The following is a 57,671-nucleotide window of genomic DNA, read 5'->3' on the forward strand; positions in this document are numbered from 1 at the left end:
GCACTTGCCATGTGAGAGTAAGTCATCGCCAGCTTTTAAATCTAAACACCCCCTCCGCTAACGCAGAGGGGGTGTTTTTTATGCGCGGAAGAAAAGTAAGAATAAAAAACATAATGTGTTAGAAATGTTGGCCTGATTGGTTAACTTTTATGAGTGTTGAAAGGTTATTCTATTGATAACTAAAAGCATAAAGATAAGTATGAGATAAATCTAATGGTTGATATTAATGTAAATGAAAAGCCAATCTAATTTTTGGTTATACAGTAGTTAGAGTTTATAACTTTAGTCAGTTTTTGGGAAAAACTTTAATTTATAGGAAATTTACTCTTGAATAGTAGAGATGATTTTAATAAAGAATCAAAGAGAACATTACAGGAACGAGTTGGAAACCGTTGTTCTAATCCGGAATGTAGATATTTGACATCTGGACCAAATTCCAATGAGGAAAAGGCAACAAGAATCGGTGTAGCTGCTCATATTACTGGAGCTTCAGAAGGTGGTCCACGTTTTGATTCTTTATTAACGAAAGACAAAAGGTCCCATATATCAAATGGTATCTGGCTTTGCCAAAACTGCGCAAAACTTATTGATAATGATGAGGAAGTTTACGCTGTAAGCTTATTACTAGAGTGGAAGCAAGTCTCAGAAGAAAACAGCCGCCGAGAGCTAGAAGGTAAATCACCTGTTGAATATCCTATAAAAGACGGTTGGATCTGTGGGCATTGCCGTTCTTTTGTTGAACATAGGCAAACTGTATGTAGAGTATGTCATGCGGATGTTGCATATTCAGCGATGAGACATGAACGAGCTGAGGCAGGAAAAACAGGCTTATGCGTCGGTGCTGCTTTGAGTGCTTTTATTTTTTTAGTCTTTCCTCAACTAGTTAACGATAAGTTTGATTTAAGTATCTCTATTGGCTTAGGACTAGGTATATACGCAGTAGTTGTGGCTGGATTATTAAGCTCTCTAGCAATGTTTGCATGTATTGAGTTTGAAGAGAGAAAGTATAGAGGTAAACCACCAAGGTTTTTCCGACAAACAAGTATATGAGCTCGCAAATGATGTTGGAGGGATTTATGTTGTACAACAGTTTTACTAGGCGAAAGCTCTCGTAACGCTTTCTTTGCTTGGTCGCCAAGCAGACTAGTGTCTGTATTTACTATTCCAACCTTGCGGAACCTACCGAAATGATTGTGTATTTAAAAAGTCTTTAAATCACCTATAAAAATAAAGACAAAAAGAAGCCCCATCATCCTGACGGGGCTTCTTCATATTCAGTTTATGTCGTTGATATCCTATTAACGACCACGTCCTGTGTCTATTCTTATTCTCAATGAGACTTCCTGTCTCTCTATGCTTTATATATTAGCGATCAAGTCGGAAGTGAAACAGACGTAAATCGACCTAATTAACGTACGCCTAGACGTACAATTAGGCGATATTATATTTCTGTAGTTTGCTAATCAGCGCTGTTAATCCCTTCACTTCAAACTCATTGGCTTCAAAGCTCTCGTCTTTATTGCGTTTAAAGATATCTCTAATTTCAATCACTGCATTGGGGTCAACTAGACCTAAGCTTGAGGTTACTTGGCGAATTTGACTGATTGAACGTGAGCCATTGGTAGAACCATAGCCGATAAAGGCTGCAGGTTTGCCTTGCCATTCTTTACCGACATAATCCAAGGCATTCTTCAGTGCTGGACTATAGCCATGGTTATATTCAGGGCTAATGAAGATAAACGCCTGTGCCTGCGCAATTTTATCTGCCCATTGCTGTTGTTTCGGCTGATCATAGATGCCTGTCGCAGGTGGATGAGAACCTGCAAAGAGCGGTAAGTCCCATTCCTTAAGATCGACGATTTCTGTTTGGATATCTTTTAATGCGAGTTCAGTTGTCGCTTGCTCTACCCAATTGGCGACCTTGATCGCTGTACGCCCTTCGCGAACACTACCAACAATAATATAAATGAGCATGTTTAAATTCCTTTGTGTTATTGCTTTGATTTTAAAAATGAATGCCTTTAAATGATCTTATACTTTTCTTCAGCGTAAAAAAAAGCTCTCATTTGAGAGCTTTTTTGTTACATCAATTTGATGCCTTGCTGGCCTGCTGGGGTGACTTTGAAGATTTCCACTTCAAAAGTAATATTTTTGCCTGCCAGTGGATGATTAAAATCGATTTCAGTGGTGTCATCATTGACCGATTTTACAACGCCAAATAGCGTTGCTTTGGCCTTGTCTTCAAACTCAATCATATGACCCACGATTGGGCGTTGTTCAAATTTAACCGTATCGAAGATTTGGATATTTTCTGCATTCCAAGGTCCAAAAGCATCTTCAGGTGGTAAATGTACAGTACGACGGTCACCTGCACGTAAACCAAATAAAGCCTTTTCAAACCCAGGTAACAGATTACCGTCACCAATTACAAGACTAACAGGCTCTTCACGACCACGGGTATTGTCGATTTCAACACCATTTTCAACCGATACAGAAAAATGTAAGTCGACTTTTGAGCCATCTTGAATACGGATTTCTTCGTTTGGTTGGATAATTTCGTTCATCTTATGCATCCGCATTTTGGTTGCGTTTCTTCTCAAGGAAGAAGGTATCAATCAGCAGTAAAATCGTGCCTAGGGTAATTGAGCTATCCGCAAGGTTGAAGGCTGGGAAATGGCTGTTTTGATAATAAACATGAATAAAATCGACCACATAGCCCAAGCTGACACGATCAATTAAATTGCCAATTGCACCACCGAGAATCAACGCAATTGCCATCGGTAATACAATCATTTTTTTCGGCATACGCATCAGCCAGAAAACAAAAATCACCGAAACAAAACCTGCTAATGAGGTAAAGAAGTAGCGTTGCCAGCCACCTGCATCAGATAAAAAGCTGAATGCTGCGCCATAATTATGCAGCAGTGTCCAATTTAAAAAAGGCAGGACGGGAACAGGGTCCGCATAGTTTAAATGCGAACTTGCAATCCATTTGGTCCATTGATCCAACACAATGGCAAGGACTGAAAGTCCAAGCCATAGTACGTTGTGCGGGTAAAATTGGAATAAGCCTTTTTTTGTTGGGCTAGTTTGCACAGAATTATGCATATTTTCTCACTTCGCCACTGCCAGTGACGTTGATAATACAACGAGCGCATAAACCAGGATGGCCAACATGTGCATTTACATCTGGCAGTACATGCCAGCAACGTACACATTTTTCACCATCTGCTGCGGAGACGTGGACACGTAATCCTGCAAGATCCGTGCTTTCACCTTGTTCAGCATAAGGGTGAACGATGACTTGAGACGTGATCAAGACAAAACGTAATTCATCAGCCAATTGGTTTAACAATGTCTGTAATGCTTCATCTGCCCAAAGTTCAACTTTTGCAGATAAGTTACTGCCGATGAGTTTAGCGTTACGTGCTGCTTCAATCTGTTTATTTACTGCTGATTTTACGCTAATCAATGTTTGCCAATCTGCTTCAGACAGTAAGTTTGCTGTTGATGCGGTTGGAATGTCATACCATTCAGCGGTAAATACATATTTTCCAGTCTGTTCTGGAATCAATGGCCAAGCTTCCTGTGCTGTAAAGCTGAGGATTGGTGACATCCAACGAACAAAAGCTTGTACGATATGATACAACGCAGTTTGTGCAGAATGACGAGCTTGTGAGTCTGCTTTGGTGGTGTACTGACGATCTTTGATGATGTCGAGATAGAAGCCACCTAAGTCATTGATACAGAAGCTGGTCAATGCATTGGTCACAATATGGAAGTTCATTTCTTCATAGGCTTGCTGAATGGTTTTTTGAACTTCAGCAGCGCGTTGCAAGATGTATTGATCCAATGCAATCAACTGGTCGACTGGTAAAGCATCTGTTGATGGTTTGAAGCCATTCAAGTTTGCCAACAAGAAACGTAAGGTATTACGAATACGACGATAACCATCTGATGCGCGGCTAAAGATTTCTTTACCAGCTGTCATTTCGTAACGATAGTCAGCAGATGCGATCCAGAAACGTAAGCCATCAGCCCCCATATCTTTGATAATGTCTTGTGGGGTAATGATGTTGCCTAATGACTTAGACATCTTACGGCCTTTCTCATCCACTACGAAACCGTGGGTGAGTAGGCCTTTATATGGCGCACGTTCATTGATTGCAATTGAAGTCAGCAATGAAGATTGGAACCAGCCACGATGCTGATCTGAACCTTCAAGATAGAGGTCTGCTGGATCTTGTAAATCATCACGTTCACGAAGCACAGCGTAGTGTGTTGTGCCTGAGTCAAACCAAACGTCCAGAGTATCGCGCACTGCATTATATTGTTCCGCATCAGCACCAATGAACTCACTCGCTTCACGGTTATACCAACCATCAATGCCTTCTTGCTCGATCAGTTTTGCCACTTCTTCGATTAATTCAGGTGTACGTGGGTGCAATGCATTGGTATCTTTGTGTACAAAGAATGGGATTGGCACACCCCAAGTCCGTTGACGTGAGATACACCAGTCTGGACGACCTTCAATCATGGACTGAATACGGCTTTGTCCCCAATCAGGCACAAATTCGATGTCGTTTTCAATCGCATTCAAGGCATTTTGGCGTAGACCATTGGCATCCATGCTGATAAACCATTGTGGCGTCGCACGGAAGATAATTGGGGTTTTATGGCGCCAGCAATGTGGATAGCTGTGTTTGATTGGCTGATGTGCCCATAGACGACCAACTGCACCCAATGCCTCAATGATTTGAGGATTGGCTTTATAGATGTGTTCCCCTGCAAAAATTGGTGATGTTGGTAAATAAACACCATTACCACCGACAGGGTTTTCAACTTTTAATTGATACAGCAAACCGACTTTATAATCGTCCACACCATGGCCAGGTGCAGTGTGAACGGCACCTGTACCGCTGGTTGCAATCACGTGCTCGCCTAAAATTACAGGCACTTGACGATCTGCCAACAGTGGATGTTGCAAAAGAAGGTTCTCAATTGCAGCGCCTTTGAAATCAGCGAGTACCACTGGATTTTCCAGTTTGTAGCGTTCGATTGCTGATTCAACCAAGTCTTTGGCAAGAATAAAGTTTTGCGTACCACGGTCAGTCGTGACTTGAACCAATTGATAGTCGATATCAGCGTGCAGCGCGACTGCTTGGTTGGCAGGCAAGGTCCATGGTGTAGTGGTCCAGATCACGATATCCGTGGCATCTTGAACATCAACATTTAAGCGTGTGCTGAGATCTTTAAGATCAACAACCGTGAAACCAACATCAATCGCATCTGATTTTTTGTCTTCGTATTCAACTTCAGCTTCAGCCAATGATGAACCACAGTCCATACACCAGTTCACTGGTTTTAGACCCGGTTCGATATGGCCTGCTTTAGCAATGGCACCCAAGGCACGCACGATATCCGCTTCTTGCTTGAAGTTCATGGTCAGGTACGGATTGTCCCAGTCACCGAACACGCCCATACGTACAAAATCTTTCTTTTGTAGTTCGACTTGGGTGTAGGCATATTCACGACAAGCTTTACGGAAAGTTGAGGCATCAACTTTAACGCCCACTTTACCGACTTTTTCTTCGACTTTCAGTTCGATTGGCAGGCCGTGACAGTCCCAACCTGGTACATACGGTGCATCGAAGCCATCTAAAACGCGGCTTTTAATAATAATGTCTTTTAAGACTTTATTGACTGCATGGCCTAAATGGATTTGACCATTGGCATATGGAGGGCCGTCATGCAGTACATATTTTTCCTTGCCAATACGCGCTTCACGAATCTGCTGATAAATGTTGTCGGCATACCACTCTTCTAACCATTTGGCTTCACGCACAGCCAAGTTTGCCTTCATGGCAAATTCAGTCGCTGGCAAATTGAGTGTGGCTTTATAATCCACTGCATTTTCAGGAGTTTGCTTATCGCTCATGCAAGTTTTCTTCCAGTTTGATCAGTTTGTAAACTGACATGTATTACTTTAGGATTTGTGAAGTATTAACAAATCCTACTAATTAAATTTAAAAAGGAAATTCAGCTGTGTTAGTACGATAGTCTCGTAACTGTTGCACATCATCATCAATTCCGGCTTTGAGGGCTTCAAGCGAAGGGTAATTCAGTTCACCATGCAAATAGTGAAGAAAGGTTACCCGCATCAATAAGCCATACAGATTAGCAGAAACATCAGGGAAATGTACCTCTAATCGCCATTCTGGCTGGTCTTGTTTGATGGCTGGGCGCGTCCCCACATGACCTGCACCAAACAAACTGTCAGCTTGATAGCCTGTAATCCCGTTGAGAGCAGGATCTGGATGTTTTACTTTTGCAGTCAAAGATGCATTTTCACAGACCACATCCACAGCATAGATGCCGTTTAGACAGGGTTTGTGACGGTTTAAACGGACATTAATCGTTGGAAAATCAAGGGTACGACCAATCTGATCGCCATATTGCACTCGGCCTGTGATGCTATAAGGACGTCCCAATAGTTTGGCCGCTAATGCCAGATCGCCCTGTTGAAGGACCTGACGAATACGAGTTGAACTGACACGTTCATTATTTAAAGCCACGGTATTTAAATTGGTGACATCAAAACCGTAGTCGCGTAAGAATTCACTGTTACCTTGGCGGTCTTTGCCAAAATGAAAATCATCACCGAGTACCAAGCTTTGCGCATTGAGTTTTAATTTAAGTAGGTCGGCAAATTCTGTGGCATTTAGACTTCTAAAATATTGGTCAAATTTCGCAACTGCAATGTAGTCCACACCGAGCTCAGTTAAATATTCTACTTTTTCTCTGAGCGAGCTGATGCGAGGCGGTGCATCATAACCTTTAAAGAATTCAAGTGGTTGTGGCTCAAAAATCATCACCAATGTTTTTAAGCCTTGCGCTTCAGCCAACGTTTTGAGTTGAGCAATCATCGCTTGATGGCCGAGATGGACACCATCAAAATTGCCAATCGTTACCGCAGTTGGGGGTAACTGAAAATCTGGCGATAATGCGTTGAGACGAAGCAACTTCATGGGCGTTAAATACAGTGATTTTGCAAAGGCTATATATTGCCATATTCTCAGCGTTTCGTCTTGTTGTTGTGTTTTTACACAGGAAATTTTCAATATTTAGAAGCTTTATATCAATTAAATTGATTCATTAAATAAAAATAAATCAATTTTTCTTATTTATGGGTTGACCTAAAATAACTGCATAGTCGCTTGATATTGAGAAAGAGATGAAAAAGCCGTTTTATCAGCTAGAGCAGAGCACCGATGTGATTCGCCATTTTACCCCGAACTGGTTTACTGCAACCATGGGAACAGGTGTGGTCGCGATGATTTTAGCACAGTTGCCTTTCGCCTCATCTGTTTTGTTTATGCTTGCGACCAAATTATGGCAGTTTAATATTCTGTTATTTAGCACTTTTAGTGTGCTCTATATCTTACGCTGGATTTTATTTCCAGCTGAAGCCAAGCAGATTTTTACTCATCCCAACATGAGCTTATTCCTCGGTGCGATTCCGATGGGCTTAGCGACGATTGCCAATGGTTTTCTCAGTTTCGGTACGCAATTATATGGCGATATTGCCGTTCAAATTGCCACTTATCTCTGGTATCTGGATGTGTTTCTGGCTGTCGTGATTGCGTGGGTGGTGCCATTTTGTATGTTTAGCTGCCAAGATCACCAACTACAACGGATGACTGCGGTGTGGTTACTCCCGATTGTGGCCTGTGAAGTCGCTGCCAGTTCAGCAGGCTTGTTGCTGCAGCATTTAGCTGCCGATCAACATGCGTTAACCATCTTGATCACAGGCTATGTATTGTGGGGCATTTCTGTCTTACCTGCTTTTGCGATCTTAACCATTTTGATGCTACGTCTGGCTTTGCATCAATTACCTGAAAAAGAGGTCGCGATTTCTAGCTGGTTATGTTTAGGGCCGATTGGAACAGGTGCATTAGCGTTATTATTACTGGGTGAACAAGCGCCACGCATTATGCAGGCGATGAGTTTCGAAGGCCTAGCGATATTACTTCCAGCCTTGGGCATTGTGGCAAGTTTGGTGTTATTAGGTTTTGGCTTATGGTGGTTTGGGATTGCGATTTTGACCACACTGCGTCATATGCGTACTGGCATTCCATTTAACTTGGGTTGGTGGGGACTGACTTTCCCATTTGGTGTGTTTATCTTGGCAATCTTTAACTTGGCACATCAGTTACATATCGACTTCTTACAGTATGTGGCTGTGCTTTTAAGTCTGTTGTTGGTTGGCCTATGGACATTGGTAATGAAAAAAACACTGGCAGGAGCGTACAGCGGTCAATTATTTTTCTCTCCTTGTTTGGTCGCCTTACAGCAGAAGATGCAATAATATCGAGGTGTGCCGAAGCACACCTTTTTTTGTGTCTCTATTTTGATTTGAACGAGTCTTTTTTATGAATGCTGATGTTGCTCTGATTATGGCTTTGCCGAATGAATCTAAAGGTCTATTTGAGCAAGCAGGCATTGAAGTCCATTACAGTGGCATCGGCAAAATTAATGCGGCATTTAAAGCCTTTGAAGTGATTCAAAAAACGGGCTGTAAGACACTAATCAACTTGGGCAGTGCAGGTAGCTCTCACTTTGATGCGCACAGTCTGGTTGAAGTCATTACTTTCGTGCAACGTGATATGGATGTGTCTCCCTTAGGTTTTGCGGTGGGTGTGACACCGATGGATGATGAGATTCCTGCGGAAATCCATACTCAACCCCATTTTGAGCTTTTACCCAAGGGGATCTGTGGCACAGGTGATTCGTTTGAAACAGGCGTGCCGAAAGTGAGCTGTAATTTGGTGGATATGGAGGCCTATGCCTTAGCGAAAGTATGCCAAAAGCTCGGGGTACGTTTGATTTCAGTCAAATATATTACGGATGGTGCCAATGATACTGCGCATCTGGACTGGGAAGAGAATCTGTTGCTTGGTGCACAAAAATTATTGGCGTTGTATCAGGCGCATTTTTAAATGTAAAGGTTTAATACAGTAGTATCTATGGGTAAAATTTTATCTTTTTAAGTTGTTGAAAGTGAATAGTTTTTATTGGTTTATTGTCGTGGTACTTATAATGTTAAATGATCTCAATATTTGATAAATTTTCTTTTATACTAATTTAAAATTTATGATATTTAGTTCAGCCCATGAATCTAACGATAGATACAATTTTAAGAAAAGTAGATAGCCTAAAGATTAGCCCAGCTTTTTTCTTTGTGATGAATAAAACGGATCATTTAAGGTATGCGGTTGTTTATGAAATAGATAATAAAGAATTCAAACATCTAGAAAATTCTAATGATATTTTCCTAGAGATACATGATCTTATGAATAGTGCTGAGTTAGATAATGGAATTTATAGTTATTCTTCGATTGATAAAAAAATAATCCATCATACTGACTACAATCCTGAATTATTTTGGGATGATGCAATGGAATTGATCTTATATCAAACCTATGATGTGACTCCATCTAGTCAAGAAAGAAAAATTCAATTAGAAGAAAGCCTTCAACAAGAAAAAATAAAGAAAACACTTGTATATGCTTGCTATCTTGATTTAGTAGATGAAATAGATTTATTACTCTCCCAAAAAGTTAGTAAAAGTGAATTAAATAGGAATCTTAAGGGCGTAGGAACTCCGTTAGGATTAAGTATTCAGAAAAATAATACTGATTTAGCTAAGAAACTACTAGAACTAGGTGCAGACCCTAATAAGAAATCATTTGTATACACACCACTTGAATTGGCATTTAGATATTGTGATGAAATAGTATTTTATTTTTATAACCACTATAAAGACTATTTTATAAAGATAATAACGCAAAAAGGATTAGCGATTGCTGGACTTAATCAGAATTCTGAAATTTATAAATTATTGATAGACTTAGGTTGTGATCCATTAGGTAAAGATCCAGTTTTTCAAATGCCACATGTTTTCGTAGATTATAATAATTTATACGGATTACAGTTTTTAGCTGAATATGGAATAGATATGAAGCATAAAAATAAATATAAAGAAACAGCATTTGAGAGGGCACAAAAACAAGGGAAAGATGAGCTAATAAAATACTTAAAGGCTTTTAATTAGTTCTCCTAAAATTAACATAATACACCTTACACGAAATACTTTAAGCCACTCTTGTGTTTAGCGCACATAAGTGGTTTTTCCATCACACCCTGAATGAAAAAAGCGACTTACATAGTCGCTTTTTTTATGTATTTCAATCACTAAAATAAGGCTTGTGAAGAAAATTTAACGAGGCAACACGCCGTATAACATCACATGGATAGTATGTTCGATGGTACGTTGATACATGCTACGGTTGCGTAAAGTTTTACCTGTGACCATTTCTATTTGTGTTGAAAAATCAGCATAATTTTGCGTGATGGCCCAAATGTTGAGAATCAATAATTCTGGATCGACCTCTGCCGACAATTTACCTTGTTCTTGCCAAGTTTGAATTACTTTGGTTTTGCGCTTAAATAGCTTTTTCAAAGGACCTTTTAAGATTGGTAAAATATGCGGTGCACCTTGAATAATTTCGAGGGCAAATAAACGTGAGGCTTTTGGCTGATCACGTGAGCTTTCAATTTTTTGAATCAAATAGTGAGTGAGTGCTTCAGTAGGCTCAAGCTCAGACTCTAGGGTTTGTAAGGGTGCAAGCCACTTTTGCAACACAGTGGTAAGCACTTCGACATAAAGCGATTCTTTATTTTCATAGTAATAGAAAATATTCGATTTATGCATATTTGCAAGCTGTGCAATCTCATCGAGGCTGGCACCACTAAACCCATAGACGGAAAAAACATCTAGGGCAGCATTCAGCAGTTGATTGCGCTTTTGTGTACTTTTCTTCTGTTCCATCTGCGAGCTTGATTCAAAAAATGTCATTGACATTGTAAGATAAATTGTCGGATTTGTGCACAATTGCGAAAATTTTTTATCGAAAAAAATATACTTTTTAGACCAATGTAAACGATGTATTTGATAATTATTGAAATCTAAAAAAATGCATACATATTTTGTAAATAATTTTTTTCTGATCAGGGGAAAAGAGCACAAGTTTTTTATTATTTTGGTCACATTTTAGTGCAAATTAATGCGGCTTTAGGTCGCTAAAACCGCATCAAGGACTTGTTGCTCGAGTTGAGCGAATGCAATACTTTTTTTACGTGGCCGTGGTAGATTGACCTGAAAACTATGGGCGATATGCCCTTGATCCAGCAGAATAATTCGATCTGCCAATTGCACTGCTTCACTGACATCATGCGTAACCAAGATGGCAGTAAAACCTTGTTCTTTCCAAAGACGCTCAATCAGGTTCTGCATTTCCAACCGAGTCAGTGCATCTAATGCGCCGAGCGGTTCATCTAACAGCAAAATACGTGGCGTATGGGAAAGCGCCCGTGCAAGTGCAGCGCGTTGCCGTTGCCCACCTGAGAGCTGAGCTGGCCATTGTGTGGCTTTGTCTTTTAGCCCGACTTTCTCTAACAATACTTCTGCAAGCTGATGCTGATTTTTAGGCAAACCCAATTGTACATTTTGTATAATGCTTTTCCATGGTAACAGGCGTGGATCTTGGAACATGACACGAATATCGTGGTTGGTAATGCCTTCACGGAAATTGCGAGCAGATTGGAACTTGATTTCGCCATAACTGGCTTTTTCGAGTTGAGCAATCAAACGGAGCAGGGTGCTTTTACCACAGCCGCTACGGCCAACGATGGCCACAAATTCACCCGCTTGGATATTCAGATCAAGGTCTTCAAGGACTTTGACCTCACCATAAAATTTATACAGTTGCTCAATCAGAATATGAGCACCATTGTCTGGCGAGCTAATGGTCTCTGGTTCAGTAACGGGCTGAATCAGGTTGTTATCGTAGAAGTTTAAATTTAAGTTACTCATCTTGATGCCCTTATTATTTTTGATAACCTGCATGCCAGCGCAGTAGATAACGTTCCAATACTTGAGCCAATACATCTGCTAATTTTCCGAGTAGGGCATACAGTAAAATCCCGACCAAGACGATATCAGTTTGTAAAAATTCTCGTGCATTCATGGTCATATACCCAATTCCTGCTTGTGCAGAAATGGTTTCAGCCACGATTAACAGCACCCAAACCAGACCTAAAGAGAAACGTAGCCCAACTAAAATCGAGGGCATTGCACCGGGTAAAATAATGTCTTTATAGAGTTGCCAACGATTAAGTCCGTAACTTTTTCCCATCTCGATCAATTGTGGGTCGACTGAGCGGATACCATGATAAGTGTTGATGTACATTGGGAAAAACACACCCACTGCTACTAAAAATAGCTTGGCAGTTTCATCAATCCCAAACCATAAAATCACCAGTGGAATCAGGGCCAGTGCAGGGATATTACGGATCATTTGTAAGGTGGTATCCAGTAAAGTCGATGCAATACGAGATGAACCATTTAATAACCCTAAAATTAGACCTAAACCACCACCAACCAGTAAACCAAGTAGAGCACGACCTGCACTGACTTTGACATGTTGCCAAAGTTCACCACTGATCAGTAAGTGCCAGAAGGCACTTACGACAGCAGTTGGGGCAGGCAATACTCTGCTTTGCAATACGCCTGAACTTGAAGCTGCCTGCCAAATTAAAATCAATAAAATCGGGAACAGCCAAGGCAGCAGACCTTTGCCTATTTTTTGTGTTCCACGTGAAACATCATTCAAGAAAGGTTTTGCACTCATGCGTCCTCCTTGATCAAGGTTTTTGCTTCCTTGGTCTCAGGGACATAGTTATTGGCAATGATTTCTCCGAAAGGTCCAGTTAAATGCGGTTGTGCCAGTTTTTCACGGGTTTTAAGCGGGAGTAAAGGGAACACCAGTTCGGCAAAACGAATGGATTCTTCCAAATGTGGGTAACCTGAAAAAATAAAGGTATCAATACCCAAATCCGCATATTCTTGAATTCGTGCAGCAACGGTTTCTGGGTCACCCACTAAAGCTGTCCCTGCACCACCACGGACCAGGCCGATACCCGCCCATAGGTTCGGTGATACTTCAAGTTGATCTTTACGACCACCATGTAATGCAGCCATACGTTGCTGACCGACTGAGTCCATTTGTGCAAATTTTTTCTGTGCGGCGGCAATCGTTGCATCATCTAGGTATTGAATTAGTTCATCCGCAGCGGCCCAAGCCTGTTCATTAGTCTCACGCACAATCACATGTAAGCGAATGCCATAATTCAGGCTACGACCTTTGGCTGCCGCTTTGGCACGTAAATATTCAATCTTTTCTTTCACTGCAGCAGGAGGTTCACCCCAAGTCAAATAGGTATCAACTTGCTCAGCAGCAAGCTCGGTTGCAGCTTCTGATGAGCCGCCGAACCAAAGCGGTGGATAAGGTTTTTGTACGGGTGGATACAGCAGTTTGGCATCATCCACACTGAGACGTTCGCCGTGAAAGCTAAACGCTTCACCTGTATGTGAGCGAGTGAGAATTTCGCGCCAGATTTTGACATATTCAGAGGCAGTTTGATAACGGGTACTGTGGTCCTCATAGAGTCCATCACCTTTTAACTCCTGTTCATCGCCACCAGTGACGAGGTTTAGTAAAATTCGACCATTAGAGAGCCGATCAAAAGTTGCTGCCATGCGTGCAGCCAGTGCTGGTGTGGTCAGTCCTGGACGCAGTGCCACTAAAAATTTAAGTTGTGTAGTTGCATCAATTAAACTGGCAGCCGTGATCCAAGGATCTTCACAAGAGCGTCCTGTAGGAATGAGTACGCCTGCATAACCCAGATTATCCACGGCAACTGCAATCTGTTTCATATAAGCATGATCGACCTGACGAGCACCCTTGCTGGTGCCTAAATAACGACTGTCACCATGAGTGGGGATAAACCAGAAAATATTCATGTCGATGTTCCTTATGAAAATGAAATCAATGTTTATTGGGCAGACCAGACACTGTGCTGAATATCAATTTGCACAGGAATGAGCTGCTCTTGTTTAAATAAATCGGCGATTTGTTGCTGACTCTGTATGACCTCAGCTGTGAGGATGTGCACAGGCGATGGTTTTGGTCGTTTGTCTAAAACACGTTGCGCCACAGGAAGGCTCAGCCCCGTACTTTGTGCATAAATCTGTAGTGCCTGATCTTGATGCTGCACAATCCACTGATCCGCAATGTTGATGCTCTTAATCAGCTTTGGCGCAGAATCAGGATGCTTTTGAATAAAATCAGGATTACCAATATAAAAAGAATAAGTGGTTGGAAATGCAGAGCCATCGACCAAGGTTTTGGTATGGCCTTGCAGTTCTGCTGTGCCTAGGTAGGGTTCCCAAATTGCCCACGCATCAACGGCCTGTTTGTCAAAAGCTGCGCGTGCATCGGCGGGCGGTAACCAGATCGGTTGAATGTCTTGCCAAGATAGCCCTGCTTTTTGCAGGGTTTTGGCGAGTAGTTCATGTGCACTGGAGCCTTTTTGAACTGCGACACGTTTGCCTTTTAAGTCTTGAAGGCTGCTGATTTTATCGTTGGCATGGACCAGTACAGCTTGTCCTGTTGGTGCAACCACTTCATAAGCCACATAGCTCAATGGTTTAGCTGCGGCTTGCGCAAAGATCGGAGGCGTATTGCCGACATAACCAAAATCGACTGCACCAACGGCAAGTGCTTCAAGCATCTGTGGGCCTGCTGGAAATTCTCGCCATTCAATTTTGGCATTCGGAAATTCTTGCTCAAATAGCTTTTGTTGTTTGGCAACTAACAAATTGAGGGAAGATTTCTGGAAGCCAATGGATAGGGTTTTGACCGCCGTATTTTCAGTTGCTGAAGTTGTTTTTTCCGTACTCTGCTCTGGCTTCTGGCAACCACTCAGTGAAAATGTAGAGATCAGCAACCCCAAAACAGAAACTTTAGATAGCAACTTCATGGTGATCCTCAATTATTTAACATCGTTCTTTAATACGGCATCTTGGATCACAAGTTGCTTCGGAATCAGTTTCTGCGCAAAGAAGGCATCAGCGACATATTGCTGCTCTTTTGCGACTTTGTCAGAGATCGGTTGAACCCCGAAGCCCATGCGCGAAATGGAGCTTTTTAAAACATCAAACTCAAGCCCCGTCGGCTTTTCCAGTAATTTGGCTGCATCGTCTGGATGTGCTTTGACCCAATCCGTGGTTTGATTAAGCGTGGTGACCAAGGTCGTTAAAACCTGAGGATGACTTTCCGCAAATTGGCGGTCGGCCAAATAGAATTGATGATTGCTGACTAAGTGTTCACCCGTAGCGATCACACGGGCATGTATTTGGTGTTCAGCTGCGGCGAAGAAAGGATCCCAAATCACCCAAGCATCGACTGCACCTTTTTCAAATGCTGCGCGTGCATCTGACGGTGGTAGGTAAACAGGTTGAATATCGTTTAAGCTGAGATTGTTTGCTTCTAATAGTTTGAGTAACAGGTAATGAACATTTGAGCCCTTATTCAGCGCAACTCGTTTACCTTTCAGATCTTGGATCGATTGAATTGGTGAATCTTTTTGTACAATTAACGCTTCTGCTGTTGGTGCAGGCGGTTGGTTGGCGACATACACCAAGTTTGGATTGGCTGCTTGAGCAAAGATTGGCGGTGCTTCACCTGCCTCACCAAAGACCACACTGCCGACATTTAAACCTTCTAACAGCTGTGGACCTGCGGGGAATTCAACCCACTTAACATTGACACCTTGAGCAGCAAGATTTTTTTCTAATTCACCTTTTGCTTTGAGAATCGGCAGGATGCCATACTTTTGAAAGCCGATATTTAATGTTGTGGTTTCTTGTTTTGTGGTCTCTTGCTGCTCTGGTTTTTTTGCACAACCTGCAACACCCATCAGGCTGGCAAGACTTGCTGCGATGATGCTATATGTTGCCCATGAACGATGGATTGAAATGGTCATGTTGATTGTGCTCCCCGACAAATCAAAAGATTTAAATAAGATGAGCAACTAAACTAAAACTTTTTTTATTGCATAAAAAATAAGTAATCGGGCTTTGCTTATGCTGAAAAGTGCAAAATAGAAAATTGCATAATCTTATCTGTGGAATGAATAAGTGTTGAATGTTTTAAATTAAATAAGATATTGTTTTAATTGAATTGTTTTTTTATTTTATCGCTTGGTGAATTTATTCTTCATACTCACTTAAGCAGAAATAATGATGAAGCGGAGATATCTTTATCAAAAATAAAAATATCTCCTGCAACGTGAGCTGTGATTAGCGTAATGCTTTTTTAAAGACCAGTGAATTACGCTGATAGTTATATAGGGCTTGGCGTGCATTAGGTAAATCATCCACGCTGGCAGGGCTAAAACCTTGCTCTAAGAACCAGTGCGCGGTTCGAGTGGTCAGTACAAACAGGCGCTGAATCCCTTGCTGTTTGGCTCTGCTTTCCAAGAATTGCAAAATTTGGCTGCCACGATTGGATTTTCGATAGCTTGAATCCACTGCGACGCAGGCAATTTCAGCAGAACGAATTTCATCTGCTCCTACTGGAATCGGGTACAGTGCTGCACAAGCCAAAATCATACCGTCGCGTTCAATCACTGCAAAATGTTCAATTTCACTTTCAAGACGTTCGCGAGAGCGATACACCAGAATGCCTTCCTGTTCCAGCGGACGCAGCAGATTAATCAAGCCACCAACATCGTGAATATTGGCAATACGCACTTCTTCATAGTGCGCATCGGTGATCAAGGTACCAATACCATCGCGAGTAAATAATTCTTCAATCAAAGCACCATCATAGGCATAAGAAATCAAATGTACGCGATGTACGCCAGATAAGGACGCTTGTTGTGCTTGTTTGAGGTGTAATGCAAATTCTGGATATTGTTGTTGGTTTTGTTGAATATAGGGTTCAAGCTGGCGTGGACTTAATTCACGTAATAACTGTTGCTGTGCATTCATCAAGCCTTGTTTTTCACCCAAGAAGATCAGTTTATCTGCTTTTAAGGCTGTCGCTGTTTTGGTGGCGACGTCTTCAGCCAGCAAATTAAAGACTTCACCTGTGGTTGAATAACCAGTTGGTCCAAGTAAAACAATATTGTGATTGTCTAAATGACGTTGGATGGCATCGGTATCAATGGAACGGACTTCACCTGTTAGTTGGAAGTCGATGCCATCGCGAATCCCATAGGGTTTGGCGGTGACGAAATTGCCAGAGACCACATCAATGCGAGCGCCATACATCGGTGAATTGGCCAAACCCATGGAGAGAAGAGCTTCAATTTCTAGACGAATGGAACCCACCGCATTCATGACACCGCGTAAGGATTCGCGTGTGGTAATACGACGGCTTTGATGAAAGGGCGTTTCGATATTGCGTTCGAGTAGATTTTGATTAATTTGCGGACGTGCGCCATAGACCAAGATGAGACGGATGCCCAAAGAATGTAGCAGCGCAATATCATGGATAATATGTTGGAAATTTTCGTGTTGGACTGCTTCACCAGAGAACATCAAAACGAAAGTTTTATCACGGTGTGCATTGATATAAGGTGCGGAGTGGCGAAACCAATGCACATAATCTTTTGTTGTACTATGTGAATTTTCAGTCATTTGCTTCGCCATGTTGATCTCAGATATGCAGCACTAGATCTGATTTTAACGAAAAAAATCAAAAGATAAATCTATTCCTAAAGCAATGATTCAACTTTAATTGTGCTGAACCAGCAACAAGGGCCTAGAAGCCCATGATTCGGATAATACTGTTGTCATCGGAATTGACTAAAATGTAGTCATTATTGATCTTGTACCACTGTTCGTTACGACCTGGGCGCGGCAGATTATTGTCTTTATAATCGACTTTATAGCCGTTACCACGATAGTGCTGCGGCATCACATAGCCTTCCTGCCAACGATGCTGCTTTAAACGCTCGACACCACGCTCTTCACGCATGCGACGTTCACGTTGACGATTTTCACCATCTGGACGATCAAAGCCACGACCATTTTGCCAGCCGCCACCACGCGAATCATCATCGCGATCATGTGGACCTGCAAAAGTCCCCAGACTACTGAACAGGGTTGTCGAACCTAAAACCAAGATAATGAAAAAATTTTTCATGATGCACCTTATGGACTTCGGATGTCTCTCATGTGAACTACTGTACGTTAAAAATGCAGAGAAACTGTGAAGATCGATTCATTATTCCTTTAAAACAATGAAGATTTTTCACACATTTCTCTGAAAAAAGCAGTTTTAACGCCAGTGTCCAATGTTATTTAGAATTATTGTCAGGATGAAATTAAGCTTGAGCGTCAATACTTTGGCCATTCATATCTAAACTGTCATCGCCCATGAGGTATAGATAGGCGGGCATAATGCTGTCAGGTGTTGGCAAGACTTTTGGATCTTCCTCTGGGTAGGCTTTAGCACGCATCGCGGTACGGGTACCACCTGGGTTGATGCAGTTAAAACGAATGTTTGGGTAGGTATTTTCTGCTGCAAAGATTTTGCTCATGGCCTCAGTAGCAACTTTAGACACTGAATAGGCACCCCAAAGTGCACGTGCTTCACGGCCGACACTTGAACTGGTAAACACCACTGAGGCATGTTCAGATTTTTCTAGTAAAGGCAACAAGGCTTGAGTGAGGGCAAACGGTGCACGTAAATTTACTGCGAGTACATCATCCCAAACATCGACAGGATAATGAGCCAGTTCAACCCGATCACCCAACATTCCTGCATTATGCAAGATACCATCCAAACGACCAAACTGTTGCTCTAGCGTACTCACCAACAGCTCGTAATCATGGGTTGATGCTGTTGACAGTTGTAGCGGCAAAATTGCTGGTTGTGGTGCGCCTAAGCCTTCAATTTCATCATAAATGACTTCAAGTTTATTCAAGGTGCGACCATGTAATACAACGGTTGCACCATGCAGGGCATAACTCATCGCAGCAGCGCGACCAATCCCATCACCAGCACCTGTGATCAGGATAATACGATCTTTCAATAAATCTGGACGAGGTTGATATTCTGAGTATTTCATTGTTATGCCTCCTATTCTTATCTTAAAAATTTAATTCATCATACCCTGATTTTCTGACAATACAGTGATTTTCTGTTTGATCAGCTGATGCAGTTCAGGAATGGTTTGAATAATGGCATCGGCTTGCCAAGCAGCAAGATCATCGCGTGATTCGACAGGCAGATAACCGTAAGCAGCCAAAATGGTATACATATCGGCATGACGACCTGCGTCAATATCGCGTGGATGATCACCGACATAGATAATGTCTTGAGCATCGATCTCAAGCTGTTTGGCAGCCAAATACATTGGCTCAGGATCAGGTTTGGTCTTGCTGACATCTTCTGGGCAGACCAAGACAGCACAACGTTCAGTCAGATCCAGTTTGGCCAATAACGATTCACTTAAACCACGTGGCTTGTTGGTCACAATGCCCCATGGAATTTGATGTGCTTCCAGTTCTTCAAGTAATGGATACATGCCGACAAACAGGTCGGTATCGACCACAATATTGTCACCATATACATCTAAAAAGCGTTGGCGATGCGCTAAAAATACGGGGTCTGTGACCTCTAATTCAGGATAAACCAGCTTCACCATGGCACGCGCACCTTCCGATACTTGAGTACGAATGGTATCTGCATCCACGACAGGGCGTTGTTCATCGCGGCACATTTGTTGAATGATACGAATGAAGTCTGCGGCAGTGTCAATTAATGTGCCATCTAGATCAAATAAAACCGCTTTCATTCGGCACCTGCATTGGTGGTATGCACCATGTAATTGACGTCAACATTGGGTGCTAACCAATAGTGTTTGGTGATTGGGTTGTAGTGCAAGCCTGTCATTTCTTTCAGCGTTAAGCCAGCATTGCGAATATCATGCGCCATTTCTGAAGGGCGGATGAATTTATGATAATCATGCGTGCCTTTAGGCAATAAACGCAGCACATATTCCGCGCCAATAATCGCAAATAAATACGATTTAGGATTACGGTTAATGGTCGAGAAGAACACATGACCACCTGGTTTCACCAAGCTTTGGCAGGCTTTCACGATTGAGGCTGGATCAGGCACGTGCTCCATCATTTCCATACAGGTCACTACATCGTATTGACCTGCTTGTTCTAGTGCCAATTGTTCAACGGGAATTTGACGATATTCAATGTTTTGTACATTGTCTTGTTGTGCGTGCAAGCGACCCACAGCAAGGGGTGCTTCGCCCATATCGATGCCAAGGACATCGGCTCCACGACGTGCCATGCTTTCAGCCAAGATGCCACCACCACAGCCGACATCAAGTACTTTTTTACCCGCCAAGCCACCCACGCGCTCATCCACCCAGTTTAAACGTAAGGGATTGATTTGATGCAGCGGGCGGAATTCAGAATGTTGATCCCACCATTTGGCAGCCAATGCTTCAAATTTTGCGATTTCTTGCGGGTCAACATTCAATTGTGACATGGAAGTACCTCTATCAATATTTTATGGAGATGTGTTGTTGATCGAATCCTTAGAATATTAAACTCAGCAGTGTCTTGCTGAGTTCTCATCTGGCTTCAGGATAGACCTTCGGTTCGACCTACTTTTCTTTCGGGAAAAGTAGGCAAAACCATTGTCATCTGCAAAACCTGTTCACTTCTTGCATTTATTCAACCTATTGCAAAAACAATATATTGTAGATAGCCCGCAGGTTGCAGATGACGTTGTCGAGTATCTAGTTTCAGAGAATGTTTTGAGTCTGAATTTAGCCTAGTGTAGCGATTCTGGTAAAAAAAGCGATAAATCCAATAAAAAACTTCACAGAAGCAAAACGAATTGCTCGTGTTTGTTTTATATTTAGCATATAAACTTACGAAAAATGCTTAGAGGAAAAGCAAAGCCAATGAAAAAGTTAGTATTAGGTGGTTTAAGTGCAGTTGCGTTGGCATTCTCAATGAATGCGATGGCAGCAGATTTTGTGGCCGGTAAAGACTATACCGTGATTGCCAACCCAGGCAAAACTTCAGCACCTGCTGGACAACTCGAAGTACGTGAGTTCTTCTGGTATGGCTGCCCGCACTGCTTCAAGCTTGAACCACATATGCAAACATGGTTAAAGCAAATTCCAAAAGACGTTTATTTTTTACGTACCCCTGCGGCGATGAATAAAGTCTGGGAACAAGGTGCACGTGGTTACTACGTTTCGGAAGCACTGGGTGTACGCAAGAAAACCCATATTCCATTGTTCCATGCCATTCATGATGGCGGTCAGCAAATTTTTGACCAAGCCTCTCAAGCAAAATTCTTCGCACGTTATGGCGTACCTGAGCAAAAATTTAACAGCATGTTTAACTCATTCCCAATTACGGCAAAAATTGCTGAGTCGAATAAATTGGCGCAGCAGTACCAGTTAACGGGTGTTCCTGCCGTGGTCGTGAATGGTAAATATGTGGTTCAGGGTGAAGACGGTAAAGTTACTCAAGTAGTTGATTACTTATTAGAAAAAGAACGTAAAGCAAAATAATTTACGTCGATCTGTAATAGAAAAGGACTGTAGTGACAGTCCTTTTTTTCATTTAGTTTTGGTCTATCTGTAGATCTTTTAAATCGATCTGAACTTTCTGTGTCGGTAGAGACAAAGCCTGATTCACATAAAGATTAATCAACTTCTCACGAGAACCAATCGAGCGTTGGTAATAGCTAGAGTTTAATAACAATGCTGCACCGTAAGTCAGAGACCAGATATAAGACAGGTAATCACGAATCGACATATCGTAATTCTGTGATTTTAAATATTTTTCTGTCATATCTTTTAATGAAACAATGCGTTGCTGACGAATCGCGTACAGTTCATCAAACAAGTGCTTTAACTTCGACTCCGTCATGGTCAAGTGTTCTTCCAACTGATGCAGCAGAATGGTACGACTCGGCGAGGTTAAATGATAAAGCATATAACGTGGTGCATATTCTTTGACATCGGTGTTGTATTTGTCTGAAATTTTTAAAATTTCTTTTTCATTTTGAATAATCAGTTCCAGTAACAGTTCATTCTTGCTCCGGAAATGTTTATATAACGTACCTTTGGCAATATCCAGTTCCGCAACCAGTTCATCTAAGGTCATTTCTTGGTTGTTTTCTAATAATAGCTTTTCCGCAACCTGCAAAATTTTTTCTTTACGAATTAAGAACTGAGTATGACGATCAGGATTCATGATGCTTATAAGCTCCTCATAGTGTTCTAGACTGCGTTTGCATTAGTGTCTAATGCATCATAACGCTAAGCAATGCTTTTATATATCAAACTTTGGTTTGGATCAGGTCAAGCGTTTTGTGGTTCCCAGTTAGAAATGCCACTGAAGAGTAAACGGACTTGAGTCGCTGCATTGTCGATAAATAAGTTTTGTTGTTCGAGTAGATGATCAATCGTGAATTGTTTGGGTAAATTGATCCACGTCATTGCCCATGTAAACGACATATTAATCAAAATCGTAGATAAGACTTGCAAGTCTTTGGCTTCTTTAATGTGTTTGAAGGTTTCGAGTTTGCATAGATCAATGGCGAGGTCTTCAATCAGAAACTCAATTTCACGTGCGATCGCAATGCGGACCGTTTCTGAGCCCCCCCAACGTTCTGCAATCATAAACTGCCATTGTTGCGGACTATGATTCACGGCCTGTACAAAAAGTTCAATACTGGTACGGGTTTTGGCACTGCCACTGTGTTTCAAATAGCTTTGCCCTAATTGATGGATCAAGCTTTTTAGATGTAAAGAGACTTGATCAACCAGTTCTTGGCCCAGTGTGTCCATATCTTGGAAATGACGATAGAACGCTGTTGGAACTAAACCAACCTCGCGAGCAACTTCACGCAAACTAATACTACTAAATGAGCGCCCAGCAGTGCTGAGATGAAGTGCTGCATCTAGTAGAGCCTGCCGACTCTGTTGTTTTCGTTCATCTCTAATCGACATGAATAAGACTCGTTGAAACCGTACAACAGAGTCTAGCAAAAAAAACAGAAACTTTTTAGTCCTTGTCCATTGCTAAATGCCAATGTTTTTGATCTTTGACTGATCAATGCTTGCTAGGTATGAGCTCAAAGCCTGCACAAATTTAAAAAATTTTCCTTATTTTAAATGGCTTATTAAAAAGTATAAAAAATATTCAAAAAATTAGTGAACAAGTGTTGACTCAGTGAACACAAATAAATATAGTGTACACATGTTCACTACACGAACATTTGTTCACTCAAAATAAATAGCCAGATACAAAACGAGGAACGTATGAACGCAGAGTTAAGTTATCAGCCACATTGGATTCGAGAAGATTTTGTTGATTTTATTTTGCAAAAAATAAAGCCAACCTTTGCTTGGAAACGCATTCTTGCAGAAGTAACCGCCGTACAGCCACTCAGCTCGGATATGGTGTTATTGACGATAAAGCCAAATCATAATTTTGATTTTAGCCAAGTCCAAGCAGGTCATAGTGTTTTGATTACCTTGATGATCAATGGGGTATATCAACAACGCAGTTATTCAATTATTGATGTCACGCCACAGGGCGAAATTCGCCTGGGGATTAAAGTCCAAGGTGTAGTTTCGAAAGCAGCACAACAATTGTGCGTAGGCGATCGTTTCGAGATCTCACAGGCACAAGGTGACTTCGTCTTACATCAAGGGCAGCAACCTGCATTACTGATTGCTTCAGGTTCAGGGATTACCGCGATTTATTCTTTATTGCAACAAGCGCTACAACAGCAGCTTGAACAGATTCATGTGGTTTATTTTAACCGTGCAGAAGTGTTGCATCGGGACATCTTGGCCTTGGCTGAGCAATATCCACAGTTGCACTATCATTTCTTTAATACCGCAGAGCAAAAACAGCATTTAGATGCAGCATTGTTAGAGAAATTGGTCCCAAATTTTAAAGAGATGCAGGCTTATGCGTGTGGTCACCACAGCATGATGCGTCAAGCGCAAGAAATTTATACACAACAGGGTGCCGCTGGAAATTTTCATCAAGAGTTTTTCCAACCGATCCAGATTGAGCATTCAAGTGCAGCTCAACCCATTAGTTTCCGTCGTGCGCAACAGAATTTTATTGCAACGACCAATCTACTCAGTAGTGCAGAACAAGCAGGTTTACGTCCACAACATGGTTGTCGTATGGGTGTCTGTAACCGCTGTAGCTGTACCAAAGTCAGTGGTGTGACCCAGAACGTGATCACAGGTGAAATTGATGATCAACCGAATCGTCCAATCAAGTTATGTGTGAGCCAGGCCTTAGGCCCAGTCACGATTGACCTATAAAAACAAAGATATTTGAGGATTAGTACAATGAATATGGCATTAGAATTTAAAACCGTATCAAAGTCAGCGCATTTAACTCCTGAACAAGTCGAAGAGTTTGGCCGCCGTGTCGAGCAAATACGTTTAGATGTGATGCAAAATCTCGGTGAGCAGGATTCAAAATATATCTACAAAGTGCGTAATTTCGTACGTTATACCGAAATCGCATCACGTGGCATGTTGATGTTCGGTGGCTGGATCCCACCCGTATGGTTGCTGGGGACCGCCATGCTGGGTGTGTCTAAAATCGTCGAGAACATGGAGTTGGGCCATAATGTGATGCATGGTCAGTTTGACTGGCTCAATGACCCTAGCTTGCGTGGCGAAGACTACGATTGGGATAATACCTGTTCAGGCAATGACTGGCGCTATACCCATAATTATATGCATCACACTTATACCAATATTGTCGGTAAAGACCATGATGTCGGTTATGGCATTTTACGGGTGACAGAAGACCAAAAATGGGAAGTGCGTCATTTGGCCAATATTCCATTGGCTTTACAGTTGATGTTCTTTTTCCAATGGTATGTCGGGGTACAAAACCTGCATTTGGAAGATGCTTTGGTCTATAAAACCAAAACCTGGAAACAGGTTTGGGCGGATGCATCTGATTTCCGTAAAAAAGCGACGCGTCAGGTGTTAAAGGATTATGTGTTTTTTCCTGCAATTGCAACGATTAACTTTATTCCAGTATTGGCTGGAAATGCAGTTGCAAACATCATGCGTAATTTATGGTCATCAGCGGTGATTTTTAATGGTCACTTTACTGAAGATGCGGAAACCTTTGAAGCAGACAACACTGAGAATGAGACCAAAGCGCAGTGGTATCTGCGTCAGATTCGTGGTTCAAGTAACTTTACTGGTGGTAAATGGATGCACTTTATGAGTGGTAATTTAAGCCATCAAATTGAGCATCATTTATTCCCAGACATGCCTGCCAATCGTTATGAACAAGTTGCACCACAAATCAGAGCTTTATGTGCTGAATATGGCGTGAACTACAACGAAGCTAATTTTATGAAGCAGTTCTGGACGGTTTGGGTGCGTTTAGCAAGATGTTCATTGCCGAATGATATGGCTGTACAAGTGGCTCAAACTTGGACGAATTTCAAATCGAAGTTTAAGTTTGCTTAAGCGATGACTAATTCTGTGAATTGTAACGAATAAGTAAAACTGGAAGCACGTGTAATTGAGATATACTATGGCGCAATGATATTTGTGCCATAGTTTTAAGGAATCGTTATGCGTATTGACCAAAGAACATTAGACCAATTACGTGAGGTCAAAATTACCCGTAACTTTACTCGTTACGCAGAAGGCTCAGTTTTGGTTGAGTTTGGTCATACTAAAGTGTTGTGTACCGCAAGCATTGAGAACTCAGTACCTCGTTTCTTGAAAGGTCAGGGACAAGGTTGGGTGACGGCCGAATATGGCATGTTACCGCGCTCAACCCATACCCGTAGCGATCGTGAAGCAGCACGCGGTAAGCAAACGGGTCGTACCCAAGAAATCCAACGTTTAATTGGTCGTAGCTTACGTGCCATGGTGGATTTGAAGAAATTAGGCGAGAACACCATTACGATTGACTGTGATGTGATTCAAGCGGATGGTGGAACACGTACAGCAGCAATTACAGGCGCAGCAGTGGCTTTGGTTGATGCGATGAATGTATTGCTTAGCAACAAAAAAATTAAACAGGATCCATTAAAAAGCTTAGTCGCAGCAATTTCAGTCGGGATGTATCAAGACGAAGTTTTACTCGATTTATGCTACGAAGAAGATTCAAATTGCCAAACCGATTTAAACGTGGTGATGACACAGGCTGGCGAATTTATTGAAATTCAAGGAACGGCAGAAGACAAGCCGTTTACGCGCCAGCAGTGCAATGCCATGTTAGAGCTTGCAGAAAAAGGAATCGCGGAATTGATTCAGAAGCAACAGCAGGCACTCGGTTGGTAAGCTCCAGTTGATAGTGCGGGCGGTCTGGTTTTTTTAGACCGCCTTTTTTTTATCCTTTTTTTGTCATTGAATTGCGATCAAATCATCATTCAATTGTCATTTAGATTGTATTGACTATCTGCACTGATATTTAACGGATAGTCAAATGCGAAATTTCCTTTTAGCGTTGCTCAGCAGCAGTTGCTTGTTACTCAGTGCCTGTAACGACAGTGATGGCGATAATAATAATCCTACGCCAAGTCCAAAGCCGCCAACATCTACCTGCAAAATTCACTGCGCGCCATAAACAAGAACAAGAAGGAAATAAACCAATGAATCGTCGTGATTTTTTATTAAATTCAACCAAAGCCTTGTTTGGTACAGCAGCGCTCACCAGTTTCCCAATGAGTATTCAGAAGGCACTTGCGATTGATGCCAAGGTAGAAACAGGCACCATCAAAGATGTCAAACATGTGGTGATCTTGACCCAAGAGAATCGTTCTTTTGACAACTACTTTGGTACTTTGAAAGGTGTACGTGGTTTTGGTGACCGCTTTACTATTCCTTTAAGCCAAGGTCGTAAAGTCTGGGAACAGTATGATGCCAATAAGAATAAGGTCTATCCTTATCACTTAGATAGCAGCCGCGGCAATGCACAGCGTGTCAGCGGTACACCGCACTCATGGACCGATGGACAATATGCTTGGGATCATGGTCGTATGGGCAGTTGGGTACAATACAAACAACCGCAATCGATGGGCTATTACAAGCAACAAGAAGTTGAATTTCAGTTTGCTTTAGCCAATGCCTTTACTCTGTGTGATGCTTACCACTGCGCGATGCATACGGGAACCAACTCAAACCGTATGTTTATCTGGACAGGAACCAATGGTCCAACAGGTGCCAATGTTGCCAGTGTCGTCAATGATTTGGATGCGATTGGCCCATCGACCACAGGTTATGACTGGACCACTTATCCTGAGCGTTTACAGCAAGCAGGGGTCAGCTGGAAAGTGTATCAAAACATGCCAGATAACTTTACTGATAATCCATTAGCGGGTTTTAAAAAGTATCGCCGTGCTAATGAGTTATCAGGTAAACCTGTCAATAACAGCACCATTTGCCCAGCCTATGATCCAGCTATTGATGCAACCCAGCCACTTTATAAAGGCATTGCCAATACCATGCCCGATGGTGGTTTTCTGGGAACATTTAAACAAGACATTGCTAAAGGACAATTACCGCAAGTCAGTTGGTTGGTCGCACCCGCAACTTATAGTGAGCATCCAGGGCCATCAAGCCCAGTGCAGGGAGCATGGTATATCCAAGAAGTTCTCAATGCGCTGACTGAGCGTCCTGAGCTGTGGAGCCAAACCGTTTTCTTGATCAATTTTGACGAAAATGATGGTTTCTTTGACCATGTACCTTCACCAAGCGCACCTTCAATGGATGCATCAGGCACGGTATATGGCAAATCGACGCTCAGCAAAGAACAGATGTCTTATGAATATGCGACGCATGCCAAGGCCTCGAATGGACAACCGAATTTTACCGATCCTAAAGTGAGTAATGGTGTTGGGGTCTATGGGCCGGGGATTCGTGTGCCGATGTATATCATTTCTCCGTGGAGTCGTGGTGGTTGGGTCAATTCCCAAGTGTTTGATCACTCTTCCGTAATCCGATTCTTGGAACAATGCTTTGATGTGAAAGAGCCGAATATCAGTCCCTATCGTCGTGCAGTATGTGGTGATTTAACCTCGGCATTTAATTTTAAAACCCCTAATTTACTCCCTATGCCAGATTTATCCGGTAAGAAGAGCAAAGCTGAGGCCGATGCGATTCGTAAAGCACAGGAGAGTTTATCTCAGGTCAGCCGTCCGCTCAGTCAGACCGATCCAGTTCAGGACATGGGGATTCGTCCATCGCGTGCACTGCCTTATGTCTTGCATAGCAGCGTCAAAGTCGATGTTTTGGCTAAAACCGTGAAATTAATGTTCTCAAATACAGGCACACATGCGGCCGTCTTCCATGTCTATGACAAATTGAATCTAGAAGCAGTTCCACGTCGTTATATGGTGGAAGCAGGTAAGCAACTGGATGATATTTGGCAGACTAAAGAGAATCGATATGATCTATGGGTATTGGGACCGAATGGTTTTCATCGCAGCTTTACGGGTAATCTAACTCAAACCGTACAAATTCAAGCACTTCCAGAAGTCCGTGTCTGTATGGAAGAGTGTGACCCTAAGCTGTTTTTAAAAGTACGGAATGATGCAGCACAAACAGCAAAACTGGTGGTCAAAGCCAATGCCTACTTACCGAACAAGACTTGGCAAATTGAAACGGCTACGACTGAAAAAGAACTGAGCTGGGACATGACTGAGTTTGGTGGTTGGTATGATTTTAGCGTCACGATTGAAAATGATCCGAGCTATAGTCGTCGTTTTGCGGGTCGTATTGAAACCAATGAGGACTCAATTTCTGATCCGTATATGGGCTTTTCGGGCAGCTAAAGCTTTTAATACACAAGTTAAATTAGCAGTTTAAGTGAATGCTTAGGCTGCTTTTTATAGGCTGAAAATTATCGTAGTAAAAACCAGTAGATACACAGAAAAATCAACATGAGCAGCGTGATAAAACCGACGACAAATACTTCAGTACTGTCAAAATCTACCCGTTGTCCAAGGTGATAGCAACGAACCACCCCATAGCCAATGCTACGAATTACACCTTCAATAATAATCTCAAAAATCAGGTCAATGATGAGAAAACGGAACAGCTTAAACAGCACATGAAACACAGCTTCGAATACGGTATCCACACTTATTATTTTAATAAATTGAGCTGCTTAGCATTTTAAGCTTACATAGATTGAAATGAAAGTAGACACAAATACATCATCGTCAACAAATAGCTCACTGAGCATTTGCATGTTGTAACAAAGCCCTCAGATTTGGCTCATGTTGCTTTGATAGATTGAACACAAATTGAAATTAAGCATTTGTAGGGGATAACGATGTTACAAGTTTTTCTGGTGTTACTGACCGCAGTGACTTTTGTTTTGATGGCGGCGGATCCACGACCCACTGATTCAACCGAAGCCAAATCAGCGTGGAGTGAACAAATTAAAGCGGCTCAGACATCAACCAAAACAGAGATTCTGGCTGCACAACAGTCTGAGCATCAGGACAATGAGCCTGATCAGACTTAGCCGTTAAAACGCATCGATAAATCAATTGCTCTGACATCTTTGGTTAATACACCCATTGAAATGTAATCGACGCCTGAGGTTGCCACTTCACGTAAATTTTCAATGGTAATGTTACCTGAAGCCTCTAATTTACAACGCCCTGCGACATGCTTGACTGCATCAATCATCTGCTGCTGGCTAAAGTTATCCAGCATCACAATATCCGCACCTGCTTCAAGTGCTTGATTGAGTTCATCCCAAGTTTCGACTTCAACTTCAACTGGTTTACCCGGTGCGATGTCATGCGCTTTGTGAATCGCTTGAGCAATTCCACCCGCAGCCATGATGTGATTTTCTTTAATTAAGAATGCATCAAACAAACCTAAACGGTGATTTTGTCCACCACCAACAGCAACCGCATATTTTTGTGCAATGCGTAGGCCCGGCAAGGTTTTACGGGTATCGAGCAGTTTGGTGTGTAGCCCCTCGAGTTGTTGAACATAACTTGCTGTTTTAGTTGCAACCGCAGACAGCGTTTGGATGAAATTCAGCGCAGGACGCTCTACAGTGAGCAAACTACGTGCTGAACCTGCCAGTTTTAAAAACGCTTCATTTGCCGCAACTACATCACCTTCCTGTTTTAACCAAGTCACTTGCACTGAGCTGTCATAGGCTTGGATCAAGGCATTGACCCAAGGTTGACCTGCCAGCACCATCTCTTCACGGCTAATAATGGTCGCTGTGGCTTGTTCATCGGCTGGTGTGAGCAGGGCGGTGATATCGCCATCCCCAATATCTTCCTGTAATGCTTGTTGAATATTGATTTGAATAGATTGTTCAAGCAAAGATTGAGGGATACTCATACCAGTTCCAGTGTATGTTTGACTAAAAAACGTGGGGTTTATCTTACATTGTCTTGATAAAAAAGGGTATGTCATCAAAGGATAGAATGAAAGTGTAAATATAACGTGAAAATTAAAATTAGTTCACGAAAATGCTTAAAAAATACAAACAATAAGTGATCAAATTTGGTGGTTTTTATGAAATTTAACTTATTTAATATCAATGTATTAGATGTTTAATTACAAAAAATTACATTTTGAGCTTAACTTCTCGCTCTCTCGTTTGTATTCATATATGTGAAAACCAAAATTAATAGCGTTTTTACATTGATTTTATTTCATCTTGAAAACTAAATTAAAGGAGAAAATGATGATTTGGGGCGATCCTATTTATAAGTTAGGCTCAATATATCTTGAGAAAGTATTACACAATATGGGGTCATCAAATGACCAGTTGAAATTTGGTGAAACAGGAAAGAAAGGTATTCAGCCAAGATATGTAATTTACACAATTCAAGGCGAGTTTCGGGCAAGTTATCATGGTGGAAGTCATATGCCTGATAAGGAAAATCCTGATGGTTATATGCAAAAAAATATTTCACAAAAATTCTTTAGTTATACTGAAATCTTGGAAGCGAAAGAGACCGCTGAACAGCTAGGTATATAAATTATATTAGCCCCTTGACTTATGTTTTGGGGCTAGCTAATTAATAAAGAAAAGATATGAACTTATTTTTAGATTGTGAATTTAACGGTTTTGGTGGTGAACTGATTTCATTGGCATTGGTCGATGAAGAGGGCCACTCTTTTTATGAAGTATTGGACTGTCCTCAACCTTTAGCTTGGGTGGCTGAAAATGTGATGCCTCTACTTGCTCAAGCACCGATCTCACTCACCGAATTTCAAAATAAATTAAGTTTATTTTTGAATGAGTATGACGCAATTCATGTGATTGCAGATTGGGTAGAAGATTTATCATTGTTCACTCGTAGTCTTGTGCTTGAGGCAGGACGAGCAATGGTTACGCCGCCACTCACTTTAGAGTTATGGACAGGAAAAATGGGATTTCCCTCTCAAGTTCCACATCATGCCCTTTCTGATGCAGAAGCGTTGGCTGATTCTTATAGGTTACAATAACGCTATTCATCTGAGTTATGTTATATAGGAAACATAAAACTGTGAGTGGGTCAGACTCAGAATGCAACAATTTAAAATCCAAGATGGAAGATTACATGGTGCAACACAAATTTCATCGCCGAATTTTAATGCACGCCCTGCCGATACCGAGATTCAACTAATTGTTATTCATAATATTAGTTTGCCACCTTCACAGTTTGGTGGGGGCTATATTCAGCAATTCTTTCAGAATCAACTGGATTGGTCTATCCATCCTTATTTCCAAACCATTGAAGGAATGCAAGTTTCTACTCATCTGCTGATTTTGCGTACAGGCGAAGTGATTCAGTTTGTGAATTTTAATGATCGTTCGTGGCATGCAGGCCGTTCTAGCTATTTAGCGTTGAAAGAATGCAACGATTATTCGATTGGGATTGAGCTAGAAGGGAGTGACGATTTACCTTTTGAGCCTGAACAATATCAGGCATTGGTTGAAGTTGTGAATACTTTAGGTCAAGCTTATCCAAAAATTCAAAATCATATTGCAGGCCACTCTGATATTGCGCCAAAACGTAAAACCGATCCAGGTTTATATTTTGATTGGCAATTATTTCGAAATTTGCTGTCTAAACAAAAAACACGCTAAAAATATGACCAGATTTAAGATTTCATAACGAAATCTATTCGGACTTTCATTACAATAACGCTTTTTAAAAGATAAGCCGTAGGTGAATGCGATGGCATTGTGGCGATCGACTGTAATTGTCAGTGCAATGACGATGTTATCTCGAGTGTTGGGGTTGGTACGTGATGTGGTACTGCTCAATGTATTTGGTGCAGGCAAGGACTTCGATACCTTCGTTGTTGCCTTTCGTATTCCCAACTTTTTCCGACGCTTATTTGCGGAAGGGGCTTTTTCTCAGGCTTTCATTCCTGTTTTGACCGAATATAAGACCAGTCGTGCCCATGCCGAAGTCCAGATTTTAATTAGTCGGGTGTTTGGCTGTTTGCTCACGGCCATGTCGTTATTGACCTTTGTCGCTATGGTGGCTGCCCCAGCGATTATTTATCTGTATGCACCTGGTTTCCATAACGATCCTGAAAAATTTGAGCTCGCGGTCGATATGTTTCGCCTGACCATTCCCTACTTAATGTTTATGTCATTGACGGCTTTTGCCAGCAGTATCTTAAACAGCTATGGTTCATTTGCTTCACCTGCATTTTCTCCTGTATTACTCAATGTGGCGATGATTGCAGGGGCGTGGTGGTTAACCCCGTATATGGCAGAGCCAATTATGGCTTTGGGCTGGGCGGTGGTCGCCGCGGGTGTTTTACAGTTGGCGATCCAGATCCCCGAATTATGGAAAAAGAATTTACTGATTCCACCTAAAGTAGACTTCAAACATGAAGGGGTGGATCGTATTTTAAAACTGATGCTGCCTGCCTTGTTTGGGGTGTCAGTGACTCAGATTAACTTATTGCTGAACACCATTTGGGCATCATTCATGCAAGATGGTTCAGTATCATGGTTATACAGTGCTGAACGCATGACTGAGTTACCACTGGGCTTAATTGGTGTCGCTATTGGTACAGTAATTTTACCTTCACTTTCCGCACGTCATGCAGAGCAAGATCAAGCCAAATTTAGAGGCATGATTGATTGGGCTGCCAAGATTATTATGCTGGTGGGGATTCCTGCGAGTATTGCATTATTTATGCTCTCGACCCCGATTATTCAGGCCTTGTTCCAACGTGGTGAATTTACCGTGGAAGATACACGAATGACTGCCTTAGCACTGCAATGTATGAGTGCAGGGGTCATCTCATTTATGTTGATCAAAGTATTTGCGCCAGGCTTCTATGCACAACAGGATACTAAAACCCCAGTTCGTGTTGGCTTAATGGCCGTGGCAGCCAATGCGATTCTAAACGTAGTCTTTATTGGCTTGTTTAAGTTGATCAATTGGCATGCCGAGCATATGGCGCTCGCACTAGCATCTTCAGGCTCGGCTTTGGTCAATGCGGGTATGCTGTATTTCTATTTGCATAAACGTAATATCTATCGTTTTGGGGCACATTGGAAAAAACTGGCACTGCAATATGCGGTTGCCAATATCGCCATGATTGCAGCACTTTGGTATGGTTTAACCTGGTACCAAAGCGATATTTCTCAATGGCTACGTATTGCTGAAGTGATTGGTTTATGTGTCACCGGTGTTGTTGCCTATGCTGTAGCATTGTTGGCTACAGGTTTCCGACCAAGGCATTTAAAAGCTTAAAGTCATGGATTGAAAAAAATTAAACCCTCCGAATGGAGGGTTTTTTATTATTGAACTTCGAGCAGCTCAATATCAAAAATCAACGTACTATTAGGACCAATTGCATCGCCCGAACCGACATCACCATAGGCAAGATCTGCGGGAATAAAGAAACGACTTTTGCCACCTGCTTTCATGGTTTGTACACCTTCGGTCCAACCTGCAATCACTTGGCTGAGTTTGAACTCAAGTGGATGGTTGCGTGCAATCGAACTGTCGAACACAGTTCCATCGAGCAAGCGTCCTTCATAGTTTACTTTAACCGTTGATGTCGCTTTTGGTGATTTACCTTGTCCTTGTTGTAGTACTTGGTACTGTAGGCCTGATTTCGTAGTCACGATATCTGCTTTCTTGCTATTTTCTGCTAAAAAGGCTTTACCTATCTGATCATTTTTTTGTGCTTGTTCTTGGAACTCAATTAGTTGCTTGGCTTCTAAGCGTTTTTTATATTGATTTAGAACGTTGGTCATTTCTTCGTCGGTCAATGATGCCGTTTTACCTTGAACAGCTTCTTGTAAGCCTTGTGCGAAGGTTTCAATATTCAAATCTTTTAAGGTTTCGGCATTGCCTCTGCCCATGAAATAACCGTAGCTATACCCGAGTTGATCTTTTTGTGGGCTTTTTAGTGTAATGGGTGCAGCCTGCACTGTTCCGATGGTTGTTGCAATTAAAATGAGACCTAATCTTTTCATTATTTCTTCCAAAAAAATAAAGGAGAGCATAGGCTCTCCTTAAGATCATTTACTTAACAGCGATTAATTCTACATCAAAAATTAATGTGCTATTCGGTGGAATCGAACCAGGAACACCTTGTTCACCGTAACCTAAGTTTGCAGGAATATAAAGTGTTGCTTTACCACCTTCTTTCATCAGCTGTAAACCTTCAGTCCAGCCTGGAATCACTTGATTCAGCGGGAACTCAATTGGCTCGCCACGGTCATAAGAGCTATCAAAGACTTTACCATCAGCAAGTTGACCTTTGTAGTGAACTTTCACAACAGAAGTCGAGGTAGGCTGTTTGCCTGTACCTTCTTTAGTGATTTTATATTGCAAGCCTGAAGCGGTGGTTTTCACACCTTCTTTTTTCGCATTTTCTGCTAAAAAGCTGTTGTTGGTCGCTTCGACTTTTTTGGTCTCATTTGCTTGCTTTTGTTGCAGCTCTTTTTGGAACTCGACATAAGCCGCTTGTAACTCTTCTTCTGTGTAGGCTGCTGGTTTTTGTGCATGTCCGTCACGGAAGCCAGTAATAAATGCACTGGTTTCTAATTCAGGTGGGGTTTGTTTTGCGACTTCGTAACCTAATGCATAACTGATTTTTGCCACAGGTGCTGCATTTTTGTCAGCCTTGGCGCCAAACTCAGTGGTTGGATTTTTAGTAGCGTAGTAAATAGGAACGAGCGCTGCACCGCCTAAAACAGCTGCGACAACGAAAGGTAAAGCTTTACTCATGAGATGTCCCAAAGCGAGATTTTAATAAAAAATATGCCGTTGATCTTAGCATGTATAGGCTTAGGCATTGAATAATAAACAGCAAAAATGCATGGATTTTTTGTATGAGGATTGAGTCATTTGTGAAATCAATGAGCATTCTTGTTGAAATAAAAAAACCAGAGAATTTATAACCCTCTGGTTCCTTTTATTCAATATTAGAGCAATTATTTGCTGGTCTGATATTGATACTGATTAATTTGATAGCTCGGGATCTGATCGAGAATAAGCCCATCAATCTCAAGTCCAGCATTCACAAAATAAGATTTTGCGAGTTCAATATCTTTGAGTTGTGTCTGACCGTATTGCACTAAACAGAGATTAAAACCTGTAAATTGAGCAAGGTTTAAACTATCAGAGGTTGCAAGTACGGGTGCAGAGCTGATCAAAATGTAGTCATATTGATTGCTGATCTGTTGCATTAACTGTGCAAAAATTGATTGATGTGAGCTAATAGAAGCTTCATCATTGCTTTGTCCACGACCAATTAAACTCAAATTCGGATAAGTTGTATTCACGATAATTTGATCTAGATTGGCTTGTCCGCGTAAATATTCAGCTAGGCCCACTTTTGAAGTGCTCTTAAAAAGTTGGTCAAGTTCACCACGATAAAGGTCGCTATCAATGACTAAAACTTTCTGCCCAGCTTGACTGAGATAAAGTGCCAAATGTTGAGCAATCACACCTTGATTTTGATTAGGTGTAACACTTGTTATGAGTGCAACGTTATGTTGTTTTTGCTGTAACTTAAAACGTAAAGTCGGGATAAATGTCTTGAGTGCGTGTAACTCAGGAGCAGTTTTATGTTTCACTTTGGGCAATTCAACATAAGTGTTAATTCCGACAGCTTGTTCAATTTCATCACGGTGACGTACACCTGTTTGCAACATATTGCGAACTAAGGCAATCAGTACACCAATAAATCCACCCACAAAAATCGAGAGGATTAACACGATTAGCTTACGAGGTTTGATTGGTTTCGTTGGTTCTACAGGGTAATCTAATACCCGTAAATTCCCCATTTCACCTGCTTTAGCCAAGCTTAAAGATTGGTATGTTCCCAATAAGTTGGTATAGAGCTGGGTTTGTACTTGTACATCTCGGTAATATTGCAAATACTGACTTTGTGTATTTGGTAGATTCTTTAATGCACCATTCAATTCATTTATTTTTTTATTGAATACAGAAATTTGGGCATTAATTTCTTGCATCATTGGGTGTTGTGCTGTGTATTGAGCAGCCAATTGTGCCCGCTTCTGCTCTAACTGAATTTTTTGTGTTTCCAACTCAACACTTTGTTTTAAATAAAGCCCCGCTTCTTGCTGAATATCAATGGTGCCATGGGTTTCTCGGAACGCATTAAATTTTTTTTCTGCCTCTATTAGCTCTTGTTTCAGTTGCGGTAGTTGTTTGTTTAAAAAGGCTAATGTTTTTTCTTTTTCTGCTGATTTGGTAGCTAAGTTTTGCTCTTGATAAATTTCCAAAATGTGATTTAGCACTTTTATGATGTGTGCTTTGTCTGCTCCATCATAATTGATAGTGATAATCCCTGTTTGCTTGGTAAGTTCTGCTGCTTTAAAATTTAATAAAATAGCTTTGACTGCTGCAAGTGTTGATTGTTTTTGAACAATATACTGACCTTCTAGAGGATGTTGGCTTGAAATACTAATTTTCCAAGCTGAACTAAGGGGAGTAGAATTTGCTTTTTGATTTAGGGATCCTTTGTATACTTCTAGTCCAGTCTTTTCTGACTTAAGGCTAAGGTTTTGCCCGTGGAAGCTTAAAAGTAGGTCTTGATCTAGATATTTTTTTGGAATGTCAAATTGGCGAATAGAGAACTCAGTTTTATGATTTCTAACTTGTACTTGATCTGTAAGATAGTTGGTGTGAAATTGATCTGCGCTTAAAAGCTTCTGAGCAAAGCCTTGATCTGGTTGGATTTGGATATCTAGATTTAGATCTTGAATCGTTTTTGCTAAAATAGAGCGAGATTGCAAGATTTCGATTTCTGCCTGGATCGATTGTTGACCGCCAAGACCACCAATATTTACGCCAGCTAAACTACCTAAAGATGCAAGCTGTGAGTTTAGACCTGCTAAGCCATTTTGTTTGTTATCAATAATTTGAATTTTTGCATCAACAGCGTAAGTTTTTTCTGCAGTTTTAAGATAAATACTAGCACAAATTAGGGTGAATATTGTACAGAAAACAATAAGTTTCCATTGTGCAATAAGAGCGAAAAATAATTCTCTAAGGTCAATCGTGTCATCAGTCAGTTGTGTATTTTGATTCATAAGGGAACAACTATTTAAAATTTGGGAAAACGCTTGCAGATTCTTGGAGATCTAAATGGTTAGATTGAAAAGGTCATATTATTTACCTAACTGATCAAAACTATAAAGTGCGTTAGAGAATGGTATAATTTGATTAACCATACGCTGCCAGCGCGTCAAGCCTGTTGCATCAATATAAACAATATCATTTTTCTGCATAGCGAATTGATTGGCTAAAGCAAGATTCCCTAAGCTACTCAAATTTAGTTGATAAATAGTCGAGTGCTGAGTATTGAGGTTTGTACGCATTACATAAATACGCGCAGCACTTGCTGTATATGGGTTAATACCTTCACTCTCACCAAGTACATCACTTAAGGTCATCCCTTGATCACGTAAGGGAAGCGCCTGGCTTTTACTTGATTCACCCATGATATAAAGTTTTTGGTTTTGTTTGGTATTTACAAAAATCGTATCATTAGGTTGAATTATTAATTTGTGGAGAGATAAACCACTTTGTTCTAAAGCAACTAAATTTAAATTATAAGTAATCCCTTTACGAATTAACTGTATAGATGTGTTATCCCCTGTTTCAGGATTGACTCCTCCAGCCATACTGAGTGCCGTATACAAGCTAATTGGCTGATCATTCAGCGTATATTGCCCGCTTTTCATGACTTGCCCATTTACAAAGTAACGATTGCCTTCGTAGGATAAAATCCTAACAATAACATCAGGTGTTTTCAAATATTTTGCAAACTGAGACCGTAGATATCGATTAGTTTCTGCAAGGGTTTTTCCTGCAACATGAACTTGGCCAATTAGGGGGAGTTGTACATTGCCATTTATGTCAATTGCATAGCCACTTGCTTGGGCAGATTGCATATTATTAATATTATTTAGAGGGGGAGTAATTTCAGGGTAGGCCCATAACTGGATTGATAAGACATCATTTGCACTTAAACGATATTGGGTGGGAGTTTGGCGAAATAATGTCGATAGCTTGTCTTGCGGTAGCAATGATGTAGAGGCTAGGTTATATAAAGCTAAGTTTTCTTGGGTGAGTTGTACAATCGTAAGATTAACGCCTTGTTCCGTTGTAAAGTCTCCATTTTCAGGTAAGTCATGTGTTTGAAGACCTGAAGTGATTGCACAACTTACAGCGCTAATACTAAGTGTAAGAATTGAAAAAAGTTGGTAATACTTCACATGAAACCCTTAGATAATCTTATTTTTAATCAATACCTATTGTCGTGTATGGATCATCAGTGGACAATGGATGCTAAATCGCGATGATTTTATCCCAAAAGATTAAAAAAACATAATATTCTTTTTGTGGGAGTGTTGAATTATTTGATATAAAAAATTCACTTTATAGAGTAATTTGATTTAGTTCAGTATTTAACGAAAAGCTATTCGTAAATAAATTTAAATTAATTAGAAGATCATTTAAATAAAATAGAATGAAGCGCTAACAAATTGATGAAATTTGTTATATTATGCCGAGTTGTATTCTCCGTACTAATTTGAAGTGTTTTAAGCCTTATTTCCTCATTTTTTTCAGTGAAATAGGATGAAGTTCGAAATAAGCAGCCTAGTGTCTTAGCCGATATTTTGCGAAAGATTTTATAGGATTGTTCATAGATACTTTAAGTTTTGTGTGAAGATATCAAGTTTAGATAGAGTCTACTCGATGTAGTATAGTGGAAAAATATGAAAATATTATTAACTGGTGGCGCTGGATTTATTGGTTCTGCTGTAGTACGCCATATTATAAAAACAACGAAAGATACCGTTTTAAATATAGATAAATTGACCTACGCTGGAAATTTAGAATCCTTAAAAGAAATTGATGAGGATCAGCGCTATCAGTTTCAACAAATTGATATTTGTGATGCGTCAAAGCTAGAGAAGATTTTTCAACAATTTCAACCTGATGTAGTCATGCATTTGGCGGCTGAGTCGCATGTTGATCGTTCAATAGATGGACCAAGTGCATTTATTCAGACCAATATTGTAGGGACCTATACCTTATTAGAGGTGACACGTAACTACTGGCAGGCATTAGATAACAATAAAAAAGCAAGCTTTCGTTTTCACCATATCTCAACAGATGAGGTCTATGGTGATCTAGAGGGTACAACAGACTTATTTACTGAAACAACACCTTATGCGCCAAGCTCTCCCTATTCAGCAAGTAAGGCGAGTTCAGATCATTTAGTTCGAGCTTGGCAACGTACCTATGGCTTACCGACCATTGTCACCAATTGTTCTAATAATTATGGTCCTTATCACTTCCCAGAAAAGTTAATTCCTTTAGTCATTTTAAATGCTTTAGATGGTAAAGCATTGCCGATCTATGGAAAGGGTGATCAGATCCGTGACTGGTTGTTCGTTGAAGACCACGCTAGAGCACTTTATCAAGTCGTTACTCAAGGTGTGATTGGTGAAACCTACAATATTGGTGGACATAACGAAAAGCAGAATATTGAAGTAGTTAAAACCATTTGCAAAATTCTAGATGAATTAAGACCACAGGCTAATGCTCAAGCTTATGAAAGTTTAATTACTTTTGTAAAGGATCGTCCTGGACATGATCTACGCTATGCGATTGACGCATCAAAAATAGAGCGTGAACTTGGCTGGAAACCTCAGGAAACGTTTGAGACAGGTATTCGTAAAACCGTTGAATGGTATTTAAATAATTTAGAATGGTGTCGCCGTGTACAAGATGGCAGTTATCAAGGTGAAAGATTAGGGGTAAATGTCTAATGTCGACGAAAGGTATTATTCTTGCAGGTGGTTCAGGTACACGCTTATATCCAATTACCAAGGGTGTATCAAAGCAGTTACTGCCGATTTACGATAAACCGATGGTGTATTACCCTTTGTCAGTCTTGATGTTGGCGGGTATTCGCGAAATCTTAATTATCAGTACCCCTGATGATATCGATGGCTTTAAACGTTTACTAGGTGATGGGTCTCAGTTTGGTGTTGAGCTGAGCTATGCTATTCAGCCTAGCCCAGACGGTTTAGCTCAGGCTTTTATTATTGGTGAAGCATTTATTGGCACGAGTAATGTGTGCTTAGTGCTTGGCGATAATATTTTTTATGGTCAAGGTTTTACACCAATGCTTCGTCAGGCAGTTGCACGCCAAAAAGGGGCAACGGTCTTTGGTTATCAGGTGAAAGATCCTGAACGTTTTGGTGTCGTTGAGTTTGACGAACAAAAACGTGCTGTTTCTCTAGAAGAAAAACCAAAGCATCCAAAATCACATTTTGCTGTAACTGGTCTTTATTTCTACGACAATGATGTGGTTGAAATCGCGAAACAAGTCAAACCATCTGAGCGCGGTGAATTAGAAATCACGACCATCAATCAAATGTACCTAGAGCGTGGAGACTTAAATGTCGAGTTACTCGGTCGAGGGTTTGCTTGGCTCGACACAGGCACACATGAAAGCCTGCTTGAGGCAGCACAATTTGTAGAAACCATTGAAAAGCGGCAAGGCTATAAAGTGGCATGTTTAGAAGAAATTGCTTTTAATAATGGTTGGCTAAGCAAAGAGCAAGTTTTAGCAATTGGTCAAAGTATGAATAAAAATGATTATGGCCAATATTTGATTTCTTTGGTGAGTGAAATATGAAACTGATTAATTGGATCGACTTACCAAATTTAGGTGATGAGCGTGGAGGCTTAGTTGTTGCTGAAGCAAGCAAAAATATTCCTTTTACAGTGAATCGTATCTATTATATTTTTGATACCAAGCCTGATGTTCCACGCGGTTTTCATGCACATAAAGAGTTGCATCAGGTTGCATTCTGTATAAAAGGCAAATGCAGAATGATTATGGACGATGGCTCTGAAAAACAAGAAGTATGGATGAAGCAGGCAAATAAAGGGCTGATGATTCCTCCGCTTGTGTGGCATGAAATGCATGATTTTTCAGAAGATTGTGTGTTGTTGGTGTTGGCAAGTGAACATTATGATGAAAGCGATTATATTCGAGATTATGATGAATTTTTAACTACGGTTAATCGTCCATTCATTCACCCATTATCTGATGTACACTCTAAAAATATTGGTCAAAATACTCGAGTCTGGCAATATAGCGTCATCTTGAAGGATGCCGTAATTGGTGCAGGGTGTAATATCTGTGCTCATACTTTAATTGAAAATGACGTATCTATTGGCAATAATGTTACTGTCAAATCAGGGGTCTATATCTGGGATGGTATTGCCCTAGAAGATGATGTATTTATCGGCCCTTGCGTCACATTTACTAATGATAAAAAGCCACGTTCTAAACAGTATCCAGAAAACTTTGCTAAAACGATTGTAGAAAAGGGTGCCAGTATTGGCGCTAACGCTACGATTTTACCTGGTATCCGTATTGGAAAAAATGCACTGATTGGTGCAGGTGCTGTTGTGACCAAAGATGTCCCAGAAAATGCGATTGTCGTAGGAAATCCAGCTATCATTAAAGGTTATGTAGAATGACGACCCCTTTCTTAGATCTAAAAAATATCAATCAGCAATATCGTGAACAACTGATTAATGCTTGTACTCGTGTGATTGATTCTGGCTGGTATATTGGTGGCGCTGAACTTGATCAGTTTGAACAGAGTTTTGCACAGTATTGCGGTACACAATATGCGATAGGTGTGGCGAATGGTTTAGATGCTCTGATTTTAACATTGAGAGCTTGGAAAGAGCTTGGCAAATTACAAGATGGTGATGAAGTCATTGTGCCTTCGAATACTTATATTGCAAGTATTTTAGCGATTAGTGCCAATCAGCTTAAGCCTGTGCTTGTTGAACCAGATCCAACTACTTTTAATCTTGATCCAGCAAAAATTGAAGCTGTTCTTACAGAAAAAACCAAAGTTATTTTACCTGTTCATTTATATGGGCAACTTGCGGCAATGCCTGAAATCATGGACATCGCAAAAAAACATAACTTATTGGTTCTAGAAGATTCTGCACAAAGTCACGGTGCAGAAATTCACGGTAAAAAAGCTGGAAATTGGGGTCATGCATCTGGATTTAGCTTTTATCCTGGCAAAAATCTGGGTGCTTTAGGCGATGCAGGTGCGATCACGACCAATGATACAGAGCTTGCAAATATGCTTAGGGCTCTACGTAATTATGGGTCGCATGAAAAATATAAGAATTTAGTGCAAGGTGTAAATAGTCGCTTAGACGAAATTCAGGCGGCTATGCTCGATATTAAGCTTAAGTTTTTAGATCAAGAAATTGTGCATCGCCGTGAAGTTGCGCAGGTTTACTTAGAGGGAATCAGTAATCCTCTGATTGAACTCCCTAAGATTGAATTGAAAGCAATTGAAGATCAACAACATGTCTGGCACTTGTTTGTCATTCGCACTCTTCATAGAGAAGCTTTACAGCAGCATTTAGCAGCACACGGTATACAGACTTTAATTCACTACCCAATTCCGCCTCATAAACAACAAGCTTATCGTGAATGGAATAATCTAAGTTTCCCAATATCTGAGAAAATACATGAGACAGTCCTTAGTTTACCAATGAGTCCTGTCTTAAATATAAAAGATGCTCAGCATATAGTTGAAGTCTGTAACACGTTTAGTATTTAATATGAATCTGCTGAAAACAAGTGCTTTAAATGGAGTAGCCGTTTTAATTAAAACAGCTACTTTATTTATTTTGAATAAAATCTTAGCTATTTATGTTGGCCCTTCTGGCTATGCTATGATTGGCCAGTTTCAAAATTTTATTCAAATGATTACAACCTTTTCAGGAAGTATGATTAATACTGCTGTCACAAAATATACGGCAGAATATTATGAAGATAAGCAAAAGCAGAAAAAAATATGGCAAAACGCAGGGAGCATAGTTTTTATTCTAAGCGTGCTTTTTGCATTACTCATTATTATTTTTCAGCAGCAATTGTCTCTTTATATTTTTCATAGCCTAGAATACCAATCGGTATTCATTTGGTTTGCCATTTTTCTAGTTTTTTTTAATTTTAATACTCTGTTTTTGGCGATATTAAATGGAAAAAAGGAAATACTAAAGTTAGTATTGGCAAATATAGCTGGTAGTCTAGTATCTTTAGTAATAACGACAGCCCTTGCAGTCAAATATCATTTGTATGGTGCATTGGCTGCATTGTCTGTTTATCAATCTCTTGCTTTTTTTGTCACTCTGTATCTTTGCTATAAAGCAGATTGGTTTAAAATTTCTTATTTGTTTGGGCGAATCGATTCTGATATTGCACATAAGTTTATGTCATTTGCATTAATGGCTCTAGTCAGCGCAATTTGTGTACCACTTTCCCAAATAGTGATTAGAACATATTTAAGTCAGACTTTTGGTGCGGACTATGCGGGTTATTGGGAAGCGATGATTCGTTTAAGTGCTGCATATCTAATGTTGGTAACAACAACCTTAGGTGTCTATTACTTACCTAAATTATCAGAATTAAAAACCCTTGTTGAAATAAAAAAAGAAGTCTATTTAGGTTATAAGTTTATATTCCCACTCGCTATTTTAGGAGGGGGGCTAGCTTATCTATTGAAAGATTGGGTTATTGTTGTATTATTCAGTGAAAAATTCCTGCCTATGGCTGATCTATTTTTATGGCAAATGATCGGAGATGCCCTAAAGATTGGAAGTTGGATACTTGCTTATTTGATGTTAAGCAAAGCAATGATTAAACTGTTTGTAACGACAGAAATTATGTTTGCAATAAGTTCAATTCTTTTGACTTATATCTGTACCCAGATGTTTGGTTTTGAAGGAGTTTCTATTGCGCATCTAATAAATTATGCAGTCTATTGGGGGGTAATGAGTATTTTTGTGTTTAAACATTTGCGGATGAGAGTTATATAGAGATGCAATCAAAAAGCCAGCCTTTAGTTTCTGTTGTCATCCCTTGCTATAACCATGCACAGTATGTTCAGGATTGTATTCAAAGTGTGATTAATCAGACTTATCAGAATATTGAGCTAATTATTATTGATGATGGCTCTAAAGATAATTCTATAGAAAAAATAGAAGAGATGTTATCTGTTTGTGAAGAACGGTTTACTAGATTTGAGTTCAGATATCGAGCAAATCGTGGTTTAAGTGCGACTTTAAATGAAGCATTGGAATGGTGTCATGGTAAGTATTTTTCAGCCATTGCTTCAGATGATATGCTATTAGCTGAAAAGCTGATGGTGCAAGTTCCTATTCTTGAAGCTGATGACGCTTGCAAAGGTGTTTTTGGTAATATGATTTTAATTAATGATCAGAATGAAGCGTGTGGGGAAATAATAAAAAAAGAAAAAAAATATTTTTTTAAAGACTTGTTTAAGTATACAGAATATTTACCAGCCCCTACACAGATGCTTAGACTAAAAGATATAAAGAATGTGAATGGTTTTAATGAAAAATTTATCATTGAAGATTGGTATATTTATTTGAAAGTCCTAGAAAAAGGTGGGTATTGTATACACTTAAACTATACTTTTACGAAGTATAGATTGCATGAGGATAACCTTTCAAAGAAAAAAAATATAATGATTATTGGTAAATTGCAAATTGCTGATCATTTTAAATCACATGAGAGAGAATATAATCAGCTTTTGATAGAAATATATTTGTTTGCAATACTAAATATGTTTTTTTTGTATCCTGTTATGGTGTTAAAAGCCTTAAGTGGAAAATTAATTAGAAAATTTAATGGTATATTATGATTCCTAAGATTATTCATTATTGCTGGTTTGGTAAAAACCCTATGTCCCCTTTAATAGAAGAATGTATTAAAAGTTGGCATAGATATCTACCTGATTGGGAGTTTATTCTTTGGAATGAAGACAACTCACCTTTAGAACATGATTTTGTGAAAAAAGCATTAAAAGATAAGAAATATGCTTTTGTTGCTGATTATGTTCGTTGTCATGCTTTATATGAATATGGTGGAGTATATTTAGATACTGATATGGAATTGATTAAAGATATTTCGACTTTACTTAATAATGATTTTTTTGCAGCTTATGAAGATTCTGATCAAGATAAAGTGAGCTGTGGGGTGATTGGTTGTATTAAGGGGCATCAAATATTAAAATTAGTATTAGGTTTTTATGATGCTAATAGTAGTGTGTATAAAACTATGCCCTATGTTCTTGGTAGTGTATACAATAAAGTTTCTAAAGAAAGAGATATAGTTTTGTCTCAGAATTCATTTTACCCCTATAATCCATTTGATCCAGATAAACCTGTAAAGCAGTTGATGTATGTGCATATTAAGGAAGATACTTATGGTATCCATCACTGGGGATATTCGTGGAAATTTAATTATTTAGAAAGAATAATTAATAAATTAAAAAGAATATTAAAGGGGTTGTAGCTTTGAGTGCTTTGCTTCAATTGAATAAAAAATACCTTGTTGGTTTTATGTGGGTGTTTTTTTTGTTTATATATATATTTAATATTGCTATCTTTTTTAAATTTGGTTTCTTGATTTTTTTATTCTCTCTTTTTGGCCTGCTTTTTGTTTTTAATTCATTTGATAAATTTAGAAAAATTGATTTTTATATATTTTTGTTTTTATTTTTTGGTTTTTTTATAAGCACTTTGTCTGCTTTGTTTAATAATAATCTGGATTATAGTTACTATTATGAGGTTTATTTATTTGTTTATTTTCAGCTTTTAGCTTTAATTGGTGTTTTTAGGATAGGTGATGCTCAGTTAGATTTCGTTCGAGTAATTAAACTTAGTGCAATTGCTGTGTTAATTCAACTGATTTTGTCTGCATTGATTAGCTTTTATCCTGCTTTTGAGAAAATATTTTATTCAATTATTTATAACAATTTATCGGATTTATCTAGGCTTGATGACTTGAAACTTGAGCGAATTGTCGGGGTTGGTCGTTCCTTTTTTGCGTCAGGAATTATTAATTGTTTTATATTGGTCTGTTTAAGTCAAATTATAAAATATGAAAAAAAGCATATAATATTTTGGTTGTTTGTTTACTTTATGATAGCAATTATTGGAATGATGAGTGCGAGAACAACTTTAGTCGGATTTGCTATTGGGTGTTTATTGTTGTTTTCTAGTTTTTCTATAAATCAAGTCAAAATATTTTTTTCAGGGTTATTCTTGTTATCTATTGCCGTAATTTTATATTTTGTTTACGGAGAAAAATTTGTTGATTTTCAATTGATTAAATTTGGTTTTGGTCTGTTTTTGGGTGATGGGAATTCGGATGCTAATAACTCATTTAATACACTATTAAATATGTTTTCAATATTTCCTGAAAGTTATAAAACTTGGATTGTTGGGGATAATATGTATAACTTGAAAAATGGTTATTATATGAACACTGATGTTGGTTATTTTAGGGTGATCTTTGCTAATGGTTTGCTAGGTCTTGGTGTTTTTTTGATCTTTAATATATATTTGATATTTAAAATAAAATCTTCCTTTGTTGATCTTAAATTTAAAATAGCACTTTTAGTTTTATTGTTAGCTTTGTTGGCTAAAGGTATTACTGTTTTTATTTCTTTGTTGATGTTGTTGGTATATGCATGTAATTCTATGAAAAGGTGCGAGAGTGAAAAAAATACTGTTTGTTATTAACTCTTTAAAAAACAAGTCTGGGCTAGAGCGAGTAGCCTGCTTAATGGCTAATACTTTTTCTGAGGAATTGGATTATTCTGTTTGCGTAATAAATAGAGATGCAAAAAAGGAAGATGGTGCATATTTTTTAAATGACAATGTTAATGTGCTAGCTATTGGTGGTGGGTATTTAAATTTTTTTATGGGACTAAATAGCTATATTAAAATTAATAAACCAGATACAATTATTGTTCATAATATGGGCAGGCTTTCTCTTTTATGTAGTATGTTAGATATTAAAGGTTCAAGATTAGTTTCACTGGAGCATGTTGCTTTTTCTATTAGACCACAATGGGTAAGATTTTTATCCAAAAAATTATATAAAAATATTGATCAAGTCGTTACTCTTACAAATAATGATGCGCTATCATATAAAGGGTTTCATAATAATATTGTTAAAATTAATAATATTTCTCCTTTTGATGTTGAAGATGTTAATTCAGTATATAACTCTGATTCCAAAAATATTATTGCAATAGGTAGACTTACCTATCAAAAAAATTTTGAAGATCTCTTGAAAGCTTGGGAGTTGGTTTTAAATCAGAAGAAAGAATGGACCTTATCTATTTATGGTAAAGGAGAAGATAAGAATAAATTAGAAAATCTTATTAATGAAAAAAAATTAACGAATGTTTTTTTAAGAGGTGAGATAACTAATGTTGAAGAGATTTATTGTTCAGCGTCATTTTATGTAATGTCCTCACGTTTTGAAGGACTTCCTATGGTATTGATAGAGGCTCAATCTTTAGGTTTGCCAATAGTGTCTTATAATTGCCCTCATGGGCCATCTGAAATTATAGAGAATAATGTTACAGGTTATTTAGTTGAAAATAACAATGTTCAAGAGTTAGCACAGGCAATACTTAGTTTGATGGACTCAAGTACATTACGTGAACAATTCTCTAAGCGAGCAAAGGAACATGCCTTAGTTTATTCTCAGCGTACAGTTATTAAAGAGTGGATAAAGGTAATTGAAAACTAATGATAAATTTTTCTATATTATTATCTTTATATCATAAGGAAAAAGTTGAGTATTTGGAAAAATGCTTTGAAAGTATTTGGGATCAACAGACTTTAAAACCTACTGAAATAGTATTGGTTTTGGATGGTCCTATTGGAGAAGGTCTTACGAAATCTGTAGAACATTGGCAGCAGAAACTCGGTAATATTTTAAAAATAGTTACTTTGGCAGAAAATGTCGGTTTAGGTAAGGCTTTAAATGAAGGCTTAAAGCATTGTACGAATGAATGGGTTTTCCGTATGGATACGGATGATATCTGTACTCCAGATCGTTTTTCTAAGCAGGTTGCTTTTATTCAAGAAAACCCTGATGTGGTTTTATTTGGTGGACAGATTTTAGAGTTTAATCAAGATGTTTCAGACGCTCACGTATTAAAAGCTGTGCCTGAGAATCATAATGAAATTAAGGCTTTTGCACAAAATCGCTGTCCATTTAATCATATGACTGTTGCGTATCGACATGATGTCATTACTGTACTTGGAGCTTACCAACATCATTTATTTATGGAAGATTATAATCTTTGGTTACGTGTCATTGGTGCAGGTTATAAAGTTGCTAATTTACCCGATGTAATTTTATTTGCTCGTGTGGGAAATGGAATGCATGCTCGACGTAAAGGCTTAGAGTATATTAAAAGTGAAAAAAAGTTGTTGGATTTAAAAAAAGAGTTGAAGTTACAAGATCCAATTCATGCTAATATAGTTTTTTTGTTACGGTCAGTGTTTCGACTACTACCATCCACGATGTTGGGGAAAATTTATAATAATTTTCTTAGGAAGAAAGTCTAAATTATTTTGATATATGGGTTTCAAACAATGAAAAGGCTTGTTGATATAGTTGTTGCATCTGTAGCAATTTTATTACTTTCTCCAATATTTATTCTCGTTGCTTATAAGGTCCGGAAGAATTTAGGCGCTCCTATCTTTTTTTATCAGGAACGCCCTGGTAAAGACGGTAAGCTATTTAAAATGATTAAGTTCCGCTCGATGAAAGATGCTACAGATTCCGAGGGAAACGCTTTACCTGATGAGCAGCGGATTACACCATTTGGACAAAAATTGCGCTCTACAAGCTTGGATGAAATGCCACAGCTATTTAATGTGCTAAAAGGTGATATGAGTGTCGTTGGGCCTCGGCCAATGTTAAAAGAATTTGTTGAACTTTATTCACCTGAGCAAGCGCGTCGTTTGGATGTAAAACCTGGGATGACCGGTTTAGCACAAGTGAGTGGGCGTAATGAATTAGATTATGAAGAGCGCTTTAAATGTGACGTTTGGTATGTCGATCATCATAATACCTTCGTTGATTTTAAAATCATGTGGAAAACATTAGGTGTTATGTTGAAACGTGAAGGAATTAATGCGCCTGGTCATGTTGGTCCCTCTTTATTTAAGGGGAATAATTTACAAGAACAAGATAAAATTAACTCTTGAAGATCTATCTAAATCAATGAAGTAGTAATGTAATGATCAAGAAAGCAATTTTACCTGTCGCAGGTTTAGGTACACGATTCTTACCAGCAAGCAAATCTATTCCAAAGGAAATGGTGACTGTTGTTGACCGTCCAGCCATTGAATATGTGGTACGTGAAGCAGTTGACGCTGGGATTGAACAAATTATTTTGGTCACACATTCTTCTAAAGCCTCGATTGAGAATTATTTTGATCGTAATTTCGAGTTAGAAACAACTTTAGAACAAAAAAAGAAATTTGATCTACTCAAAGAAATTACTGATATTTTACCTAAGCATGTTAGCGTTGTGAGCGTGCGTCAGCCGCAGCCTTTAGGTCTTGGGCATGCTGTACTTTGTGCAAAAGATATCGTGGGTAATGAAGCCTTTGCCGTATTATTACCTGACGTTTTAGTCAAGAATCAAGTCTCTGAGAATGATTTGTCTCTGATGATCCAGCGCTTTGAGACATCTCAAGCAGCACAGATTATGGTTGAAGCAGTGCCTGATCATTTGGTTGATCAATATGGTATTGTGGATGTCGCGGTTTCACCGAATGAAGGCGAAAGCGCTGTGATGCAGGGAATCGTTGAAAAACCTGCGGTGGGTACAGCACCTTCGAACTTATCTGTGGTTGGTCGTTATATTTTACCGGCTCAGATTATGGCGCTTTTAGAAAATACCCCACGTGGAGCTGGAAATGAAATTCAGCTCACTGATGCCATCGCAGCATTACAGCAAGCAGAAGCTGTTGAAGCGTATCGCATGAAAGGGCAAACTTTCGACTGTGGTAGCAAGCTTGGATATCTAAAAGCTGTATTACACTATGGTATTGAGCATCCCAAATTGGGCGCAGATTTTAAGGGCTTAATTCAAGAATTAGCCCTGTAGTTTAGGGCATGTGGTTATGAAAGTTGCAATCTTTGGCAATACATTATATGCAGGCGTGATGTCTGCATTATTGTCTGAATCTGGGCACTTTGTGTATTGGTGCTCACATCTCAATGATAATTCCGCTGATCAGCAGTACTCATTTCATGATGAAAATGTTAGTCGCTTACTGGAACAACAGTTAAACAGTGGTTTTCTCAGTTATCGTGATTTGGACGCTATTCCTTTAGATATAGATGCTTATTTATTTAGTTTTAATCAAACACAAGAACAACAAGTTTTTCAACTGCTTCAGTCGTTAAAACAGCGTCCGATTATTCATCCAAAACTGATGATCAATGCTTCAACCTTTGGCTTGCAGGGGACTGAGCACTTTAAGCAAATCCTTTCCGAAGATGACTGGGTTTATTTACCAGATACGATTCAAGAAGGAAATGCTTTACAGAGTTTAACTCAAGCAAAACAAATGATTGTGGGATGTACGCAAGTTGACGTTCAGAGCAAAGTGAAAGAATTGCTAAGGCCTCTTTTTCCTTTGGCACAGCAATATTTGTTTATGCCAATTTTAGATGCTGAATTTACCAAGCTCAGTATTTCAGGCATGTTGGCGACAAGAATTAGCTATATCAATGATTTGGCTGTGGTTGCTGAGAAACTCGGGATTGATATTGCATCAGTACGTCAGGGTATGGCGGCGGATAACCGTATTGGTTCAGCTTACTTAGCCCCTGGTGCTGGTTTCGGCGGTGAAAATTTTTCTCATGATATTCTGACCCTCTCTAATACCGTTGCAAATACAGGCGTTAAAAGCCAATTGCTTGCACAAGTATGGGAAATTAATGAGCAACAAAAAGAAATCCTGTTCCGTAAGTTTTGGAACTATTATCATGGTGATTTAAAGGGTAAGTCCGTTGCAATTTGGGGGGCTTCGTTTAAAGAAAATACCTCAAGTATTCAGCAATCACCTATCCACCAAATGCTTGCGGCACTGTGGGCACAAGGGGTGACGGTTCATCTACATGATCCGCAGGCTTTGGATGAAATTGAACAGATGTATGGGCAGCGTGACGATTTAGTCCTCTGTGATGATCAGTATGATGCGGTGAAAAATGTGCACGGTTTATGTGTGTTAACTGCATGGAAACAATACTGGAGTCCGGACTTTAAACAGTTCGAACAACTGATGGCACATCCTTTGATATTGGATGGTCGCAATATTTATGATCCAGACTATGTGAAATTACAAGGTTTCGCATATATGGGCGTGGGGCGTTAATGATGATCAAGCAAATTCAGCCTTTTGCCGTTAAGGCACCAGCGTCAGTGCTTGAGCATTTATCATCTTTGCAAAAGCAAATTAAAGAGGTTCATCTCAAGACTTTATTTGCAGCAGATCCCTCACGCTTTAAACGGTTCTCAGTTGAACATGATCAAGTTGTTCTCGATTTTAGTAAACATCGTATTGATCAAACTATTTTAAATGGCTTGGTCGACTTAGCTCAGGCACAAGATTTAAAACAATGGATTAAGACATTATTTTCTTCGGAACAAATTAACTATACCGAGCATCGTGCAGCAATGCATTGGGCTCTACGCTTGCCGCAATCGAGTCCAGATTTTCCTCAGGAGAATCAACAGGTACAGCAACAGCTGGAGCGGATGTATGCTTTGGTGGATAAAATCCATGCTGGACAATATCGTGGCGCAACCGGTGAAGTCATTCAGGATGTAGTCAATATAGGTGTCGGAGGCTCTGACTTAGGTCCTTTAATGGTGACACATGCATTGTCCGATTTTAAGGTGACGAGTACAAAGCCTTTAGATGTGCACTTTGTCTCGACTATGGATGGTAGTCAACTGTCTGACCTGCTACATCAGCTGCGCCCAGAAACGACATTATTTATTATTTCCTCGAAGTCATTTGGCACCATTGATACCTTGTCGAATGCACAAACTGTGCGTCAATGGTTAGAAAAGTCGCTTGGACAGAATGAAAAAATTCTGCAGAATCATTTTATTGGGGTCTCGACCAAACCTGAAAAAATGACGGAATGGGGCATTGCCGCTGATAAGCAGTTGTTGCTATGGGACTGGGTTGGTGGTCGTTATTCACTGTGGTCATGTATTGGTCTGCCGATTGCGCTAACGATTGGGGTTGATGGTTTTAAGCAGTTGTTAGCGGGCGCGCACGAGATTGATCAACATTTTCAAACCGCACCATTTCAGCAGAATATTCCGGTATTGATGGGCTTGTTAGGGGCGTGGAATAATAACTTCCTTGAAATCCAAACCCATGCTGTGTTGCCCTATGACGGTCGACTCAAATATTTCGCCGCTTATTTGCAGCAGCTTGAAATGGAGTCCAATGGTAAATCGATCCAGCGTAATGGGGAAAAGGTGAATACAGCGACTTGCCCGATTGTGTGGGGTGAGGTTGGACCCAATGCACAACACGCATTTTATCAGCTGTTACATCAAGGGACACACTCCGTGAGTTGTGACTTTATTGCACCGGTAAAGCGCTATAATGCCAATCAATTTACTTATGCTGAAAGTGCAGAGGCTTTGGTTGAACAGCATCATCTGGCCTTATCGAATTGTTTGGCGCAGTCGCGATTATTGGCCTTTGGTAATCAAGCTTTGGCAGCAGATGAACTTGAAGATTTACCTGCATATAAGCAATATGAAGGCAATCAGCCAAGTTCAACCATTTTACTCAAAGAGCTGAATCCTTATAGTTTAGGGATGTTGATTGCGACGTATGAACACAAAGTTTTTGTGCAGTCAGTATTGTGGAATATTAATCCCTTTGATCAATGGGGGGTTGAAAAAGGTAAAGAGATTGCCAATCAACTGTTACCGATTTTAAACCGTGAGCAAGATGATTTATCTGCTTTTGATACATCGACGCAAGGTTTGTTGAAAATATTGTTAGGAAAAATAGATGGCTAAAATTTTAGTCACAGGTGGTGCGGGTTATATTGGCTCACATACCTGTTTAGAACTACTCAATGCAAGTCATGAAGTTATTGTATTTGATAATCTTTCAAATAGTTCGGAAGAAGCTTTACGTCGTGTACAGACACTCGCCAATAAAAGCTTGGTTTTTGTAAAAGGTGATATTCGTAATCAGGATGCGTTAGATCAGGTCTTTCAGGACTATTCTATTGATGCGGTCATTCATTTTGCAGGTCTCAAAGCTGTCGGTGAAAGCCAACAGGTTCCATTGACTTATTTTGATAATAACATTGCTGGCAGTGCCCAGTTGGTCAAGGCGATGGAACGCGCTGGCGTGTTTAACTTGGTGTTTAGTTCATCTGCAACAGTATATGACGAAGCCAATAGTTCTCCGTTAAATGAAGATATGCCTACAGGTATGCCAAATAACAATTATGGTTATACCAAACTGATTGTCGAACAAATGCTGCAAAAACTGGCACAGGCAGACTCGCGTTGGTCGATTGCTTTACTTCGTTATTTTAACCCTGTCGGTGCGCATAAAAGCGGTCAGATTGGTGAGGATCCACAAGGAATTCCAAATAACTTAATGCCTTATGTCACACAAGTTGCAGTTGGTCGTCGTGAAAAGCTGGCAATTTATGGCAATGATTATGACACCGTCGATGGTACAGGGGTTCGTGATTATATCCATGTGGTGGATTTGGCCAATGCGCATTTATGTGCCTTAAATAATCGCTTATCTGCGCAGGGCTGTCGTGCTTGGAACATTGGGACGGGCAATGGCTCATCTGTATTACAAGTTAAAAATACCTTTGAGCAAATCAATGCTGTGCCTGTTGCATTTGAATTTGCACCACGTCGTGCAGGTGATGTCGCCACTTCATTTGCAGACAATAGCCGTGCGATTACAGAGTTGGGTTGGCAGCCTCAATATACTTTGGAAGATATGTTGGCGGACAGTTGGAACTGGCAGAAGCAAAATCCAAACGGCTTTAATTAAATCAAACACAAATAAAAAAGGAGCAAGATGCTCCTTTTTTATTTGGAATAAATTAGCCCTGAATCAAAGCCGTTAATTCATCGACATAATGCTGCATCGGTTGCGGATTTTGATCGGCACGGCTTTCAATATTTAAACGCAGTAACGGCTCGGTATTTGAAGCACGGACATTTAAGCGCCATGCACCAAAATCAAGGCTGACACCATCGGTACGATCAACTTGTGGATTCTGATCAGCATAATGATCAAAAATCTTTTGTACCGTTGCTTGTGTATCCGCCACTTTAAAATTGATTTCACCGCTACATGGGAATTTGGCAATCATGTTTTCAACTAAAGTTGAAAGTGATTGACCTGTTTCCGAAAGCAGTGCTATGGTCAGTAGCCAAGGAATCATACCGCTATCGCAATAGGCAAAATCACGGAAGTAGTGATGCGCACTCATTTCCCCACCGTACACGGCATTGTGTTCACGCATGACATCCTTAATGAAAGCATGTCCAGATTTAGATTGTACTGCGATGCCTTGGTATTGATCGACGATGTCAAAGGTATTCCAGACCAAACGTGGATCATGCACAATCTTTTCACCAGCCTGTTTGATCAGGAAGGCTTGTGCCAATAAACCAACGATGTAATAACCTTCGATAAATTGCCCTTTTTCATCAAACAGGAAGCAACGGTCAAAGTCGCCATCCCAGGCAATGCCCATATCGGCTTGATGCTGAAGTACGGCATCACAGGTGCTGTCGCGGTTTTCAATCAGGATCGGGTTCGGAATACCATTTGGGAAAGTGCCATCCGCTTCATGGTGAATTTTAATGAACTCAACTGGAATATTCAGTTGCTGGAATTTTTGTTCGATGGCATCAATCACATGACCTGCTGCACCATTGCCCGCATTGACCACCAGTTTAAGCGGTTTGATTTTCTGTGGATCAATATAGGTCAGAAGGTGTTCAATAAACTCAGGCAAAATATTGTAGGGTTGGGTGGTACCTTTTTGTGCGACCTCTACAAATTGCCCTGATTCAGCCAATGCCTGAATCTCTTTTAAGCCCGTTTCTGCACTGATTGGGCGTGCATTTTCACGCACCAATTTCATGCCATTATAATCCATTGGGTTATGGCTGGCTGTGACTTCAATACCGCCTTGTACATCCAAATGAAAAGCTGCGAAATAGACTTCTTCTGTGCCAGTCATGCCCAAATCAAGCACATTGATACCTGCATCATTCAAGCCCCGAATCGTGGCCTGTTTTAAGCCTTCGCTACTTAAACGGATATCACAACCAATCACCACGGTTTTCGGTTGATAGATCTGCCCATAGGCACGACCAATGTTATAAGCAATCTCTTCATTCAGTTCAGTACCGAGTTTGCCGCGAATATCGTAGGCTTTAAAGCAAGTCAGTTGCGTCATATTGTTCAATTCATAGTGATGTGATTTGAGTTGTGAACAGATTATACAGATATCGCTACAAAGTCATATTTATTGTTTTATCTTCAGCGATTGAGGACCTGAGCCACATAAATTGAATGCTGGTTGCAAAATTTTCATCAGACTTTAGTCGAATGTCGAAAGCGTACCTGAACAGAAAAGGATTGATTTATTTTAATTATTATTGGTCATACCAATTATGGTTGCGGTGATAGGGTTGATCCTGAGAATTCATATAATTAAGATGCGTGAAGATTCTAGATGAGCAAGGTTTGTTGATTTATTCAATATTGGTCATACCAATATTGCGAAGATTCGTTAAATATCGAAGTAAAAACAAAATGACGCCCAGCATTTCAAGGAGATGAGAATGCTAAATGTGTGGCAACAACTATATGACCCTTTAAATAATATCTGGCTATCCAGTGCAGTCGCGTTGATCCCAATTATTTTTTTCTTTTTGGCATTGGCGGTCTTTCGTATGAAGGGCAGTGTCGCGGGAACCTGTACCGTGATGATTGCCATGTTGATTGCTTTATTCTTTTATCAAATGCCAGCTGAAATGGCATTTGCTTCCGTGGTTTATGGTTTTTTTTACGGTTTATGGCCGATTTCATGGATTATTATCGGAGCCGTGTTCCTGTATAAAATTTCGGTCAAAACAGGGCAGTTTGATGTGATTCGCTCCAGTATTTTGTCAATTACTGAAGATCAGCGATTACAGATGCTATTGGTGGGTTTTGCCTTTGGAACCTTTTTAGAGGGTGCGGCAGGCTTTGGTGCACCAGTCGCCATTACGGCAGCCCTATTGGTCGGCTTGGGCTTTAAACCGCTATATGCTGCGGGCCTTTGTCTGATTGTGAATACGGCGCCTGTGGCCTTTGGTGCCATGGGTATTCCGATTATTGTGGCTGGACAGGTGTCTGGTGTCGATACTATGGAAATCAGCCAGATGGTCGGTCGCCAATTGCCTTTTTTAACCATCATTGTGCTGTTCTGGATTATGGCGATCATGGACGGTTGGCGTGGCGTGAAAGAAACTTGGCCTGCGGTACTGGTCGGTGGTAGTGCCTTTGCCATTGCACAATATCTGACCTCGAACTTTTTGGGACCCGAACTGCCTGATATTACCGCTGCGATTGCCTCATTGGTTAGTTTGACCTTGTTGTTCCGTGTTTGGAAACCGAAGCATATTTTCCGTTTTGAAATGACTGATGAACAAGCAGCCAGCCATGCGGCCTCATCACAACAGCGTTATAGCATTGCTCAGATTGCCAAAGCATGGTCGCCGTTTATGATTTTGACCATGATGGTGACCATTTGGAGTGTGAAACCATTTAAAGCGCTGTTTGCCAAAGACGGTGCCTTGGCGGACTGGATTTTTAAAATTGAAGTCCCGTATCTGCATAAACTGGTGGAAAAAATGGCGCCGATTGTGCCTGAAACCACCGCTTATGAAGCGGTCTATAAATTTGACTGGTTCTCTGCCACAGGTACGGCTATTTTTATTGCGGCCATCATCACCATCATTTTCCTGAAAATGAAAACGCGTGAGGCGGTCACCACCTTTGGCGAAACATTGAATGAATTAAAAACCCCGATTTATTCGATTGGCATGGTGTTGGCCTTTGCCTTTATTGCCAATTATTCAGGCCTGTCTGCGACTCTGGCTCTAGCGTTATCGCATACAGGTCACGCCTTTACTTTCTTCTCGCCATTCTTGGGCTGGCTCGGTGTCTTCC

Annotated in this window: 55 protein-coding genes (1 of these 55 running past the window's edge); 30 read left to right on the plus strand and 25 right to left on the minus strand. The window is 40.1% G+C overall.

Annotation, left to right across the window (positions count from 1 at the left end; translation table 11 throughout):
* The first annotated feature begins 327 nt into the window (after positions 1-327).
* Positions 328-1,050: a hypothetical protein gene (locus MN869_RS13785; RefSeq protein WP_243308225.1), complete on the plus strand. Its 723-nt coding sequence runs from the start codon at positions 328-330 to the stop codon at positions 1,048-1,050.
* A gap of 381 nt (positions 1,051-1,431) precedes the next feature.
* Here MN869_RS13785 and MN869_RS13790 read toward each other — a convergent pair whose 3' ends face one another.
* From MN869_RS13790 to ribF, 5 genes are all read right to left on the minus strand, one after another.
* Positions 1,432-1,974, minus strand: coding sequence for an NAD(P)H-dependent oxidoreductase (locus tag MN869_RS13790; protein WP_243308228.1), 543 nt, complete (start codon positions 1,972-1,974; stop codon positions 1,432-1,434).
* Positions 1,975-2,081: 107 nt separating this feature from the next.
* A complete protein-coding gene (locus MN869_RS13795) occupies positions 2,082-2,564 on the minus strand; it encodes a peptidylprolyl isomerase (protein WP_005320012.1) in 483 nt (160 codons plus the stop codon).
* 1 nt (position 2,565) lies between these two features.
* Positions 2,566-3,108, minus strand: coding sequence for a signal peptidase II (gene lspA, locus MN869_RS13800; protein WP_005186355.1), 543 nt, complete (start codon positions 3,106-3,108; stop codon positions 2,566-2,568).
* Positions 3,101-5,938 carry an isoleucine--tRNA ligase gene (gene ileS, locus MN869_RS13805; protein ID WP_243308230.1) on the minus strand — a complete coding sequence of 946 codons (2,838 nt, stop codon included), beginning with the start codon at positions 5,936-5,938 and terminating at the stop codon, positions 3,101-3,103. Before ileS ends, lspA begins: the two co-directional genes overlap by 8 nt.
* Before the next feature lie 88 nt (positions 5,939-6,026).
* Positions 6,027-7,028, minus strand: a complete 1,002-nt coding sequence (gene ribF, locus MN869_RS13810; protein ID WP_243308232.1) for a riboflavin biosynthesis protein RibF — start codon at positions 7,026-7,028, stop codon at positions 6,027-6,029.
* 206 nt (positions 7,029-7,234) lie between these two features.
* On the opposite strand from ribF, the gene MN869_RS13815 reads away from it, so the two are divergent.
* From MN869_RS13815 to MN869_RS13825, 3 genes are all read left to right on the plus strand, one after another.
* Entirely contained in the window at positions 7,235-8,368 is a 1,134-nt protein-coding gene (locus tag MN869_RS13815) for a TDT family transporter (RefSeq protein ID WP_243308234.1), read from the plus strand.
* A 64-nt stretch (positions 8,369-8,432) separates the two neighbouring features.
* Positions 8,433-8,999, plus strand: a complete 567-nt coding sequence (locus tag MN869_RS13820) for a 5'-nucleosidase (protein ID WP_243308236.1) — start codon at positions 8,433-8,435, stop codon at positions 8,997-8,999.
* 173 nt (positions 9,000-9,172) lie between these two features.
* Positions 9,173-10,114, plus strand: a complete 942-nt coding sequence (locus MN869_RS13825; protein ID WP_243308237.1) for an ankyrin repeat domain-containing protein — start codon at positions 9,173-9,175, stop codon at positions 10,112-10,114.
* 165 nt (positions 10,115-10,279) lie between these two features.
* On the opposite strand, the gene MN869_RS13830 is transcribed toward MN869_RS13825, so the two are convergent.
* The 11 genes from MN869_RS13830 to ubiG all read right to left on the minus strand — a co-directional run bounded on the left by MN869_RS13830 (position 10,280) and on the right by ubiG (position 20,486).
* Positions 10,280-10,891: a TetR/AcrR family transcriptional regulator gene (locus MN869_RS13830; RefSeq protein WP_004801743.1), complete on the minus strand. Its 612-nt coding sequence runs from the start codon at positions 10,889-10,891 to the stop codon at positions 10,280-10,282.
* 243 nt (positions 10,892-11,134) lie between these two features.
* The gene (locus tag MN869_RS13835) at positions 11,135-11,935 is read right to left on the minus strand and encodes an ATP-binding cassette domain-containing protein (protein WP_243308238.1); all 801 of its coding nucleotides are present in this window, start codon (positions 11,933-11,935) and stop codon (positions 11,135-11,137) included.
* Positions 11,936-11,948: 13 nt separating this feature from the next.
* Positions 11,949-12,752, minus strand: coding sequence for an aliphatic sulfonate ABC transporter permease SsuC (ssuC, locus tag MN869_RS13840; RefSeq protein WP_243308248.1), 804 nt, complete (start codon positions 12,750-12,752; stop codon positions 11,949-11,951).
* Positions 12,749-13,924, minus strand: coding sequence for an FMNH2-dependent alkanesulfonate monooxygenase (gene ssuD, locus MN869_RS13845; RefSeq protein ID WP_243308250.1), 1,176 nt, complete (start codon positions 13,922-13,924; stop codon positions 12,749-12,751). The genes ssuC and ssuD overlap by 4 nt, the downstream gene beginning before the upstream one ends.
* Before the next feature lie 32 nt (positions 13,925-13,956).
* On the minus strand, positions 13,957-14,943 hold the full coding sequence (locus MN869_RS13850; protein WP_243308255.1) for an aliphatic sulfonate ABC transporter substrate-binding protein: 987 nt from the start codon (positions 14,941-14,943) through the stop codon (positions 13,957-13,959).
* A gap of 12 nt (positions 14,944-14,955) precedes the next feature.
* Positions 14,956-15,948 (minus strand): sulfonate ABC transporter substrate-binding protein, encoded by a 993-nt coding sequence (locus MN869_RS13855; RefSeq protein ID WP_243308257.1) that lies wholly within the window; start codon positions 15,946-15,948, stop codon positions 14,956-14,958.
* Between the two features lie 316 nt (positions 15,949-16,264).
* Complete coding sequence (gene argA, locus MN869_RS13860; protein ID WP_243308259.1) at positions 16,265-17,620, minus strand: amino-acid N-acetyltransferase; 1,356 nt, start codon at positions 17,618-17,620, stop codon at positions 16,265-16,267.
* Between the two features lie 112 nt (positions 17,621-17,732).
* Positions 17,733-18,116, minus strand: coding sequence for an RcnB family protein (locus MN869_RS13865; protein ID WP_243308261.1), 384 nt, complete (start codon positions 18,114-18,116; stop codon positions 17,733-17,735).
* 181 nt (positions 18,117-18,297) lie between these two features.
* Positions 18,298-19,044: a YciK family oxidoreductase gene (locus MN869_RS13870; protein ID WP_004656765.1), complete on the minus strand. Its 747-nt coding sequence runs from the start codon at positions 19,042-19,044 to the stop codon at positions 18,298-18,300.
* A gap of 30 nt (positions 19,045-19,074) precedes the next feature.
* Positions 19,075-19,773, minus strand: coding sequence for an HAD-IA family hydrolase (locus tag MN869_RS13875; RefSeq protein WP_243308263.1), 699 nt, complete (start codon positions 19,771-19,773; stop codon positions 19,075-19,077).
* The gene (gene ubiG / locus MN869_RS13880) at positions 19,770-20,486 is read right to left on the minus strand and encodes a bifunctional 2-polyprenyl-6-hydroxyphenol methylase/3-demethylubiquinol 3-O-methyltransferase UbiG (protein WP_171552324.1); all 717 of its coding nucleotides are present in this window, start codon (positions 20,484-20,486) and stop codon (positions 19,770-19,772) included. The genes MN869_RS13875 and ubiG overlap by 4 nt, the downstream gene beginning before the upstream one ends.
* Before the next feature lie 421 nt (positions 20,487-20,907).
* On the opposite strand from ubiG, the gene MN869_RS13885 reads away from it, so the two are divergent.
* Positions 20,908-21,528 (plus strand): thiol:disulfide interchange protein DsbA/DsbL, encoded by a 621-nt coding sequence (locus MN869_RS13885; protein WP_004801760.1) that lies wholly within the window; start codon positions 20,908-20,910, stop codon positions 21,526-21,528.
* A gap of 52 nt (positions 21,529-21,580) precedes the next feature.
* Here the strand turns inward: MN869_RS13885 and MN869_RS13890 are convergent, their stop codons facing one another.
* Positions 21,581-22,216: a TetR/AcrR family transcriptional regulator gene (locus MN869_RS13890; protein ID WP_004801761.1), complete on the minus strand. Its 636-nt coding sequence runs from the start codon at positions 22,214-22,216 to the stop codon at positions 21,581-21,583.
* A 107-nt stretch (positions 22,217-22,323) separates the two neighbouring features.
* Positions 22,324-22,974 (minus strand): TetR family transcriptional regulator, encoded by a 651-nt coding sequence (locus tag MN869_RS13895; RefSeq protein ID WP_004801762.1) that lies wholly within the window; start codon positions 22,972-22,974, stop codon positions 22,324-22,326.
* Between the two features lie 312 nt (positions 22,975-23,286).
* Between MN869_RS13895 and MN869_RS13900 the strand changes: the two genes are divergently transcribed.
* The 4 genes from MN869_RS13900 (at position 23,287) to MN869_RS13915 (ending at position 28,805) form a co-directional block, all read left to right on the plus strand.
* Positions 23,287-24,312, plus strand: a complete 1,026-nt coding sequence (locus MN869_RS13900; protein WP_243308265.1) for an iron-sulfur cluster-binding domain-containing protein — start codon at positions 23,287-23,289, stop codon at positions 24,310-24,312.
* 33 nt (positions 24,313-24,345) lie between these two features.
* Positions 24,346-25,488 (plus strand): acyl-CoA desaturase, encoded by a 1,143-nt coding sequence (locus tag MN869_RS13905; RefSeq protein ID WP_241345270.1) that lies wholly within the window; start codon positions 24,346-24,348, stop codon positions 25,486-25,488.
* 108 nt (positions 25,489-25,596) lie between these two features.
* The gene (rph, locus tag MN869_RS13910) at positions 25,597-26,313 is read left to right on the plus strand and encodes a ribonuclease PH (protein ID WP_004801766.1); all 717 of its coding nucleotides are present in this window, start codon (positions 25,597-25,599) and stop codon (positions 26,311-26,313) included.
* Between the two features lie 311 nt (positions 26,314-26,624).
* Entirely contained in the window at positions 26,625-28,805 is a 2,181-nt protein-coding gene (locus MN869_RS13915; protein ID WP_243308478.1) for a phospholipase C, phosphocholine-specific, read from the plus strand.
* 68 nt (positions 28,806-28,873) lie between these two features.
* Here the strand turns inward: MN869_RS13915 and MN869_RS13920 are convergent, their stop codons facing one another.
* Positions 28,874-29,113, minus strand: coding sequence for a hypothetical protein (locus MN869_RS13920; protein ID WP_171552326.1), 240 nt, complete (start codon positions 29,111-29,113; stop codon positions 28,874-28,876).
* A gap of 195 nt (positions 29,114-29,308) precedes the next feature.
* Here MN869_RS13920 and MN869_RS13925 point away from each other — a divergent pair, with 195 nt between their 5' ends.
* Entirely contained in the window at positions 29,309-29,503 is a 195-nt protein-coding gene (locus MN869_RS13925) for a hypothetical protein (protein ID WP_241345207.1), read from the plus strand.
* On the opposite strand, the gene nadC is transcribed toward MN869_RS13925, so the two are convergent.
* Positions 29,500-30,345, minus strand: coding sequence for a carboxylating nicotinate-nucleotide diphosphorylase (gene nadC, locus MN869_RS13930; RefSeq protein ID WP_243308266.1), 846 nt, complete (start codon positions 30,343-30,345; stop codon positions 29,500-29,502). The two genes, MN869_RS13925 and nadC, sit on opposite strands and share 4 nt — an antisense overlap.
* A 322-nt stretch (positions 30,346-30,667) precedes the next feature.
* Here nadC and MN869_RS13935 point away from each other — a divergent pair, with 322 nt between their 5' ends.
* The 4 genes from MN869_RS13935 (at position 30,668) to murJ (ending at position 33,719) form a co-directional block, all read left to right on the plus strand.
* Complete coding sequence (locus MN869_RS13935; protein ID WP_243308267.1) at positions 30,668-30,991, plus strand: hypothetical protein; 324 nt, start codon at positions 30,668-30,670, stop codon at positions 30,989-30,991.
* 56 nt (positions 30,992-31,047) lie between these two features.
* Positions 31,048-31,461, plus strand: coding sequence for a hypothetical protein (locus MN869_RS13940; protein ID WP_171552330.1), 414 nt, complete (start codon positions 31,048-31,050; stop codon positions 31,459-31,461).
* A 61-nt stretch (positions 31,462-31,522) separates the two neighbouring features.
* Entirely contained in the window at positions 31,523-32,086 is a 564-nt protein-coding gene (gene ampD, locus MN869_RS13945; protein ID WP_171552331.1) for a 1,6-anhydro-N-acetylmuramyl-L-alanine amidase AmpD, read from the plus strand.
* 82 nt (positions 32,087-32,168) lie between these two features.
* Positions 32,169-33,719, plus strand: coding sequence for a murein biosynthesis integral membrane protein MurJ (murJ, locus tag MN869_RS13950; RefSeq protein ID WP_171552332.1), 1,551 nt, complete (start codon positions 32,169-32,171; stop codon positions 33,717-33,719).
* A 47-nt stretch (positions 33,720-33,766) separates the two neighbouring features.
* Here murJ and MN869_RS13955 read toward each other — a convergent pair whose 3' ends face one another.
* From MN869_RS13955 to MN869_RS13970, 4 genes are all read right to left on the minus strand, one after another.
* A complete protein-coding gene (locus MN869_RS13955) occupies positions 33,767-34,450 on the minus strand; it encodes an FKBP-type peptidyl-prolyl cis-trans isomerase (RefSeq protein WP_243308268.1) in 684 nt (227 codons plus the stop codon).
* A 49-nt stretch (positions 34,451-34,499) separates the two neighbouring features.
* The gene (locus tag MN869_RS13960; RefSeq protein WP_243308269.1) at positions 34,500-35,207 is read right to left on the minus strand and encodes an FKBP-type peptidyl-prolyl cis-trans isomerase; all 708 of its coding nucleotides are present in this window, start codon (positions 35,205-35,207) and stop codon (positions 34,500-34,502) included.
* 206 nt (positions 35,208-35,413) lie between these two features.
* Positions 35,414-37,540 carry a GNVR domain-containing protein gene (locus MN869_RS13965; protein WP_243308276.1) on the minus strand — a complete coding sequence of 709 codons (2,127 nt, stop codon included), beginning with the start codon at positions 37,538-37,540 and terminating at the stop codon, positions 35,414-35,416.
* 78 nt (positions 37,541-37,618) lie between these two features.
* Positions 37,619-38,728 (minus strand): polysaccharide biosynthesis/export family protein, encoded by a 1,110-nt coding sequence (locus tag MN869_RS13970; RefSeq protein WP_005319938.1) that lies wholly within the window; start codon positions 38,726-38,728, stop codon positions 37,619-37,621.
* A gap of 504 nt (positions 38,729-39,232) precedes the next feature.
* Here MN869_RS13970 and rfbB point away from each other — a divergent pair.
* From rfbB to galE, 15 genes are read left to right on the plus strand one after another with little or no spacing between them, the layout of a single operon-like run.
* Complete coding sequence (gene rfbB, locus MN869_RS13975) at positions 39,233-40,291, plus strand: dTDP-glucose 4,6-dehydratase (protein ID WP_171552335.1); 1,059 nt, start codon at positions 39,233-39,235, stop codon at positions 40,289-40,291.
* On the plus strand, positions 40,291-41,166 hold the full coding sequence (rfbA, locus tag MN869_RS13980) for a glucose-1-phosphate thymidylyltransferase RfbA (protein ID WP_243308277.1): 876 nt from the start codon (positions 40,291-40,293) through the stop codon (positions 41,164-41,166). Before rfbB ends, rfbA begins: the two co-directional genes overlap by 1 nt.
* Positions 41,163-42,020, plus strand: coding sequence for a WxcM-like domain-containing protein (locus MN869_RS13985; protein WP_243308278.1), 858 nt, complete (start codon positions 41,163-41,165; stop codon positions 42,018-42,020). The genes rfbA and MN869_RS13985 overlap by 4 nt, the downstream gene beginning before the upstream one ends.
* Complete coding sequence (locus MN869_RS13990) at positions 42,017-43,135, plus strand: DegT/DnrJ/EryC1/StrS family aminotransferase (RefSeq protein ID WP_243308279.1); 1,119 nt, start codon at positions 42,017-42,019, stop codon at positions 43,133-43,135. Before MN869_RS13985 ends, MN869_RS13990 begins: the two co-directional genes overlap by 4 nt.
* 1 nt (position 43,136) lies before the next feature.
* On the plus strand, positions 43,137-44,393 hold the full coding sequence (locus MN869_RS13995; RefSeq protein ID WP_243308281.1) for an O-antigen translocase: 1,257 nt from the start codon (positions 43,137-43,139) through the stop codon (positions 44,391-44,393).
* Positions 44,394-44,395: 2 nt separating this feature from the next.
* Positions 44,396-45,241, plus strand: a complete 846-nt coding sequence (locus MN869_RS14000; RefSeq protein WP_243308282.1) for a glycosyltransferase — start codon at positions 44,396-44,398, stop codon at positions 45,239-45,241.
* Positions 45,238-45,894: a glycosyltransferase gene (locus MN869_RS14005; RefSeq protein ID WP_243308283.1), complete on the plus strand. Its 657-nt coding sequence runs from the start codon at positions 45,238-45,240 to the stop codon at positions 45,892-45,894. The genes MN869_RS14000 and MN869_RS14005 overlap by 4 nt, the downstream gene beginning before the upstream one ends.
* Before the next feature lie 2 nt (positions 45,895-45,896).
* Positions 45,897-47,126 carry a hypothetical protein gene (locus tag MN869_RS14010; protein WP_243308284.1) on the plus strand — a complete coding sequence of 410 codons (1,230 nt, stop codon included), beginning with the start codon at positions 45,897-45,899 and terminating at the stop codon, positions 47,124-47,126.
* Positions 47,101-48,147, plus strand: a complete 1,047-nt coding sequence (locus tag MN869_RS14015) for a glycosyltransferase family 4 protein (protein ID WP_243308285.1) — start codon at positions 47,101-47,103, stop codon at positions 48,145-48,147. Before MN869_RS14010 ends, MN869_RS14015 begins: the two co-directional genes overlap by 26 nt.
* Positions 48,147-48,974, plus strand: coding sequence for a glycosyltransferase (locus MN869_RS14020; RefSeq protein ID WP_243308286.1), 828 nt, complete (start codon positions 48,147-48,149; stop codon positions 48,972-48,974). Before MN869_RS14015 ends, MN869_RS14020 begins: the two co-directional genes overlap by 1 nt.
* A gap of 27 nt (positions 48,975-49,001) precedes the next feature.
* Complete coding sequence (locus MN869_RS14025) at positions 49,002-49,619, plus strand: sugar transferase (RefSeq protein ID WP_241345223.1); 618 nt, start codon at positions 49,002-49,004, stop codon at positions 49,617-49,619.
* 32 nt (positions 49,620-49,651) lie between these two features.
* Positions 49,652-50,527, plus strand: a complete 876-nt coding sequence (gene galU, locus MN869_RS14030; RefSeq protein ID WP_243308287.1) for a UTP--glucose-1-phosphate uridylyltransferase GalU — start codon at positions 49,652-49,654, stop codon at positions 50,525-50,527.
* 16 nt (positions 50,528-50,543) lie between these two features.
* Positions 50,544-51,803, plus strand: coding sequence for a nucleotide sugar dehydrogenase (locus MN869_RS14035; protein WP_171552346.1), 1,260 nt, complete (start codon positions 50,544-50,546; stop codon positions 51,801-51,803).
* Positions 51,804-51,805: 2 nt separating this feature from the next.
* Positions 51,806-53,479 (plus strand): glucose-6-phosphate isomerase, encoded by a 1,674-nt coding sequence (gene pgi, locus MN869_RS14040; RefSeq protein ID WP_171552437.1) that lies wholly within the window; start codon positions 51,806-51,808, stop codon positions 53,477-53,479.
* Positions 53,472-54,488, plus strand: coding sequence for a UDP-glucose 4-epimerase GalE (galE, locus tag MN869_RS14045; protein ID WP_243308288.1), 1,017 nt, complete (start codon positions 53,472-53,474; stop codon positions 54,486-54,488). Before pgi ends, galE begins: the two co-directional genes overlap by 8 nt.
* 52 nt (positions 54,489-54,540) lie before the next feature.
* Here the strand turns inward: galE and MN869_RS14050 are convergent, their stop codons facing one another.
* Entirely contained in the window at positions 54,541-55,911 is a 1,371-nt protein-coding gene (locus tag MN869_RS14050; RefSeq protein ID WP_243308289.1) for a phosphomannomutase CpsG, read from the minus strand.
* A 382-nt stretch (positions 55,912-56,293) separates the two neighbouring features.
* Between MN869_RS14050 and lldP the strand changes: the two genes are divergently transcribed.
* Positions 56,294-57,671: the 5' portion of an L-lactate permease gene (lldP, locus tag MN869_RS14055; RefSeq protein ID WP_243308291.1), read on the plus strand. The gene runs 290 nt beyond the window's last position; only the first 1,378 of its 1,668 coding nucleotides appear in the window; it begins with the start codon at positions 56,294-56,296; the stop codon falls past the right edge of the window.

It is taken from the genome of Acinetobacter sp. NIPH1876 (assembly GCF_022808535.1).
In the GTDB taxonomy this organism is placed as follows: Bacteria; Pseudomonadota; Gammaproteobacteria; order Pseudomonadales; family Moraxellaceae; genus Acinetobacter; species Acinetobacter higginsii.

Bases quoted from the DNA above. Each gene is read 5' to 3' on its own strand.
- MN869_RS13790 (WP_243308228.1), bottom strand. From the start codon at position 1,974: ATGCTCATTTATATTATTGTTGGTAGTGTTCGCGAAGGGCGTACAGCG.
- MN869_RS13795 (WP_005320012.1), bottom strand. From the start codon at position 2,564: ATGAACGAAATTATCCAACCAAACGAAGAAATCCGTATTCAAGATGGC.
- lspA (WP_005186355.1), bottom strand. From the start codon at position 3,108: ATGCATAATTCTGTGCAAACTAGCCCAACAAAAAAAGGCTTATTCCAA.
- ileS (WP_243308230.1), bottom strand. From the start codon at position 5,938: ATGAGCGATAAGCAAACTCCTGAAAATGCAGTGGATTATAAAGCCACA.
- ribF (WP_243308232.1), bottom strand. From the start codon at position 7,028: ATGAAGTTGCTTCGTCTCAACGCATTATCGCCAGATTTTCAGTTACCC.
- MN869_RS13815 (WP_243308234.1), top strand. From the start codon at position 7,235: ATGAAAAAGCCGTTTTATCAGCTAGAGCAGAGCACCGATGTGATTCGC.
- MN869_RS13820 (WP_243308236.1), top strand. From the start codon at position 8,433: ATGAATGCTGATGTTGCTCTGATTATGGCTTTGCCGAATGAATCTAAA.
- MN869_RS13825 (WP_243308237.1), top strand. From the start codon at position 9,173: ATGAATCTAACGATAGATACAATTTTAAGAAAAGTAGATAGCCTAAAG.
- MN869_RS13830 (WP_004801743.1), bottom strand. From the start codon at position 10,891: ATGGAACAGAAGAAAAGTACACAAAAGCGCAATCAACTGCTGAATGCT.
- MN869_RS13835 (WP_243308238.1), bottom strand. From the start codon at position 11,935: ATGAGTAACTTAAATTTAAACTTCTACGATAACAACCTGATTCAGCCC.
- ssuC (WP_243308248.1), bottom strand. From the start codon at position 12,752: ATGAGTGCAAAACCTTTCTTGAATGATGTTTCACGTGGAACACAAAAA.
- ssuD (WP_243308250.1), bottom strand. From the start codon at position 13,924: ATGAATATTTTCTGGTTTATCCCCACTCATGGTGACAGTCGTTATTTA.
- MN869_RS13850 (WP_243308255.1), bottom strand. From the start codon at position 14,943: ATGAAGTTGCTATCTAAAGTTTCTGTTTTGGGGTTGCTGATCTCTACA.
- MN869_RS13855 (WP_243308257.1), bottom strand. From the start codon at position 15,948: ATGACCATTTCAATCCATCGTTCATGGGCAACATATAGCATCATCGCA.
- argA (WP_243308259.1), bottom strand. From the start codon at position 17,620: ATGGCGAAGCAAATGACTGAAAATTCACATAGTACAACAAAAGATTAT.
- MN869_RS13865 (WP_243308261.1), bottom strand. From the start codon at position 18,116: ATGAAAAATTTTTTCATTATCTTGGTTTTAGGTTCGACAACCCTGTTC.
- MN869_RS13870 (WP_004656765.1), bottom strand. From the start codon at position 19,044: ATGAAATACTCAGAATATCAACCTCGTCCAGATTTATTGAAAGATCGT.
- MN869_RS13875 (WP_243308263.1), bottom strand. From the start codon at position 19,773: ATGAAAGCGGTTTTATTTGATCTAGATGGCACATTAATTGACACTGCC.
- ubiG (WP_171552324.1), bottom strand. From the start codon at position 20,486: ATGTCACAATTGAATGTTGACCCGCAAGAAATCGCAAAATTTGAAGCA.
- MN869_RS13885 (WP_004801760.1), top strand. From the start codon at position 20,908: ATGAAAAAGTTAGTATTAGGTGGTTTAAGTGCAGTTGCGTTGGCATTC.
- MN869_RS13890 (WP_004801761.1), bottom strand. From the start codon at position 22,216: ATGAATCCTGATCGTCATACTCAGTTCTTAATTCGTAAAGAAAAAATT.
- MN869_RS13895 (WP_004801762.1), bottom strand. From the start codon at position 22,974: ATGTCGATTAGAGATGAACGAAAACAACAGAGTCGGCAGGCTCTACTA.
- MN869_RS13900 (WP_243308265.1), top strand. From the start codon at position 23,287: ATGAACGCAGAGTTAAGTTATCAGCCACATTGGATTCGAGAAGATTTT.
- MN869_RS13905 (WP_241345270.1), top strand. From the start codon at position 24,346: ATGGCATTAGAATTTAAAACCGTATCAAAGTCAGCGCATTTAACTCCT.
- rph (WP_004801766.1), top strand. From the start codon at position 25,597: ATGCGTATTGACCAAAGAACATTAGACCAATTACGTGAGGTCAAAATT.
- MN869_RS13915 (WP_243308478.1), top strand. From the start codon at position 26,625: ATGAATCGTCGTGATTTTTTATTAAATTCAACCAAAGCCTTGTTTGGT.
- MN869_RS13925 (WP_241345207.1), top strand. From the start codon at position 29,309: ATGTTACAAGTTTTTCTGGTGTTACTGACCGCAGTGACTTTTGTTTTG.
- nadC (WP_243308266.1), bottom strand. From the start codon at position 30,345: ATGAGTATCCCTCAATCTTTGCTTGAACAATCTATTCAAATCAATATT.
- MN869_RS13940 (WP_171552330.1), top strand. From the start codon at position 31,048: ATGAACTTATTTTTAGATTGTGAATTTAACGGTTTTGGTGGTGAACTG.
- ampD (WP_171552331.1), top strand. From the start codon at position 31,523: ATGCAACAATTTAAAATCCAAGATGGAAGATTACATGGTGCAACACAA.
- MN869_RS13955 (WP_243308268.1), bottom strand. From the start codon at position 34,450: ATGAAAAGATTAGGTCTCATTTTAATTGCAACAACCATCGGAACAGTG.
- MN869_RS13960 (WP_243308269.1), bottom strand. From the start codon at position 35,207: ATGAGTAAAGCTTTACCTTTCGTTGTCGCAGCTGTTTTAGGCGGTGCA.
- MN869_RS13965 (WP_243308276.1), bottom strand. From the start codon at position 37,540: ATGAATCAAAATACACAACTGACTGATGACACGATTGACCTTAGAGAA.
- rfbB (WP_171552335.1), top strand. From the start codon at position 39,233: ATGAAAATATTATTAACTGGTGGCGCTGGATTTATTGGTTCTGCTGTA.
- rfbA (WP_243308277.1), top strand. From the start codon at position 40,291: ATGTCGACGAAAGGTATTATTCTTGCAGGTGGTTCAGGTACACGCTTA.
- MN869_RS13985 (WP_243308278.1), top strand. From the start codon at position 41,163: ATGAAACTGATTAATTGGATCGACTTACCAAATTTAGGTGATGAGCGT.
- MN869_RS13990 (WP_243308279.1), top strand. From the start codon at position 42,017: ATGACGACCCCTTTCTTAGATCTAAAAAATATCAATCAGCAATATCGT.
- MN869_RS13995 (WP_243308281.1), top strand. From the start codon at position 43,137: ATGAATCTGCTGAAAACAAGTGCTTTAAATGGAGTAGCCGTTTTAATT.
- MN869_RS14000 (WP_243308282.1), top strand. From the start codon at position 44,396: ATGCAATCAAAAAGCCAGCCTTTAGTTTCTGTTGTCATCCCTTGCTAT.
- MN869_RS14005 (WP_243308283.1), top strand. From the start codon at position 45,238: ATGATTCCTAAGATTATTCATTATTGCTGGTTTGGTAAAAACCCTATG.
- MN869_RS14020 (WP_243308286.1), top strand. From the start codon at position 48,147: ATGATAAATTTTTCTATATTATTATCTTTATATCATAAGGAAAAAGTT.
- MN869_RS14025 (WP_241345223.1), top strand. From the start codon at position 49,002: ATGAAAAGGCTTGTTGATATAGTTGTTGCATCTGTAGCAATTTTATTA.
- galU (WP_243308287.1), top strand. From the start codon at position 49,652: ATGATCAAGAAAGCAATTTTACCTGTCGCAGGTTTAGGTACACGATTC.
- MN869_RS14035 (WP_171552346.1), top strand. From the start codon at position 50,544: ATGAAAGTTGCAATCTTTGGCAATACATTATATGCAGGCGTGATGTCT.
- pgi (WP_171552437.1), top strand. From the start codon at position 51,806: ATGATCAAGCAAATTCAGCCTTTTGCCGTTAAGGCACCAGCGTCAGTG.
- galE (WP_243308288.1), top strand. From the start codon at position 53,472: ATGGCTAAAATTTTAGTCACAGGTGGTGCGGGTTATATTGGCTCACAT.
- MN869_RS14050 (WP_243308289.1), bottom strand. From the start codon at position 55,911: ATGACGCAACTGACTTGCTTTAAAGCCTACGATATTCGCGGCAAACTC.